Here is a 54817-nt window from a genome sequence, read left to right as displayed (position 1 = left end):
GGATCTGGGCAGCGTAGGCAGTGCCTGCGCCGTGATTGCCTGCAGAAAAGGCCACGACACCCCGTCTTTTTTCCTCGTCTGTCAGGCTCACGATCTTGTTGTACGCGCCGCGGATTTTGAACGCCCCTGTCTTTTGCAGATTCTCGCATTTTACGTAGATGGTATTGCCTGACCATTCGCTGAAAGTGCGCGAATACTGCATAGGTGTCGGCAAGATGACACCCGCGAGATTGGCCCTGGCTTGCCTGATTTGCTCCAATGTAACGAACATGCGTTTATCTCTCCTCTTCCCTGATTTCTACGACCATTTCAATCTCCACAGGCAGATTCATGGGCAGAACGGATGTGCCCAAGGCAGAGCGGGCATGCTTCCCCCTGTCGCCAAAAACGTTCACCAGCAGATCGGAAGCCCCGTTCATAACCTGGGGCTGGTCGTAAAAATCGTCTGCGCTGCTCACCAGTCCGAGTACTTTCACAATCCGCTCAATCTTATCAAGATTGCCAATCTCCGCTTTGATCATGCTGAGCAGGTTGAGGACAGTAATCTGTGCCGCCTCATATCCTTGTTCTACAGTAAGCTCCCTGCCCAGCCTGCCCGTATAGAGCGGTTTCCCATCGACAAAGCAGCCGGCTCCTGAGGTAAAAACCAGGCAGCCCGAACGCACGCAGGATACGTAGGTTGCCAAAGGCGGTTGGTTCGGGGGCAGACTTACCCCCAGCTCTTCAAGTCTCTTTTCCACAAATGACAAAAGTACCACCACGCTTTTCTGAAAATTCTAATCAACACTCGATATTCTCATTCTATCACGATCCCGGAATAAAATGATACAATTTTTTTGATATCGACAAATTTTTTAGAAAAAATCAACAACATGCACCCGTCCGCTGAATCCTCCAGCCGCCTGTCATGGAAATCATGCCACAAATACACGGCGGTATTTCCTTTTCTGAACAAGCGTCAACAAGGTCTGCCATTATTTACAGGTTCCATTCTCTCAAGTCTATTTGTTATCCTAGTTAAGCCAAACAAACAAGCCGAAACTTCCAAAGAAGTGGAAGTGCGGGGGACTTCTTTTTGTAGAGTTAGCCACTCTGCATTGGGGTGAATCACGCTTGTGAAGGGTTGTATCCTCAGCCCGAACCCGACAACTAACCTCGTAGGCGAAGAAAAGGAGACGATGAGAACATGAAACCATTCGGCAAGTCTATCATCGCTATTGCTTTGGGATTGGCTGTTACTTCGATGTCCACTTCAGCATTTGCTGCCACATGCCCGGTAAAAAATGTTGTTAATCAAGGGCAATGGCTCCCATATTTCATGAATTCCCAACCTTCGCAACAATCCCAACCATCGAACCAATGGAACCAATGGAACTGGGCATTTCCATCCAACTCTATGCAATGGGTAGAGCTTCCGATGCAACAGCCGGTACAAAAACCGGTTCAGCAGCCGGTGCAAAAGCCGGTTCAGCAGCCGGTGCAAAAACCGGTTCAGCAGCCGGTGCAAAAGCCGGTACAAAAGCCAGTTCAACAACCGGCTAAAGCTCCGGCAAGCAACACTGTCAACGCTTCCTCCCAGTTTGCTCGCGAAGTGGCAAATCTGGTAAACCAAGAGCGTGCAAAAGCTGGTCTGGCTCCGCTTGCTTACGATGCTGCATTGGAAAAGGTAGCATTGGCAAAAGCGGCTGACATGGATCAAAACAACTACTTTGATCACAACAGCCCTACCTACGGTTCTCCATTTGACATGATGAAGCGCTTTGGCGTATCGTACATGACTGCCGGCGAAAACATCGCCATGGGTCAGCGCAGCGCTGAAGAAGTGATGCAGCAATGGATGAACAGTGACGGTCACCGCAAAAACATCATGAACCCGAATTTCACGAAAATCGGCGTAGGCTACCAAAATGGTTACTGGGTACAAGAATTTACCGGATAACCTTGATGGCTGCAGAGAAGAACCGAGTTGCTCAACAGAGTGACTCGGTTTTTTCGGTTTTTTCCCTGCTTGCAAAAAAAGCCCACCTGAAGCTGGTGGGCATGGTATCGATCTAGGCTTTTGTGATCAAAGGAGAAAATGGCGACACCCGGATCAGAGGCTCATTAACGAGCGCACCAGCCGCCGTCGATGACCATTTCAAGGCCGCTCACAAACGAAGACTCGTCCGAAGCGAGATAAAGTGCACCATAAGCGATATCCTCGGGTTTGCCGAGACGAGGCAGCGGCGTTTGCGCCTGAAAAATGCCCCGAACCTCTGGAGCCGTGATCATTTGCGTCATTGGTGTTTCGATAATGCCCGGGTGAATGGAGTTCACGCGGACGGAATCCTTCGCGCATTCGACAGCTGCTGCTTTCGTAAGAGCTCTCAACGCCCCTTTGGAAGCGGTGTAACCATTCGTAAAGTTCAGAGCAACTAGTCCTGCGATAGACGAAATGTTGATGATGGAACCGCTTCCAGCCTTTTTCATCTCAGGGTAAACCAGCGTCATTCCCAGCACGCAGCCGGTCAGGTTTACATCCATCACCTTGTTCCAGTTTTCCATCGTAAATTGCTCAATCGTAGCATCTGTACTGATACCCGCATTGTTTACCAGGACGTGAATGTTGCCAAATGCCTCCAGACCTTGTGCGATGACGTTTTTCCATTCGTCCTCGGAAACGACGTTGTGTTTGACCCCGATGGCTTCCCCGCCGTCCGCCTTGATTTCATTCACCACTTCTTGCAGCTTGTCTTCGGACATGTCCGTCGCGATTACTTTCGCGCCTTCCTGGGCAAACAGACGAGCTGTTTGTGCCCCCATACCGCTTGCCGCACCTGTAATGATGGCGACTTTTCCTGTTAGACGACCCATAGTCGTATCCTCCCGCTTTTTCATTTCTGAAAAAGAAATTCAAAAAAATTTTAAACAACTAGTTGTTTTATCGACACTGTGTCGTAAATAATTATATCAATGCCCTTCTTATATGGGCAAACAACACAAAACGCCGAAGTGACGATAAATCAACAGAAGATCAACGTTGTGTGGATCACATAGAAAAAGTTCAACAAGGATGGGAAGAATGTCGATGAAACCGAAGAAGATTGATCCGCGGGTCAGGAGGACACGCCAGCTCCTTCAGGACGCGTTTACCTCGCTCATACAGGAAAAAGGGTATGAGGCCATCACCGTACAGGACATTACCGAGCGTGCCACTTTGAATAGGGCCACCTTTTACCTCCACTATCGAGACAAACAGGATTTGATGTGGCAAAGCACAGAAGAAGTCCTCTCGGAGCTGGTGGACAGTCTGCGCGAAACGACCAAACATGCGAAAAAAGCAGACTTGCACGTAGATCAACCGCACCCCGTGTTCGTCTGCCTGTTTGAACAGATTGCACGCCATGCGACCTTTTACAAGGTAATGCTGTCCCATCACCAGGCACCACTCGCTGATCGCCTGATCGAAGTCATCACCGATTACATCTCCCAAGGCCTGGACGAATTCCAGCCCGATGACACCAAGCTCACGGCACAGCGAGAGATTATTGTCCGCTATACCGCCTCTGCCTTTTTAGGAGTCATCATGTGGTGGCTGGAGGGCGGCATGAGCTATTCTCCCCGCTTCATGGCGCTGCAATTGATGAGGCTTGCGATCAAGGGGCCGTATGAGCTGTCTCCGTTTGCGTGAGCCCTTTCGGGGCGGGAAATAGCAAAAAGCCGGAACGGTACCACTCCGGCTTTTCACATTCAAGAGGTTCTCGTCAAAGCGTTCTCTTCGCTTCGACGCTCTTAGCTCTCTGTGGAACAGCAGTCACACTTCTGCTCCTCTAGCAAAGGTACCTCTTTTTCATGCATTGTCTGTTTGGTCGGGTATGCCCCCACCTGCTGCAACTCTACACTGACATCTTTGTCATTGTTTTGTTGTTGGTCCATGGGAAGCCTCCTCACTGAGTGCGACCTGTGCCTAGTATACGCACCCGGGATGTGAAGCTATTCGTTCTTCAGGGATTCGTTCAGCCTTTTGCCCGGTTTGCCTGAAGGATGTGCTCCAGGTCTTTCAGGGCTGCAGCTGCGGCTGCCACCGGGTCGGATTTTCCTCCCACCACCAACAGCTCCCCCATTGTGTCCGTTTCCAGACGAATCGCTTTGGTCGTCCCGCGGACTTGGGCGAACAGGTGAGTCTCGGACAATAGCTGCACGTCCACAGCGGCCTGGAGAGTGTCGTCGACTTTGCGCAGACTGCCTACCAGCTTGGGGACAAGACCGTCTGCTTTCCACTTCTGCACTAGCTCCGGTGTGATGCCTTGGATGCCCTTCCGTGCTACATCCGACAGGCGAATGCCTGCATGAAAAGCTGCATTGGCCATAATTGTCAGCTTGCAGGCCGTGTCCCAGCCTTCGAGATCAAAGCGCGGATCAGGCTCGGCAATCCCCATCTGCTGGGCGCGGATAATCGCCTCCTCCATGGAGATGCCTTCTTCCATCATTGCACTCAGCACAAAATTGGCTGTTCCGGTAAATATTCCTTCGATCAGCGCCACTTCACAACCGGCCAAATTGAACTGGAGCAAATCAACCGTCGGCAAAGCTGCAGCCGTTGCTCCGCTTACTTTGAGCATGGCCCCATGTCGTCTGGCCGCCTCATGGAGCCCCTGGTAATCTGCTATCAGCGCCCCTTTGGAGATCGCGATGACATGCTTGCCGCGGGACAGGGCGGTTCTCATGTAGGAGAGGGCCATGCCGCCAGTGACAATATCAGAAGGACCCGCTTCGATCAGGATGTCAAATGGACATGCTGCCAGGAAGTCGGCTCCCGTTTTCTTTTTATCTCCCATACTTTTCTCTGCGGAAAACGCCTGGACTTGTTCGAGTGCCAGTCCTTCATCCGCGTAGCAGCCAGCGGTCGAACGCATGACGCCGACAAGCCTGACATCGGCATCGTAGACCATCCGGTATCTTTCCTTGCGCTCGTGAAGCAATCTTGCGACTTGTCTGCCTACCGAGCCAAATCCGGAGATGACCACGTCGTATCGTTTCATTGCGAGTTCCTCCTTGCTGTGTACCGTACTAGATTCGCTGTCTGCGGCCGAATCAACGCGGCAAACGACGCCGATGAGCGAGGATGGGATTGGCGTCTGCCGGCTTCAGCTTTTTGCCTTTCCGGTCATCGTACAGCTCATTTACATAGTCGATATAGAGGATGCCATGCAAATGGTCGATTTCATGCTGCACGCACCGGGCCAAAAATCCTTCTGCCTCCAGTACGACCTCTTCTCCCACACGCGTTAGCGTCTTTACTTTTACATATTGGGCCCGCTTGACTATGCCAACGACACCGGGAATGGACAGGCAGGCTTCGGTTCCTTTTTGCTCACCCCGGCTGTCCACGATTACCGGATTGATCAGTTCGATCAGGCCGGTTCCGCAATCCATGACGACCAGCTGCTTGGGTATCCCGATCTGAATCGCAGAAAGACCTGCTCTTCCCTCGGTCGCGTAGATGGTGTCCGCCATGTCATCCAGAATGTTGCACACATTTTGCGTAATCGGGCTCACCGGCCTGGATCGTTCCCTTAGAATCGGATCCCCCAGCTGCACGATCATCCGTTCAGCCATCTCGCTTCTCCTCCCCGACAACGAGTCAATTTGTATCCAACGTAACAAAGCGGTCCCCTTTCGTCAAACGCTTTGCTGAACGCCTGTTTTTTCATCGACAAATACGCTTATATACGCTATCTTAAATGGTAAACATGAAGTTGATGGAAACGAAGAGGGAGGAAACCATGCATCCACTTGCATCTCAGCTCAACGAGACAATTCAACGTGAAAATCCGCACTTTTTCGACATGCTCTCTGAATTGGGCCGACTGATTTACTTCCCGAAGGAAGGCATCCTCAGTCAATCTGCCGAAGCGAAATCAAAGGCCAAAAAGTACAACGCCACGATCGGGATTGCATTGGAAAACGGCCAGCCGATGCATTTGAAATCGATCCAGGACACGTTGTCCGCTTATGCACCAAAAGACCTTTACGAGTACGCTCCCCCTGCCGGCAAGCCGGAGCTGCGCGCCGCCTGGAGGAAAAAAATGCTGGAGGAGCATCCTTCTCTGGAAAATAAAACCTTCAGCAATCCGATCGTGACGAATGCATTGACGCACGGTCTGAGTGTCGTGGCGGACTTGTACGCAGGACCGGGAGACAGCGTCATTATCCCCGACAAAAACTGGGAGAACTACGAATTGACATTCTCCATTCGCCGCGGGGCGGAAATGGTCTATTATCCGCTTTATAACGATGAAATGACTTTCAACGCGGAAGGTCTCAAGGATGCGATCCTGGCACAAAAAGAGAAGGGCAAAGCGATCGTCGTCCTCAACTTCCCGAACAACCCGACCGGATATACGCCTGGGCAAAAGGAAGCCGAAGAAATTCTCAAAGCGCTGAAGGCTGGTGCCGAGGCGGGAATCAACATCGTCGCAGTAACCGATGACGCCTACTTCAGTCTGTTCTTTGAAGATTCCTTGCAGGAGTCTCTGTTCGGCGCGCTCTGCGACCTGCATCCGCGAATTCTGCCGATCAAGGTGGACGGCGCGACCAAGGAAGAATACGTCTGGGGTTTCCGTGTAGGCTTTATCACCTACGGCGGAAAAAGCGATGCCCTGCTGGCTGCCCTGGAGCAGAAAACGCTCGGAATGATCCGCGCGACGATTTCCAGCGGACCGCACCCGTCCCAAACCTTTATCCTGCACGCATTGAATTCACCGACTTTCAACCAAGAAAAGCAAGAAAAGTTCGAGATCATGAAACGTCGCGCCAACCGGGTCAAGCAGTTGCTTGACAGCGGCAAATTTGATGACGTGTGGACGTACTATCCTTTCAACTCGGGATACTTTATGTGTCTCAAGCTCAAGAATGTAGATGCGGAAACATTGCGTACCCATTTGCTTGAGAAATATGGTGTCGGTACGATCGCTTTGGGCAAGACCGACTTGCGCATTGCCTTCTCTTGTATTGAAGAAGAAGACATCGACGAACTGTTCTCCCTGATTTACCAAGGAGTTCTCGATTTGCAAGGGTAATGGAAACAGAAAAAAGCGTTTTGGATGCTCATCCAAGACGCTTTTTTTCGTGTCGCTCCAGATATGCAGGTTCGAACAGAAATCAAGCTCTTCTGCCATCCTCCAACTGCGAAATAAATCGAGAGTTCTTGCCAAATCACGTCGACTCTCCTGTTACGATACTCTTTCAGCCATTTGCGCGGGCTGCTCAAGCTGATCCATGTCGACAGCAGGCAACAGCCTGCGCTCCCAACGTCGGACTTGGACTGTCCAAAAGCGAAGAGATGCCTGCATCACAGGGCCGACCAGAAATACTGACAAGAATGTGCCGAACGATATCGGTCCACCCGCGATCCAGCCCAAAAAGAGCGCCGTCCCTTCCAAGCAGGTACGGACCAGGCGGACAGATCGGCCGGTGATACGGACGAGCGACAGCGTGATTCCATCCCGCGGACCGGCTCCCAAGCGGGACGCGACATACATCCCCGACCCGATACCCATCAGAACAATCCCGACAACCAATTCGACAAACCGCGCCCACTGCGCTGTCACAACCGGAATGATGCTGCTCGCAAGGAAGATGTTGACAAAAAAGCCGATCAACAAAATGTTGGCGACGCTCCCGATCTGCGGCAAACGCCGATCCAGAATACATGCGATTCCGACCATCAGAATACCAACGATCTGTACCCATAAACCGACTGACAAGCCGGTCAAACCCGACAGGCCGATATGCAGGACATCCCAAGAAGATGCGCCTAATGCCGCTTTCATCATACTGACGGCGCCCATCGACAAAACGACCAAACCGAGTAAAAACAGAACCAGCTTGGCCGCAAACAACGGAAGTTTCCCCTTTGCTGTTTTCTCTCTTTTCAACAGTATATGCTCCTCTCCTGTTAGCAAAAATGTTCTCTATTTATAACGTATTTTACAAATTAATTACCTAGATAATTATATTTGTGGAGCCTTATTTTGTCAAGGCCGGTGAAACATCGCCCCCAAAAAAGCCTGCGATGCGAAATCGCAGACTTTCCGTAAAAAATTATTTGCAGTGGGTTCTGGACGAGTTTGTTTGGAATCTTTCGAAAGCTCTGGTGAGCCTGGCTGGTTGCCTTCTCTGCGCCTCGACTCGACCTTCACAACTCCATCTCCAGGCCGCTGGCGCTACCTTTCCACCCTCACTTTCTGATCCTCGACGCTTCTGGTGCCAGCCACAACTGCCCCGAGTACAAACAGCATGCCCATTCCGTGAGCCCACGTGAACTGTTCACCCAAAAAGAGAACGGACACGAGCGCAGCGCTGACCGGCATAAAGCCGGTGAACAAGCCGGCTGTAGAAGCAGCCACCTTCGCTACGCCTCTGTACCAGAGGACGAAAGAAAGGACGCTTGCGGTGACGGCATAGTAGATCATCAGCAGCCAGATCTGGAACGGTACAGCAGTCAAATCCGTCTTGATCAGATCGGGAATCGCAAATGGGAGGAACAAAATCAGACTGATCACATTGATCGCCGCCGTCATCTGAAAGGGGGTCACACTCTCCGACAGCCTTTTGGCAAAGATCGTAAAGAGGGCCTCCGAGATGACGGCCAAAAATACGAGGAGATTTCCAAACATGGCGCCCCAGCCCACGCTTGCCGCTCCGCCCGTAAAGGTAATGAAGCCGATGCCCACAACCGAAAATAAAATGGAGACCAGTTGATGTGAGCGTATTTTTTCCTTGAGGAGCAGAAAAGAAAACAAAGCGATGCAAGCCGGTACGGTGCTCGTAATGATGCCTGCCGAAGTGGCTGTAGTCCACTGCACCCCGTAAAGCATGCAAATGCTAAATAAAAACACCCCAAAGAAAGACTGCCAGAACAGCGTCTTCCCCTCTTCTTTCCGCCACGAGCTTTTCCACTCTCCACGCATGGACAGCAAAGGAAGGAGAATAATCACGGCAAGGATAAAGCGAAATTCCGAAAACAAGAAAACAGGTACGTGCTCGACGATGGCTTTTCCCACCGAAATATTAATGCCGACAAATGCCATCGATAATGCCAACTGCACATAGGAAGCGATCATCCTGTACGCTCCACCCCTTTATCTATATTGACATAACATATACCATTTTTGCCCGTTTAACTCCTGCTTTGATTACGAAAATTCGGAACATTCCTGCACAAAAAAAGCTCCCCTTTGATAATCAAGGGAAGCCGTGTTTGTTGCAATTGAAAGCCTTCATATCGCTTGTTTATACTCCTTCGGTGTCGATGGGGCCGAGCTGTTTTTCTTCTTCTCGGCAGCTCCCACGAGCAAAGCGCCAAAAGGCAATTTAGCCAAGCCGTAAGACAACCCGAAGGAAAACGCAGAACAGAGAACAAACGCGATCAGACTGCCCCCGATCCCGCTTGCCGTCCACTCCCAGTGATTGAGCAATTTCATCACATACGTCAGGACGAGCGCGTGGATGAGATAAGCGCCATATGAATAATGCCCAAGCATCGTCAGCCATTTTTTCCATTGCGAACCCGACTTGCCCACCCACACGGCTACGAGGTAGACGACGAGGAGCTGGGCTACGGTATAGAGAAACATCGAAGGCTTCAGCGAGGTTGCCACATTCAAATCGACAATCGGGCCAGCCGAATGTTTGACCAGCTCATACCCGATGTAGGCGTAGGTGACACCAAAAGCGGCGAACAGCCACAGCCACCTTTTCTGCAAAAAGACGCGAAACTGCGGCAATGCCAGTGCAGCCAGACCGCCCATGAAAAAATAAAAAGAGTAATACAGAAAGTTGCGATCCCGGTATTTGATCAAGTAAGCATCGAGCCAGGCCAGATCAAACCGAAACGAATGAGCCGGGATATAGCGGACGGAGAACCACATCAGAGCGGCGTAGGCAAGAGCAGCAGCTCCAACGGCAAACGTCCTGCCCGCTCTTCCCCGTACAGCATGTCTTGTCCACTTGAACAGCTTTAGCAGGATCGGGTATAAGAGATAAAACTGGAAAATCATCACGACAAACCACAGATGATAGGAAGCGGTTCCTGTCATCCATTTTTTCAGCACCAGCCACAGCGTCTCCGGATTGAATCCAGTCAGGTCGTGATGCATCGCCATATAGACGATCGACCAGACCGCGTAAGGCACCACGATCTCCGTAAACCTCTTTTGGATAAACCGCGGATACTGCAAGCGGTCGTAATAGTTGTAAAACAGCACGAGTCCCGTGACGAATACGAATGCAGGAACCGCAAATTTCAACAGATGAAACAACATCCCAAAAAGAAACGCCGTCTCTTCCCCAACTCCCGGCTTGCGAATGTATACGCCGATGACATGCTGATACACGACAGCCAAAAAAGCAAATGATCGGACATAATCCAATTCGACGATTCGTTCTTTTCGGGCCATTTTTTAAACGTCATACCTTTCCGCCATAGACATGGAAAACAACACTCACCATCTTACCTGTCAGCTTGGCAAGAGGCAATAGGAATGTTTACGCTAGCGCGATTGCAACCATTTGCACAAGGCCCAATAGCCGGTCGTTAGAATGGAGACGGCAATGATCGCCATCAAAGTATCTGGTCTCATACATTTCCTCCAAAGTCCTTGTCTTCTCACTTTTTTAACTGCTGAACAGACCCGTAAGTCAGGCTTCGCCATACCCATTCCAGCGGTCCGTAACGATAACGCGATAGCCACCATTTGCTCCACGCCACCTGAATCGGGAAAATCAGCAGACACAGCATGAAGCCAACCCAGAGCGGGGTTGAACCGTATAAGTGAAAAAGCTTGACGGTACTTATGCAAAGCACAGTTTGGGCGATGTAATTGGTCAGCGCCATTCGCCCCACAGGTGCCAGGAAGGCAAGCCTTTCGCTGCCTTGTTCTTTTCTCATCATCAGCAAAATCGATGTGAGGTAAAAAACGCACAGAGCCAATCCGCTCCACTGAATCAGCACAAGACGAGTCATTTCCAGCGAACCCGGAATCGGGACGATCCCAAAGTGAACCAAGGGAATCAGCACTGCCAGCGGAAATCCGGTCAAAAGCGAAATCACCCAGTATCGTCTGATTGCCGATTCGTATTGGCCGAGCTGGTGAAACACCCCTTTTTTGGCGACATACAGTCCAAATAAAAAGAGCGGCAATACGGTCAGAATCATCAGCCATTCATTTTGAAAGAGCACCGGGAATTCATAGTTCCAGCGAAAGGAGAGCCACTCCCCCAAGCTCCCGTTTTGATAGGCGTCGACCGCTTGTCTGGCCAGATGCTCCTCTTGGGCGCCTGTTGCGTGTCCGTCATCGGGGATGAGCAGCGCCAGTCCCATCGGTATCTGTAAAAGAGCGAGCAACGCGATCGCCCATCTTTTGATGACAACCTCCCGCCTTTTGTAGAACAAATAGAGCAGGATGCCAGCCAACGCATACGTGTGCAAAATATCCCCGAACCAGAACAACAAGTGTACGATGCCAAACAAAAACAACACGGTCAACCGCCTGAAATACTTGCTGCCAACCGGCACCCCTTTTTGCTCCAGGCGGCTCATGAAGAGGTAGAACCCTGCGCCGAACAAAAAAGAGAAGATCGTGTAAAACTTGGTCTGAACAAGCATGTCCAGCATCATCCGCAGCCACAAATCAACGGCGCCTGCGTGTTCGGGAATGCGCTGCATGCTGAGAAAAAGCTCCGGCTGCATGTATCCCGGCATATTCACCAAAAAAATCCCGAAGAGCGCAAATCCCCTGATGACGTCCAGTTCGTTGATTCTCTCGGTCAATGGGGTAGGTGTTGTTTGCATGCATCTCAACCTTTCTCTCGTGCACTTCCATAATCCCCCATTGTTTAATACGACTGATCCAAGTAAAAGTAACGAACTATTTTCTTCCACAATCTCCGCATCTTCTCGTACCGCCTATGCAAGCAAGCAAAAACCCCGCCTCCTCATAAAGGAAACGGGATTATTCAACAAACGGGGCTTATTCAACTAACAATTGCCGATATCTCGGTTCGGTTCCTTGCATCCTCATGTTCCAACCACACCCGTCGTGCCATTATGGCTGTTCATCGATCACTTTCAGATCACAGCATTTTTTGGCATCGTACTTCACTTTGACAAACAGCGTATCCGTATCATTTCCCCGGATAAAGGTCGTTTTCAGCGTCCTTTTCGTATTGCCGCGACTTTCCTCGAAAATATAGGATACAGAGACATCCTTGTACCCCTTTACAGAATAGTATATATACCCTTCCATGTCATACATCTGCACCGCATCGGATGAACGATCCAAACGCTTCAGCCATTCATTTACTTCTATCCGATGCTGCGGCTCAATCGATTCTTGCCCGAACGCTACTGTAAAAGGCGGCTTCTCCTCGCAGCCGGTGAGAAAAAGCAAAAGCGCTGCAGGGAGGATTGCCTTTTTCCTGTACATCCAATCACTTCCAAATTGAGTCAATATTTTCTCCATCTTAACAAGGAAGGATTGGGAGCACAAGTCATTTTCAATAAGCCCGCTTGCGCAGCAGATCTACTCCGAAACCGAGAATGCTGCCGACAACAGCAGGCACCACCCAACCGGCTCCCTCCGAATACAGGGGAAGGCTGGCCAGCAAGAAGTCCATACTGCGCGGCAAAAGCATCGTATTGACCAGATCGAGAAGCCCGTAGACTACAACGAGTCCGACTGCCGTTACATACAGATGAGATCGCGGAGAAAGCAGCGGCTCGGCGAGCGCGAAGAGGATCAACACGATCGCGACCGGATAGATGGCGCCCAGAATCGGCACTGAAATCTTCAGGATCAGCGTCAACCCCATGTTCGCGATCAGCATGCTCACGATACAGAGCAGGCCAACCCACCCGCGATAGGAAATGCGCGGAAACAGCCCGGAAAAGTACTGGCTGCACGAGGTCACGAGTCCAATGGAAACGCAGAGACAAGCGACCGTAAAGATGACCCCAAGCAGGAGAATGCCGGAGGAGCCAAATAAATGCCCCATCACATTGGTCAGAAGCTGTGCGCCGTTCTCTGCCTTGCCCAAAAATGCGTGAGTAGAGCCGATAGCACCCAGCATCAAATAGATGACGGCCAGCAAAATTCCCGCCCCCGTGCCTGCGGCCATCATGTAACCGGACAGTCGGCCAGGCTCTGTGACTCCCTTGGACCGAAGCGTATTGGATACGACAATGCCGAATACAAGCGCCGCCAGTGCGTCCATCGTCAAATATCCGTCGAGAAAGCCTTGCATCACAGGGTGAGCAGCGTACGCCCCTTCCGCTTGCACAAGCCCCCCTTTTGGACCAAAGAGACTTTTTACGAAGATCAACGAGAGCAGAATCAAGAGCGCTGGTGTCATCAGCTTGCCAAACCGGTCAACCAGTTTGGACGGAGACAGACTAAACCAAAAGACCAGCCCGAAAAATACAAGGGTATACAGGGCAAGTCCCACGGGCTGTGTCGCTGCGGTTTGCGGCAAAAAAGGCAGCATGCCCATCTCATAAGCCAGACTTCCCGCCCGCGGAATGGCCAGTCCCGGTCCAATCGAGACGTAAATAAGCAGTGGAAACAAGCTTGCAAAAGCAGGGTGAACCCGTTTGGCCAACTCGTAAAAGCTCCCCGCCTTGGCGATGGCTGCCACGCCCAGAATCGGCAGTCCGACTGCTGACAAAATAAAGCCGGCAAGAGAAAGCCCTACCTGATCACCGGCAGACTGACCCAGAAATGGCGGAAAGATGAGGTTGCCCGCACCAAAAAACATGGAAAACAACATGAGACTTATGAGGACGATTTCTTTTTTGGACAGCGCATTCATCTTTTCGGTTGTTCCCTCCTAGCTGTAATGGAGGGATTGTATCAGCTTTTTCAAAGCGAATCTAGTGACAGGGAGGTATTCGTAATGTTAAATAAAGTATGCTGTTTCACTATATTTTGAACTTTCATAAAGGAAAGGTACCAGGAGCAGATCGCATCTCCTTACTCGTCCCTTCCCGTCCAAAGAGGAATCACCGGCTTCCAATTGTATCCAGCTCTGTTATCCTTATAGAAAGCCTTTCGATTGCAGCCCAACATGACGTATCCGGGGTGATATGCTGGAATGTGGCCTATTATCGGATTTTTCTTGCTTGCATGTATTGCGGTGGTCGTTTACATCGTGGTAGAGAGCAGCATTGAGCGTCATGTTGAAAGCATCCTCACTGCCACAATCCTGAAGCTGCTCGTGCTGTTTCTGATCGGCATGGCTATTTACAAGACATTGCCGAATTTGGGGGACGTGTTCGCTCCTTAGGCTTTACCCAAAAGACAGTCAGCCTGAGGACTTTGCTTTTGGAGATTTTGAAACAGGGTGGATGTATGGGGAATTGGCGGACCTATTCGTTGATGCTTTGCGGTATTGGTGTATCTTATTTGGGCAATTGGATTTATTTGGTTGCCTTGAATATTTTCATCTTGGACATGACGGGTTCAGCTGCAGCGGTAGCAGGTATATATATCGTTGGACCGGTGGCAAGGCTGCTGACTCAATTCTGGGCGGGCTCTCTGATTGATCGGGTCAATAGACGGAAGCTCATGATCTATTCGGATGTGGCTCGGGGCGCTCTCGTTCTTTTGATTCCATTGCTGTCTTCTGTTTGGGTTGTTTACGTCATTCTGTTCATTGCGAATGTGGCGGGCTCCTTCTTTGGCCCAAGCTCGACGTATTACGTGACAAAGCTGGTTACACCCGAAGAGCGCAGGCGTTTTAACTCAATCATGAGCATGCTGAATGCCGGCGCCTTCCTCATCGGGCCCGCCATTGCCGGAGTCCTGATTGCTACCACAGGAACGAGTTTGTGCATTTTCATAAACGGCATTACGTTCTTTTTTTGTGCGGCTTTGATTGCCCTTCTGCCTGATGTTTCCGACGAGGCTTTGCAACGACGCCAGCCTCTTTCATGGAACATGATCGTAAATGACTGGCGTATCGTTCAAGCGTTTGTTTTGCATGATCGTTATTTCTTGCGGATTTATCTGCTTTTCCAGATGGCCATGATGATTGCGTTTGCCCTTGATTCTCAGGAGGTCACCTTTCTGAAGCAGCAATTGTCCTTAACCGACAAGCTGTATGGTGTGATCGTGAGCATCGCTGGCGTTGGTTCGATTGCAGGAGCGATAACAGCCACAGCTACAACGAAAAAATTTTCGCTGCAAGCGTACTTAGCCGTCGGCATGCTGCTCACCACGATCGGCTACACCATGTTTTACGGGTCCTTCAGCTTTTTGACTGCCGCGATCAGCTTTTTGATTTTAGGTTTTTTTATGTCTTTTGCAAATGCAGGCTATCAAACGTTTTACCAAAACAACGTTCCGGCAGACATGATGGGACGATTCGGCAGCTTGGCAGGGATGTTTCAAAGCATTGTCCAGATTGTATGCACATTTCTTTTAGGCATCGCCTCCGAAACGTTCGACCTGCAATCGGTGTCCCTGCTCTTTTCTTTTATATCCGTCGTTCTTTCCGTTGTTTTGCTGCTGAATGTGTTCAAGAAATCCAAACAAGCCTATTACGCGGAAAGCAAAACGGAAGAAAGACATTTGCAGGAAGGCTGCTAAGTCTCGAGGCCCATTGCCATGACCGCGATGCCCGATTCTTCCAGAGTCGCACGGATGCGCTTTGCAAATTCCACGGCATGCTGGCCGTCCCCATGTATACAGACGGTTTCCGCAACGATTTCTTTGTCCACGGCTTGTCTCGTGGCTACCTTCCCTTCTTTGATCATCCGGATCACCTGGGAAACCGCCTTTTCTTCATCTGTGATGAGCGCATCCGGCTGCGACCGGGGAGTGAGGGTTCCATCGTGCTGGTACGTCCGGTCGGCAAACACTTCATTTTTTACGCGCAATCCCGCTTGGAGACCTTTTTCGATGAGATGGCTTCCCGCCAGTCCGACCAAAAACAGCTCGGGATTGACCCGGTAGACTGCTTCCGCGATCGCCTCTGCCAGCTCCGGATCGACGGCAGCCATATTGTACAGTGCGCCGTGCGGCTTTACATGCTGCATGCTACCGCCTTCTGCACGGATAAATGCCTCCAGGGCGCCGACTTGATAGACAACGTACTCATAAGCTTCTGCAGGGGTAATGGACATATTCCTTCTGCCAAAGCCGATCAGATCCGGCAAACCGGGATGGGCCCCTACCGCCACCTTTTTGTCCAGCGCTGCTATCACGGTTTTTCGCATGGTTGCCGGATCGCCGGCATGAAAGCCGCAAGCGATATTGGCCGAAGTGATGTAGGGCAAGATCTGCTCATCGTTCCCGATGCTATACGCGCCGAAGCCCTCTCCCATGTCACAGTTCAAGTCAATGCGAAACGTCATTTTCTCCAGCCTCCTACTCATATTTCAGTTGCATGCCCAGCCGCGCCTGGCGGATTAGCTGTTCCCGCTCAATCAAAAGCCGCTCGGCCTCCTGATGGCCAATCTCCCGGAAACGGATCGCATCCCCGGGCTTTGTTTGAACGATCAACGGCAGATCGACACTGATAATCTGGGCAATCTTGGGGTAGCCCCCGGTCGTTTGCCTGTCTGCCAACAGAACGATCGGATTGCCTTCAGCCGGAACCTGCACAGTACCGAACGTAACTGCTTCGGAAACGAGCTCTCTGCTCTTGTCAATCCGCTCCAGAAGGGGACCATCCAGGCGATAGCCCATGCGATCCGATTGGGGACTTACGCGATAAGCTTGCTGGAAAAACGCTTCCCGGCTCTCCCTGGTAAACCAGTCAAATTGATTCCCTTTCACGACGCGGACGATAGGCTGCTCGTGGTAGCGGGGCATGAGTTCCGAGGCAATCCCCCAATCCGGCGCATAAAAGGAAGCCACCCGGGCTTGTTTTCGCAAAAAATCGTACAGCTTCTTGGCTTGGGGTCCGGGCTTATCTGCTTTCAGTTCGTCTCCCTTTTGCAATGCCCGCCCTTCATAACCGCCTATTCCTGCTCTGACATACGTAGACCGGCTGTTCATTACGAGCGGGATTTGAAAGCCTCCTGCTATCGCTACATATGTTCTGGCCCCGTGCTGGCTGACGCCAAACTGTATGACCGTCCCAGCCTTGACCCATACAGGCTTCCATCGCGGCAGCGGTTGGCCGTCAGCAATCGCTTTCATGTCTGCTCCGCAAATCGCGAGCAGCGTATCTTCTGTCACTTCCCACGTATCGCCCTTCATCGTCATCTCCAAGGTGGCCTCTGACCCTTCATTGCCAACCAGCAAATTTGCCATCCTGTGTGCAAACGTGTCCATTACGCCCCCGACGATCACGCCATGCTTCTGAAAGCCGACTCTCCCTCCATCCTGCACCGTGGTAAGCAGTCCGGGACGAATCACTCTGAGACTCATGCCTCCCCCTCCTTATACGCTTCGTACTCTTCTGCCGTGATCGGAACAAAGCGCACGCGATCTCCTGCCTTCAAATAACTCGGGGGATTGTGCTCCGGACGGAACAAGCTTATCGGTGTCCGCCCGATTATCTGCCAGCCTCCCGGCGTTTCCAGCGAGTAAACTCCCGTTTGTTCGCCTGCGATGCCGACCGAGCCTTTCGGGATTTTTAGCCGCGGGCTCGTCTTGCGCGGGGTAGCGATTTTTTCCGACAACCCGCCGATATAAGGGAAGCCCGGAGCAAACCCGATCATGAATACATGATAGTCTCCCTCCGAATGAATCCGGATCACTTCTTCCTCGCTCATCTGGTGATAAGCGGCTACCTCGGAAAGATCGGGACCCATTTCACCTCCGTAGAGAACAGGTATCTCCACGGTATTTCCGGCGGCAGGCGGCTGATCCGATAATTGCTTCAAGGCGGCTTCGAGGAACAAACGCAGCTTTTCATACGGTGAAATGATCGGTTCGTTCGCGGAGAAATCCGTTTTTCGCTGTTCGTAAAGCGATACCGGATCGTAAAAGATTGTCACGGTCGTAAAAGCAGGGATGTATTCGACCATTCCCGGAACAGGATGCTGGTCCAGCCATGCGGCAAATTGTCTCACCTTTTCGTGAGTTGTCCGGTCAATCACTGTGCCAAAGCGAATGATGAGGGCTTGATCTCCCATCGGTTCCATTTGAATGTCTTTCATTGCATGGCTCCCCTCCCGCACCTTCTGTCATTCCAGCCCAGCTTCCTTGATATGGCTTGTGCGGCTTCGATTACTTTTTGGGCCAACAGCTGTATCTGTCCTTCCTTGTACCGGCTGGTCGGCCCGACAATACTGATCCCTGCGATCACACTGCCGCTATGGTCGTAAATCGGTGCGGCTACCGCTGACGTATCGTTGTACAGTTCGGAGTGGCTGACAGTATAACCGTTTTGCCTTGACTCAGACAGCACACGGCGAAGCACGTCGATGTCGGTAATCGTACAATCCGCGACCGGCTGCAGCTTTACACGCGACAAGTATTTTTCCTGCTCTTCGTCGGGCAAAAAAGCGAGCAGAACTCGGGGACAGGCCCCTGCGTACAGCGGAGCCCGCCGTCCGATCGCTGTGTATACCCGGATCGGCTCTTTGGTGTCTACCTTTTCCACATAAGTTGCTTCTTCGCCGTCCCGGATAATCAGGTTGACGGCTTCGCCAATTTCTTCGTTTAACCGTACCATGACAGGCAGGGCTTCCCGGCGGATATCCATCCGTTCTGAAACAGCTTGTCCGTATTGCAGAAACCCAAGTCCCAATTCATACGCTCCCACATCCGTCCGCTTCAGCAGGCCTCCCTCTTCCAGAGACATCAGCATCCGGTATACAGAGGTTTTGGGCTGTCCGGACAGATGGACTGCCTCCAGCAGCGTCAACTGTGGGTGATCAAGAAACAATTGAAGCAGCTCTAGTGCTTTCAGAACCGTTTTATTGGTTTCGGACAAAGCGATCTCTCCGTTCCGAATATCGGAATTGCATTCCGTTTTTGTATGTACTCCTCATTATAACCAAGACCTCTTTAAAATGACAATCTTGAATGTTCTGTTTATTTCTTAAATAAAGAGGCCGACCACTTGTCCGTGGCAGTGACAAGTGGTCGGCTTCTACCTGCTGAACTTGACGATTCGTCGATAGGCCCGGAGGTCTGGAAGCTTTCGGAACAGCGACAGCGACGGTCGAAAGTTCGCTTCGATGATCCACGGTTTCCCAGTTGTATCAATCCCCAAGTCGAGCCCAACTTTCCTGAGAGTGGGGTATTTTTTTCCCAAGCATTCGCCAGTCATCTGGGCCACGTATTTGATCTCCTCTAACAAATCCGGGGACACATCGACATTTGATTGGGCGAGAGCGACCGTCAGCGGCAAAACTTTGCCTCTGCTTCGGGCGATGTTTGTGACGATAAATCCCGGGCCTGCCAGCTTGGCGAGAAACCCGGTCACGACCCAGGGCCTTCCTTTGGTTCGTTGGATCATCACCCTTATATCAAAGGGACGTCCGTTGATCCTCCCCAGGCGAAGATACGGCTGGATCAAGTATGGCTTCGGCCTGAACAAGGAACGTACATACTTGACCGTTGCCTCCTCCCCTTTGACAACCCTGCGCCCGTTTCCGGCATGAACCTGGTAACGAGAATCGCCCAGAGATGTAACCTTGATTATCCCAGCTCCACCGCCGCCACCTGAAGGCTTTAATATGACAGATCGATATTTTTCCAAATGCCTCCAAAGGGCCTCCGGTTCAAACAGGACCGTATCTGGGAGGAATTCCCACAGACGCTCATCCTGTCTCATCACCAGGTGTTTGCTCCATTTTCCAACATTCGGCGCTTTTATGTGGCATTCTCTCCATTCGTAATAAGATGATGTTCCTCGATCCTGGTAATGCGATTTTCCGAATCGACAAACACGACACGAGGAATTAGCTGGCTGGCTTCTTCTTCCGTATACATGCCCATGCTCAGTATGATGACAATGTCCCCCGGCTGAAATAAATGGGCAGGCGGACCGTTCAGGCATATTTTCCCGGAGCCTTCAGGTGCAGGGAGTGCGTAGGTTTTCCAGCGGGTAGCGTTGCGTAGGCTCGTGATTTGCACGATCTCGTAAGGCAGGATGTTTGCTTCCTTCATGAGCAAGCTGTCAATCGTAATGCTCCCGACATAATCAAGCTCTGCCTGTGTAACGGTTGCCCTATGAATCTTTCCTTTGCACATATGTCTTTGCATCCGGCATCTCCTTTCCAAACACCACTGACACCAGTCTATGAGGGACCTTTTGTCCTTGTTATTGGATGCGTGCGTCTTCCAGCTCGACACCCCATGTACTGCCAAGCGCCGCAAGCTCACAAACGACTGTGTCGGGGAGCGGAACTCCGCTGACCTGCCTTTCTTTTGCCGTTCGCCACTCCCATTCGCCGGGAATCAGAATCTCCTCTCTTCCTTCCGCCTTGGGCTCCGCTTTGATCTGCTGAATATACTGATCCATCCTTTGTTGAAAGAGGGGCAGCGGCATGAAGCTCTCAATTTGAAGGGCCCAAAAAAAATGCCCTACATTTTGCGGATGCTCATCGTTATCGTACAAGCTGTGCACACCCGGACCATATCCCGCCCCCGCCAAAAGGCCGCATAAAATATCAACGAACATGGCGATGCCATAACCCTTGGCGCCACCGATGGGAAGAAGCGCTCCGCGCAAGGCCTCTGCCGGGTCTGTCGTATCCCGTCCACGTTCATCGATCGCCCAGCCCTTGGGAATGGCTTCGCCCTTTTTCCGCGCCAGAGCAATTTTCCCGCGAGCAGCTACCGTTGTCGCCATATCGAGCAGGAATGGAGGGGCTGAACCCGCCGGAATGCCTGCTGCAATCGGATTGGAGCCAAAAAAAGGGCGAATTCCTCCAGTCGGAGCCATCGTCTGTGGAGCGTTGGACATGACGAAGAGAATCATCCCTTTTTGAATCGCTTGTTCAGCATAGTAAGAACAGGCTCCAAAGTGGTTGGAACACCTGACCCCGACGATGGCCGTTCCATTCTTCCCGGCTATTTCGATAGCTGTCTGCAAAGCGGCCTCTCCGACAACCGCTCCCAAATGGTTCATTCCGTCGACGACAGCCGTGGCCCCCGCTTTTCTCAAAATGACGGGAGCCTTGCTGAAATCGATCAATCCGGCTGAAATCCGTTCCACATAAACAGGCATGCGCGCAAGTCCGTGAGAGTGGACACCGCGCAGGTCGGCGTGGACGAGCGAACGGGCGACAGTCTCCGCATCCCGCGTGGAAACTCCCGCCCGAACAAAAATCGCTGTTGCAAACTGCTCTAACCGTTTCCAATCGTATCGATTCGGACACACCACTCCCACGCCCTCTCTTTGCTTCGGTTTCATTCTGGCCCTGCCCAGTCTGAATATAGATATGACAACCGAAAGCAGCCCGGCACGGCATAGGCCTATTTGCGAAACAGCAAAAAACCAGCCCATGAACGGGCTGGTTTGGAGCTTATTTGTCCTCATAGGAGGCAAGTGCTGACACGATCCGATCCTGGATCGCCGTCATATACTCGCTCTTGGGTGCGTATCCGTTTATCACGATGGAGAAGACGAGCTTTTGTCCGTCCTTCGTTTGGACATAGCCGGACAGACTGCTCACTCCAGTCAGTGTTCCCGTTTTTGCACGGGCATTGTTTTCGGCGGCCGTTCCCTTCATGCGATTTTTCAGCGTACCATCTACGCCGGCTATCGGGAGAGAGTCGAGGTATTCCTGATAGGCAGCATGCTTCGTCATCCCCTCCAGAACATCTGCGATATGGCGGGCGGAGATCAGATTGTAGCGTGTCAAACCGGAGCCGTCAACCATGTCAAAGTTCGTTTCAACCCCCAATGTCGAAAGAGTCTCCTGTACGACCTCCACGCCTGCTGACGAGCTTCCTTCCCCCCGTTTCACCGCTCCCAGTGTCTTCAACAGCATTTCCGCATAAAAGTTGTCGCTCTTCTTGTTCAGATAGGAAACGATCTCCGATAACGGCTCGGAAGTGAACTCGGTCCATTTGACTGCCTGTTGGGGCACTGTTCCGACGCTGACCGTGCTGTTCCCCGAGAAGGAGATTCCCGCGTTTTCGAGTGTCTCTCGAAGCACAGTCCCTGCATACAATGCCGGATCTTCAACAGGAACGCGCTCGTAATCGGGAGCCGTCCCCAAAGGAAGATTGCCCGTCACCCGGATCGTGTTGGTCCCGCGGTCCCTTTCGATGGCAAAGGTGTTTTCCTGACCGGAGTTCACCGTTTTTGCCTCGTTTATCACATTTGCATACTTCGTTTTGGGCAGCAGGTTGATCGGTACCGGGTCACCCGCGCGAACGGCTGGCTGGAATTCGATCATGACTGTTCCGCGGTTCAATGCCAACGCACCCAATAGCGGATTGTAGTAGTAGCTTTCATCGTCCCACGACCAGCCAAGGCCAAGCCGCTCTTGATCAAAGTAGCTCTCGTCGAGAATGAGATTGCCGTTGATCCGTTTGATTCCCTGTTCCTTCAGCCAGGCAGCGATTTCCTCCATCGATACGCCCTCTTGCACCTTCAGATTGTCTTCTGTATGAAGAGTCGGATCGCCGTAGCCCTTGAGGTAGAGATCGCCTTGGTACACCCCGTTTTTCGGAAGCGGAGTGGATCCGTACATTTCTGTTTTGAACTGATAGTCTTTGCCAAGCTGTGCCAGTGCTGTCGCTGTCGTCAGCAGCTTGAGATTGGAAGCCGGGGTCAACAGCGTGTCTGCCTCGTGCTCATACCAGATCGCTTCCCCCTGCTCCTGATCCAAAGCCTTGACGACAATCCCTGCAGTAATCCCGGATGCATCCGCTTCCTCGGCGATCGGGTCAAGCAATGCGGAAAGCTTGTAGGCGTCAGGCACTGCCGGTTTGTACCCGTCAGGAGCCTTGATGTCCGGATAGGAGGCCAGCAGTACCGCTACCTTGTCCTGCAAATCCCGCGCATATTTGGATTTGTAAATCCCGTTGATCAAGATGGAGAAAGCGAGCTTGTTTCCATTTTTCGCAGTGGCGTATCCGGACAAGCTGTTTACGCCGCCCATGGAGCCCGTTTTCGCGATGACCATCTTTTCTGCCGGTGTGCCTTTCAAGCGATTTTTCAAGGTTCCGTCGACACCTGCTATTGGCAGTGACTTCTCCAGTGCATCCCTGTATTCCTGATCCTGCACAAACGTAAGCAATTTCACCATTTGATTTGCCGTGATCCAGTTAAAACGGGAAAGTCCGGAGCCGTCCTTTTGCACATACCCGGCCTCGACACCGGCTCGTTTCAATACGTCCGCGACCACCTCGCTTCCCGCTTCCGCCGATCCCTCCCCCTTTTCTGTTGCTCCAAGTGTCTTGAGGAGCATTTCGGCATAAAAATTGTCGCTGTCCTTGTTTAGCTCCACCAAAATCTCGGAGAAAGGCTTGGACAGATGCGTATACAAAGGAGTGCCAGTGGAAAGCGTCGTTTTCTCCACGCTTGCCTGCGGGTGAAGCTTGATGCCGCTCGCGGTCAAACGCTGCTTCCAAATGTCCGCAACGTACAGGGCAGGGTCCTCCATCGTGACATCCTCTTGATAAGGAGCTGCCTCTACACCAATCGTTCCGCTGAAGATGATCGTGTTTTTGCCGCGCGGACGCTGGACGGAAATATCACTGTCCTTGCCGGCAACCGTCTGCAATTGATTTACGACCTGCACATACTCGGTGGCTGGCTCCATGGTGAGGACCGGCGTGTCTCCCGCTTTTTTCCCTGGCTCCACCGTGATCGTCAGCATGTTTTTATGTACTGCCAAGGCGCTTAGCTGGGCGCTGTACCCATACACCTCATCATCCCACATCCAGCCGTAGCCAAGCCGAGTCGGGTCAAAATAGCTTTCATCCACCAGCAATTTTCCGTTTACCTGCTTGATCCCTTTTTCTTTCAGGGCAGCCGCGATGGCTTGCAGATCTGCGACAGTGAGACTGGGATCACCGAAGCCCTTCAGGATCAAATCTCCGTTTAAAACCCCGCCGCCACTTACCTTACCTGTGGCGTACACCTCTGTTTTCCACTGATAATCCGGTCCCAGCTTGTCTAAACCGGCAATAGTGGTAAACAGCTTCATGTTGGAGGCAGGCACATACGTTCTGTCCGCGTTATGCCCGTACAAAACTTTTTCATCTGTCAAATCATATACCGCTATTCCCGCGTGCAAGCCGATGCTGTTGGGGTTTTTGTCCAGCTCGGATATCGCCTGCTCGATATTTGCTGCAAGCGCTTCCGAGGTACCTGTCGTGTCCTGAGCCAGGGCGGGAACCGCTGCCAACTGAAAGACGAGCAGCATGAGCATAATCCAGCAGCCAGTGCGTTTGAGCAGTCGTTTCATAATACCCTCCTTGTCCTATTCTGTTGCCATGGTGCCGATTCTAGAAGCAGTCCCCATTATCTTATCACTTTGCATCCATTTTCGGAATATTACCACAATAATATGTATGAAAGAAGCCCCGTTTTTTCTTTTTCTCCAGAATAAGGGCTGGCTTGTCGATCATACTAAAAAGGATTTTTACATAATTTAGGAGGTTTCTTCTATGTGGAAAAAAGGAACCCTGCTCCTGCTGGTCTTCATCTTCATTGCCATGCCTGTGTCGGCAACCCCGGAAATTGCCGACTTGCAGGTAGATCAAACCCGGATGAAAGACTGGAAGGAATTGATCCTGCACTGTGATCTGATCGTGGTTGGACTGACAGATGCCCGCCACCAAAAGTACCCGACAGCGAAGCGCATTTCCGCTGGTCAATTGGTGAATTATGTGCAAGACGTCCAGATTGAACGCACGCTCCACGGTTCCGCATCTCGTCGGGTGAAGCTCCTCAGTACCGGCGTCGAGCCTCTCCCTGATGCCTCTGATCCCGCAAACCTTCAATACCCTGGTCCGCTTGGAGAGGGACAGTACCTTTTGTTTCTGAAAAAAGTGAACTGGACTGACATGTACAGCATTGTGGGGCTGTGGCAGGGAGTCTATCCGCTTTACGATGGCAAGACCGTCAGTTTGCGCGGGCAAGGGTTTCCGGAACTGAATCAGTTATCGATCCGCGATGTAGCGGATAAAATCAGAAGTGTCCGCAGATCATCCGGCAGATGAATTTCCGCCCATTGTTGCTGTAATTATGGACTTGGGGATAGGACACCACCAGACCTCCTCTTGCCAAATAGGCTGTCTCCCCTTCAAAAACGGGTGATATGTCCGTGAGTTGTTCCGTGTGCTCCGAATAGGATATACGGCTGTTATTGATATATCCGAATCGGGGAGGTATGCAGGGCTTGCGCATATTGGTGATCTTGCCAGAGCAGCTGCCTGTACCGCCAATCAAAGGCGGCTCTGTTGAAACCTGCACGTACAACATTTTCAAGCGGATGGCACGTACCGATCAGGTGGTCATGATCAGCCGTGCCCATCCGAGGCTGCCCTCTGTCAGCCGCTACCAGAACGGTCGGCTTACCATTATTCGCATTCCCCACGGGGACAGGCGGCGCTATATACATTCTGCCTTGAAAAAGGTAGCCGGCCAATCGTTTGACATTATCCAAATCGAAAATCGTCCTCGTTTCGTTTCACATGTCCGCCGCCAGTTTCCACGAACTGCAATCATCCTGTCGCTTCATTCACTCACATTCATGTCCAGCCTCTCCCGCAGCCAAGCGGACCGGATTCTTCGCCAAGTAAACGGTGTGACTTCGGTTGTCTCCTTTGTCACAAGGACCATGCAGCACCGTTATCCTCGCCATGCCCGCAAATTTCGAACAGCCATACTGGGGGTGGACACCTCCAAATTTCGCCCATGGTCGGCCTCTGCCAAAATGGAGCTGCGCAGCCGCTGGGAACTTGCCGATACCTACAACATCCTCTTTGTCGGCCGCATTGTCCGTGGAAAAGGATTGCATACGCTTGTCCGTGCCGTTTCCCTCCTGAAAGAACGGATTCCTCACGCCAAGCTCGTCGCTGTAGGGGCTTCCTGGCCGGGAGTCAGCAGCCAAACGCCCTATATGCGCCAGGTTCGGCAATTGTCAGAGCTCCTTGGGGTTCCGATCCGTTTTACCGGTTACATTCCACCCTCGCGCATCCATGAAATGTTTCAGCTTGGCGATGTTTTTGTCTGCCCTACGCTGTTCCGGGAGGGCTTCGCCACGGTCAACTCGGAAGCGATGGCCTCCGGTATACCCGTAGTAGCGTCCAACCGCGGGGGAATTCGGGAAGTAATCAGGGACGGGCATAGCGGTCTTTTGGTGGATCGCTTCCAAAGTCCCGAGGCATTTGCAACCGCGATTGATCTCCTGTACAGCGACCCGGAATTGCGTAAGCGGATCGTTCTCAACGCGCGACGGAGAGTCTCGACCTCTTTTAGCTGGCACCAAACCGTGCAGAAGCTAAAGAAGCATTACCGTCTCGTCCGCCGGTAGCATAAGAGCGGAAAGCAAAAAGCCACTGCGCATGATGCGTTCAGTGGCTTTATTTTCAACAGCGGGGGAAGGGAGCGATCCGCTATTATTTGGTTACAACCAGATACATATAAATCGCTACCGACAGCGTACAAACGAGAACACTGCCAACAAAGACCCAGATGACCAGCTTATTATTCCGATCTTCACGATTGCTCATAAGTCGTCTCCTTAGCCTGAATTCCCTTTCTATTATAAAACCCCTTGTATAAAAACAAAACTCTCCCGAGGAGAGTTTTGGCATTTGTCATTATTTATTCAGATTGATCATGACTTCTTCCGGTTTGACATCTTTTGTGATCAGTTTTTCCTGTTTCATCCAATCGATCAGTGTCTGCCAGGATTCAGCCGTCTGTGTGCCAAACGGTTCACTGCCTGCATCCATCAAAGGCAGCAGGATGTCCAGACTTTTCGTTTCCACATCCTCCTCCAACGGGAACTCCTGTGCTTGCTTGGCCAACAGAGATTTCAACGCCTTCTCCTTGTTTTCCTTTACGTACGCCTGGCCTTTGGCGGCTGCACGGAGGAATGCCGCCAGCGCATCCTTCTTCTTGGCTGCCGTTTCATCGCTGGCAGCCACGACCAGCTCATAATAATCAGGCACTCCAAAGTCACTCGGCTTGATTACGTTAACGGGAACGCCGTGCTTTTCCAAGAGGACTTGCTCGTGATTGATGTAGCCGCCGACTACAGCATCCACCTTTTTCGCGGTCAATGCGGGTATGATGTCAAATCCGATGTCGGTAAAGGACAGGCCGGAGTCATCTGCCCCCGCTTGCTTCACCACTGTACGGACGATCGACTCGTCCAGCGGAACGGAAGGATAGCCGATATTTTTCCCGACAAGCTTTTCCGGTGAATCCAGACCGCTGTCTTTTCGCGTCATGATCACGTTCAGCGGGTGACGGACCAGCGCAGCAATGGAGACGACCTTTATGTCTTCCGAACGGGCTTGCACAACCTGGGGCTGATAGCTGATTGCCATATCGACCTTCCCGGCAGCAGCCATCCGCAGTGGATCATTGGTATCGGAAGGCATTTGCAGATTGACCTTCAGATTTTCTTCCTTGAAATAGCCTTGTTCTTCTGCAGCGTAGAGAAACGAGTGTACAGCGTTGGGGTACCAGTCGAGCGCAATGGTCAACTCTGTCGGCTCAGTGCCCGCAGCCGATTTAGCAGCATCTGGCTTCTCCTGATTTTCGCTCTGTGCGCCACACGCTGCCAGACTCGCAGCCAGAGAAAGCGTCAAAAGCGTTTTCGTCCATTTGTTCATGATTCTCTCCTACCTATCCTATCGTTTTTTATCTTTTCTGTTTCGCGTCTGAGGGGAAGCCCACAGCTCCAGCCTTCCTGCCAGCCAGAAGAGCAGCATACCAAGTATGGATAACAAAAGAACGGAAGCAAACAAGGCTGGCGCCTGGAAGTTGCCCGATGCCCGCCGGCCGAAATAGCCGAGACCTTCGCTCGCCCCAAGCCATTCACCGATGGTGGCACCCGACACGCTGTAGGTAGCCGCCACCTTTAAGCCGCTAAAGAAATGGGGCAGACTGGCCGGGAGCTGAAGCTTGCTGAACAACTGCCATTTGTTCGCTCCCATCGTACGCAGCAAATTCATCATTTCCCGGTCGCAGGCCTTCAGACCATCGTACGTGCTAACGACGATAGGAAAGAAGGTAAACAGGATCGTCACCGCGATTTTTCCCGTCAAATCATAGCCAAACCACAAAATGAAAACGGGTGACAGCGCGATGATGGGTATCGTTTGCGAAATGACAATGTAGGGATACACCAGACGCTCGACTGTTTTGCTGAGCGTCATGACCAGTGCAAGCGAGACCCCGAACAGGATGGAGATGAAAAGTCCCAGTCCGACTTCCCTGAGCGTCGCCCACAGATGCTGTCCTAGCAGTTGTTCCCGCAAATCCCACAGCGAGAGGAGAACCGTGCTCGGCGGCGGCAAAATGAAGGCTGGAACGGCAAGCAGTCGGCAAGCAGCCTCCCAGGCGATGAGAAGCGAGATGACGGAGACGAAAAACCATAGCCCCTTTTTCAAAGACTCCTTCACGCTTCGCTCACCTCCCCATTCGCGGCACCATGGCCTCGCAGCAGCTCCCAGATTTCTCCCCGCAGAGCGTGAAATTCCGGATCATTGCGACTGGCCAACGTTCGCGGACGGGGAACAGAAACCTGCAGCTCTACCGGCTGCCGGATCGGACTGCCCAGGAGAACGACTACCCGGTCCGCCAGCAAAATCGCCTCATCGATATCATGGGTAATAAGGAGCATCGTGCTCCCGGTCTGCTGCCACATCGAGAGCAGCCATTCCTGCATTTCCATCCGCGTAATCCCATCCAGTGCGCTAAACGGCTCGTCCAGGAGCAGCAGGTCCGCTCCGGTCATCAGGGCTCTCAGGAAAGAAACGCGCTGACGCATCCCGCCAGAGAGCTCATCTGGATAGGCGTCCTTCCATTCGGCCAGGCCAAAGCGGGGAAGCTCTTCCGCAATACGCTCGCGTATTTCACTTTTGGAAAAACCTTGTATTTCGAGCGGCAAACCGGCATTTTCAGCTACAGTCCGCCACGGCATCAGCAAATCTCGCTGCGGCATGTAGCCTACACGCCCGAGACGTTCTGCCGTTGATTTTCCATCCAGACGGATCGTCCCTGTGTCTGGCTGCAGCAGTCCCGCCGCCAATTGAAACAAGGTGCTTTTCCCAATCCCGCTCGGCCCGATCAGACTGACCAGCTCGCCCTTGCTTAGCTGCAGATCGAATCCGTCCAGTATCGGTTTTTCCCCATACGAAAAGCCGACGCCCGAAAAGGCTAGTTTTTCTCGCACGGCCACATTTCCTCCGTGTAAGCCATTTCCCAGAACAAATACTCCATGCGGGACGTGTTCAGGAAATGCTCCTCCAGAATCGCCAGCTCTTTCTCTGATTTTCCTTCAGCGAGCTCATCCATCAGGTCGATCAGCCACTGCGCCAGCTGTCCAAACTCGTCGGAGCTGTACGTACGCACCCACTCCCCGTACCATTCATGCTCAAGCGCTCCCTCTACCTCGGCGAGCCGCTTGCCGATTTCCCAGTAGCTCCAGGCGCACGGCAGTACCGCGCTGACCAGCTCGGCTAGCGAGCCCTGATGAGCTACCTTCAGCATATAGCTCGTGTAGGCAAGCATCACAAACGACGGTTTGGTCTGCTCCAGCTCCTCGCGCGTGATGCCAAAGCGTTCGGCATACTGACGATGCAAGGCCATTTCGAAATTGAGCGTCGCTTCCTGCAGCGAAGCAAACCGCGCGCTCGTCGCCAGATCATGGGCTTTTGTACTGGCGATGGCAAACATTTTGGCGTATTCGATCAAATAGACGTAGTCCTGCTTCATGTAAAAACGGAAGGACTCCACAGGCAGACTTCCATCTCCCAAGCCTGTGACAAACGGGTGACGATGGGTCCGCTCCCAGATCGGAGCAACCTTTTCCCGCAAACGATGCGTAAATGTCGACAAGTCCACTCACTCCCTTTTCGTGTTGCACCAGTCCACGAGGAACCGGGCAACTGTTTGTGCAAAGACAACCAACTGCTTCGGATCAACGGATTCATTCACAGCATGAGCATGACTCAGCTCACCCGGGCCAAAGATGACGGCTGGTATGCCGGCGTGGGCAAACCATCCTGCATCCGTGACCGAAGGAGACATGTTTACCACCGCCGGGCGTCCCGTTTGCTTTTCAAATGCAGCCTGCAGCTTGAGCAGGGCCGGATGCTCCTTGTCCAGCTCCAATGACGGAAAGATCTCTCCCCGCTCCTCGATCATGGAGCGGCCTCCCCAGCGAAAAACGGGCGGATGATCCCGCAGCCACGGATCAGCGGCGGCGGCTCTGCGGACATGGTCCTCTACTTCCCGTATGATATCCTCATGCGTCTCGTCCGGATAAAAGTGAACGGTAATCCAGAGGGCGCAGCGATCCGCGAGAAAAGCCGCATGGCGTCCGCCTTCGATGACCGCAGGATTGATCGTGCTCATCCCTGGCGGAAAACCGGGGTATGATTTCATCACGGCCCAGTGCCGTTCCAAATCCTGCAGCGAGGCAATCACCTTCATCATTTTCTCAATCGCAGATGCCCCGTGGACTTTACCGCCTGCGTGAATGATCCTGCTGCGCATCCCGTCATGGAGCGTAACCGGGCTTTCAATCGTAATCCAGCCAGTGATCACTCCGCCCTGGCCTTGCATCTGCAGATCGCTTGTGTCTACGACAAGCGCATAATCGGCCGAGTAGCCGCGCTCAATCGCAGCAAGCGTGCCGGCTTCCCCAGCTTCTTCACCGATCACGGACTGAAAGGCGAGATCGCCCTTCAGCTCTATGCCGTGCTCATGCAGCATCTGGATCGCAAACAGGCTGGCAGCGAGCGCCCCTTTCATATCGGCGACGCCGCGCCCGTACCATCTGCCGTCCCCGCCTTTGGTCAAGGCAAAAGGCGGATACGTCCAGCCGCTGTCGTCTCCGACCTCAGCTACGTCGATATGGCCGTTGATGATCAAGCTTTTGTAGTTTCTAAAGTCCGTTCCCTTCTTTACCCCCACGACGTTGTCATCGCCTGGAAAAACGGTCCAGCGGTCGACCTCGAAGCCGAGCGCTTGCAGCTTCTCTGCCACCAGCGTCTGCGCCTTGTCGCTGTTTCGGGCGGGAGGGCTTACCGTCGGCTGGGCGATCAGCTCGGAGAGAAGCGAAAACAGCTCCTCTCTACGCTCCTCAATCGCTGCTAGTACGTGCTCCACCTACTCGATCATCCCTTCAGTCGGACTGCTCGCCGATGCATACCGTTTTTTCGCGATCCGTCCGGCAAGGAAGCCTTTCCTTCCCGCTTCCACGCCCAGCTTCATCGCCTCCGCCATCAACACCGGATTGTCCGCCAGCGCGACCGCTGTATTGAGCAGGACACCGTCCGCTCCCAGCTCCATCGCCTTCGCACAGTCAGCGGGAGAACCGATGCCGGCGTCAACAATGACCGGTACTTTGGCGTCTTCGATGATGAACCGCAGATTGTTTTCGTTGATGATGCCCTGGCCTGATCCGATCGGAGAAGCTCCCGGCATGACAGCGTGAACGCCGGCCTCCTGCAGATGTTTGGCCAAAATCGGGTCGTCATTGGTATAAGTAAGCACGATAAAGCCTTCCTCTACCAAAATGCGGGAGGCTTCCAGCGTACCGATCGGATCTGGCAGCAGCGTTTTCGGATCGCCGATGACTTCCACCTTGATCATGTCGCACAAGCCGGATGCTTTCGCCAGGCGGGCAATTCGCACAGCCTCCTCAGCCGTATAGGCACCCGCCGTATTCGGAAGCAGCGTAAACTTTTTCAGATCCAATTTCTCCAGAAAATTCGGTTCATGCGGGTTTTCCAGATTTAGGCGGCGAATGGCAAAAGTCAGAATTTCTGCCTCTGATGCTGCCACCGCTTTGTCTTGTATGTCCAGATCAGGGAATTTTCCCGTCCCCAGAAGCAGCCGCGAACGAAATTCATACGGTCCGATTTTCAAAGTGTCCATCTTATTCATCCTCCACCGACAAAATGTACAATTTCAATCCGGTCCCCATCTGCGACCGGTGTCTCTTCATAACGGGTGCGATCCACAATCTCTCCGTTACGCTCCACGATCACGATCTTCTCCTGCAGCTGGTAGGACTGCAGCAGTTCACGGACAGTCGTGATTTCGGCAGCGAGCTCTACATTCTTGCCATTCAACTGTACCAGCATGTTCCCCCTCCTTCTTCGGCGCAGCATGTTCTGGCCGGTCCCAGAAAAAAAACGGCTTCATTTCGCCTGTGTCATGGAGAGAACAGACGGAAGAAGCCGTTTGAATACGGTGCATCAGGGGCAGACAGTAAAAAAACCATCCGCCTCGGATGGTTGTGGTTGTGCTTATCTGCATATGCCTAAATGTCGTTCCAAACCATTTGGAAACAGCATCGGCGTTCACGCTGATGAGCTGATACCTCTTCCTCCGCTGGCATGACCCAGGTCAGGTTCAACGGTCAGTAACGCATTCGTTACAATCTCAGCCGATTTTGCTCGACCCCCGTTTGGTATTGCGCGTGGTTATTCAATTCGATTATTACAGTATCACTCTATTTCGGGTTTGTAAAGCTTTCCTTGTACAGAATCTCCAGTTCGACCAGGCAGCGCTCCGCCCATTTTGACGTTTTGCGCAGCTTTTCCATTTCCCTCTCCAAAGCGGCTTTGAGCGATTCCTTGTAGTCGGGCAAAGTCCCGTTGAACCGGATCACGCTCGCAGCCGGAACCATGATTTTTTCCAGGTAGGAGAGAGCCGGTCTTTGGTGAAACAAGGGAACGTCCACCTCAAGCGGATTGTGCAAATCGCCCTGCGTCGGGTATTTCGTAACAGCCATAATTTTGACCAGCAATTTATCGCCGTGATTTTCTACAACCTCTGTCAGATATTCTCCCGTCTTGTACCCGACCCGGACCAGATCTCCCGGATTCCATGCATTCATCTGACTCTCCTCCTTCGTTTCCATAAAGGGGGTCGCAGCCTGATTGGACAGACTGACTGCGACTGCCACGGGTCATGTTTTACACCTCAAGCAAACCGCGCGCATGATCCAGCACGGCGTCCGCAGCCACCGTCGGAGCCCCTCCGCCCTGGGCCATCGCCGGGTTGCCGCCGCCCTTTCCATCGATCAACGGCAGCGTCTCCTTCAGCAGCTGGTTCATCGGAGCCGCCACCTGTGCGCCCCGGGCAAAAACGAGCTGCAGCTTGTCCGTTGTTGTCGCCAAAAGCGCGATGACATGCTCATCCTGCGAGGTGAGCGTACGGGCAAGCTGCTGCAATTCCTGCATGCTTCTGCCCGTGAAAGAGGCCTGGACGACACGGGCGTTCCCCAGCTCGGCTGCTTCTTTCAAATACCTGGCTGCTTCATATGTCAATAGCTCTGTTTCTTTTTGCTGAAGCGAATCCTTCAAGGCCTCTTTTTCAGCCAGCAGACGCTGCAGCAGATCGGCGATTTCCGCTTCGCTCGTCGTCATCATCCGGGTGAGGTCCTGCAGCAAGTGCTGCTTGCGCGTGTAGTCCGCGAGTGCCCGCCAGCCGCACAGAAATTGAATGCGTATATTGCCTCTGTGGCGTTCCCAACCGATGATTTTGATCGGACCGACTTCTCCCGTAGTTTTCGGGTGTGTCCCACCGCATGGATTGTAGTCGTAATCCGGGATGATGACGACCCGGATATTCTCGGATACCGTAGGCTGCTTGGTGAGCGGCAGCTGTTCCAGCTCTTCGGCCGTAACAAAACGAGCGTCGATCGGACGATTTTCCAGTACCACCTGGTTTGCCTGACGCTCCGCTTTTTCAATCAGCTCTGGCGTAAGCTCGCTCAGCGCAACATCAATCGTCACGTGATCGCGTCCGAGGTGGAAGGCTACTGTCTGGGCATCTGCGAGTTTGATGAACGTCGCGGACAGGATATGCTGTCCCGTATGCTGCTGCATATGGTCAAAACGCCGATCCCAATCGATCCTGCCCGTTACCCGCTGCGTCTTTTCCGGAAGCGGCGCTTCGAGGCGATGCCTGATCTCCCCGTCGACTTCCTCTACGTCCGTGACGGCAACCCCTTCGATGGTTCCCGTATCACAAGGCTGTCCTCCGCCTGTCGGATAAAACGCCGTCTGGTTCAACACTACGTAAGCTGTTCCGTCCGCTTCCACGCCGCGTTTGATCACATCTGCCTCAAACGTCTGCAAATCAACATCTTGATAGTACAACCTGTCGTTCATAGGTACCCCTTTCCAATCACCTGCAATAAACAGCCGATCCATCCATTTCCTCCCTGACTGGTTCCCTGTATAATGGGTCCTGGAGGTGTTACACTTGGCTAAAAAATTGTTTACGGTCGAACAGGCGAATCAACTGCTGCCATATGTACGCGACGAGCTCTCCTTTTTGCAAGAAACGAAGCGCCTCTTTTATCAAACCTACCAAGAACTGCAGCAGGCCAAAAAGCGGCAGCCTCCCGATGAGCAAGAAGTCTTTACGCTGGAATGCCGCCTGGAGTTTATGGAGCTGGAGGCGCAGATGCATATCAACCAGCTCATGGAGAAAGGCATAGAGGTAAAGGACATCGACATCGGGCTGTTCGATTTCCCCGCTGTCATCGACGGAAAAGAAGTTCTCCTCTGCTGGAAGCAGGGAGAGCCAAGCATTGCGTATTATCACGGCATCACAGAAGGGTTTGCCGGTCGCAAACCAATCGAATAGGCTGCTTGCGATTCCCTTTTTTTGCTATTCCCTTACCAGCTTTGCCATTTTTTCCTCACGTTGAATACGCTCTTCGGGCGTCGCCAAATCGTATTTCTTTAAAAGGTGAAACAGCTCGTTCAAGGTTTCCTGAGAAAGCGTCTCCGTCAAAAGCCCGTTCAGCTGCGCGGCCAGTGCCGGCGGCAAAAAAGGCGTTTGCTCGGCCAGCTTGTTGCGGACGTCTTCTGTACTATGATCCAGTCTGCACTCTCCCATGATCTCCCTCCTCGTTCTTTTTGCTTCATCATACCATGTTTGGCGAGCAGAAAAAAAGCGTACAGGCTTACCGGACTGTACGCTTTCCTATGGTTATCGACGCTTTCTGACGCGGAAGTTCTCCTCGATCAGCAGCCAGTTTTGCGGGAAAGGCAGTCCCAGTCTCCAATAGCTGACGCCTCGCAGACCGAGCTCCTTGACCAGGTTGAACTTGGCCTGAATCGAACGGGCATCTTCAAACCAGACGCGATGACGCCTTCCTTGGTCATCTGTGTACTCAAAAAACGGCGCCTGCGCTCTGCTGTCGTATTGGATCGGCACCTGCTCCCGCTGGGCGAGCGCGACAGCAGCTTGCGGACTCAGGGCACGAGCAGTCGTTCCGGGCTCATAAGGCAATGTCCAGTCGTACCCGTAAAGATTTTGCCCCATCATAATTTTGCTGGCAGGCATCTCTGTGATCGCGTATTCGAGCACTCGCCGGACTGGGCCGATCGGCGATACAGCCATCGGAGGACCGCCGCTGTATCCCCATTCATACGTCATGATCACCACGAAGTCAGCAATTTCCCCGATCGCCCGGTAGTCGTGAGCCGCATACCATTTGCCTTGCTGTTCGGCGCTTGTCTTGGGCGCTACCGCGACTGACATCATCAGGCCGTTTCTTCTTGCCCGCTCACGGGCACGGCGGAGAAAACGCGCATATGCCTCTCTGTCGGTTGCGGGCAACGCCTCCATGTCAAAATGGATATCGCCAAACCCGAGGTCAGTGGCAGTTGTGATAATGTTGTCCAACAGGCGATTTTGGACGTTCATATCGTTTAACACCAGGCTTCCCAGCTCGGAGCTGAACTGACCTCTCTCCAGGTTGGTAATCACCATCATGAGGACGACCTCATTTTCCTGGGCGATCTGACGCAAATCACCCAGAGGGGGCGGTGTCAAAGTGCCGTCCCGATTTATCCTGAAGCTGAAGGGCGCCAGATACGTCAAATGGGGGGCAGCTGTCCGTATATCCGCCTCCAGGGCCGGAGTCACCGTTCTTCTCGGCTCTGCATAGGCGTTAAAATCGGCCGCTCGCCGAGGCCGCGGAGGGATGTACAAGCGGAGCCCCACTTGTATCGGGCGGTACAGGGAAATCCGGTTTATACGCGCCAGTTGGGCTGCACTGATTCCAAAACGCTGCCCGATCGTATACAGTGTATCCCCCGGCCGTACCCAGTAGTAACTGCCCACAATGGGGATGACCAGCGCCTGTCCGACGACCAGCCGATCCGGCTCGGGTATTTGATTGGCACTGGCAATGGCTTGCGCAGTCGAATCATACCTCTCCGCGATCGCATTCAAGGTTTGTCCCCGCTCTACTACATGGATCTGCATGCTTCTCCTCCTTCACGTTTTGTCTCTCTCTTTCATGTATTCAACGTGAAGGAAATAGGTGTATGTCTAGAAGAACCTTTTCAGGGTCCGATATAAAAAATCGACAGATTGAAAGGCGAAATGCTTCTCAACAATACGTCCGTGGCGAAAAATGAGGAGCCCCGGGACACTGGCAATCTCCCACTTTTGCGCAAACTGGGGCCCGGTATTTATGTTAAAGCGATAGATCAGCAATCCGGGAATCGTCTGCCCGACAATTTCAAGCATTTTCTCCCCCAGCTTGCACGTTCCGCAAAAAGGGGTGTAGATGAAAACCACTGCCGGATTGCCCTTGCCGGGGTCTTCCAAATCCGCGATGTCGTTTACTGCCAGCTCTTGCATATGCTCTTCCCCGTTTCTTCTTCATTCGGTGGTAGTACCATCCTAGAATTTGGGCGAGAGCGATGTCAAGTGCGGAGAATGGAATCCAGGGGACCGAACGGCTCAAAACTTCCCTTGAATCCGGAAAATGATTTCGGCAAAAAGCGTGGCGAACAGAAATGTTCCTGTGTACACCACGAGGGAGATGACGACGATTCGCCAGCTCAGCCTCATCTATCCGCCGCTTAGCTTCGGGGAAGCCAAAAAAGCGGTCCGGTATTTGCAGAACCGGAACCGCCATGGAGTCGTTCGCTATGGGGATTTGGGCGTAAACCAGCTGCTGATTCACCAGTCGCCGGAGGACCAGGAAGCTTCTGTCCGCAGTGTCTTTCAACCATTGTGGGAGAAAAAGGAAAAATATAGTGATCTTGAGAAAACCTTGCTCGTCTATGTCCATTGCCATCAGTCCGCCCATCTCACGGCCAAGCAGCTCCATATCCATATCAATACGCTGTATCAGCGGCTGAGAAAAATTGAAGAGCTGCTTGCCATTGATCTCAAGCAGCCCGAAGATAAACTAAAGATTCAGCTTGCCTGTCATCTGCGGTCGGAGTAGAAGCTTCCCACCAGTTAGGACAGCCTCAGCAGCAGCCACTCCAGCAAGATGCGCGAGACTCCTGCCACAAATACGGACTGGCCCATTCCACTGAGTAATCCGGTGACCACTCGCAGAACATTGTTGCTCTCCCGCCACTTCCAATACTGTGTACAGCCGTCGATCAGCATTGGCACCTGCAGCAGGACGCCTGCGAACCAAGGAATTGTCAAAGGAAGGAGCAATAACAGCGGCAATGCTGAATACCCAGTCAATATGGCGCTGCAGCGGGCACATAGCGGAAGCCGCTTCCCTCTGACAACCAGCGACCGGGAAGGCATCCGATGGCATGGAATAAAGGACAGGGATCTGATCCTGGCGAACAACCCTTCCTTCATGGCGTCCCCGCTCCGCAGCCGCAGTCCGGCAAACAGTCACAATCCGGTATGGAGCCCGCCCCGCAGTCGACAAAGCCGCAATCCCAGGACGAACACTTTTTGCGTTTGGCCGGATAGGCCACCAGCAGAAAAACGATCAGTCCAATCCCGGCAACGATGAAAACGACTCCCCACGCGACAACATGATTTACGAGCAGCCCGACACCCGTAATCAGGCAGATTAAGGCGGCCATTATTCCTATAAAAAACAACCCGACCCCTCCTTGCTGCACCCATTTTATCACAAAGGAGGGGAAACCACCCACATCTCCAGACGGTTCTTTTATCGGTCATTGGCGGTCGTTGGCAGTCGTAACTTCCGCGGCGCTATTTTAAGAAAAACAAAGGCCCTGCCATACCACGACAGGGCCAACATTCACTTATTTCAGCGAAAACACTTTTGTGATCTGCGGCAGTGTTTCGATCGCCGCTGCTACTTCCGAGGAGATCTCTTCATCGGTAATGGAAACGAGCAGAGCATTTTTCCCCTTTTGTTCCCGTGAGACGTTCAGCTTCGAGATGTTGATTTGATTATCGGCCAAAATCCGCGAAACGTCGTAGATGACTCCCGGGTAGTCGATATGGTACACCAGCAGGCCGTGGGAGCCGGGAGGTATCCGGCAGGGACAATAATTGATCTCGCTGATGTACACCTCTCGCCAATCTTGGGCAATCGTATACTTATTGGCGCCCATTCGGATAATCGCCAGGTGATTTGCGTATTCCCCAGAGCTTGTCTGGACAGCAGCCGAGCCTCCCAATCCTTCTGTGAGGGCCCCCGCGATCTCGTCCCTGTTTTCGTGGGACAAAATGGAGATAGACGCATTCTCCGTCTCTGCTTCCAGTCTGCGTATCAGGCGGGCTAATTCAAGCAAGTCTTCTCTGTTCGACATGGTCCTTATCACGTCCTACTCTCATCATTACTCAGGAAAAATCCACTCTTCTTTCTCTTTTATTATAGAGGATTGATTGTCGGAGCGGTACCATGCCGTTTGGGTCTTCCCCTCTATTTCAAAATCAATTTTGTAAATGGTATTCCCCTTGCCGCTCTCCGTAAAAGGACTTTCATCCTTGGGAACGACCGTAATGTGCTGCACCTTTCCGCCTTTTGCCTCGATGACATCATTGATGACAGCGACATGCTCCTTGCCCAGGGAGTACATGCCGAAATAGGCGAGCAAGGCCAGCAAAACTGCTCCTCCCAAAAAAATCAAGATCATGACTTTTGATTTCTTTGTCGCTTCCACGTCCGATTCCCCAATCCCTCAATTATTTCCCTGTGTCCAGCGGAGTGACCTTGTCGATTGTCCCTCCACCCAAACATTCTTCTCCGTTGTAAAAGACCACAGCTTGTCCGGGAGTAACCGCTTTTTGCGGCTTGTCAAACACAACTTCTACTGTATGATCATCGCGGATGTGCACCGTAACCTGCTGATCAGGCTGTCTGTAACGGAATTTTGCCGTACAGGTGAATGTCGAGATCGGCTTCCGATCGCTGATCCAGTTCACATCCGTAGAAACAAGACTGGTCGAGAACATTCTCGGATGGTCTGCCCCTTCTGCAACGATCAGCACATTCCGCTCCAAATCTTTATCCACCACAAACCACGGTTCTCCTGTCTTGCCATGGCCGCCGCCAATCCCAAGACCTTGCCGTTGTCCGAGGGTATAGTACATCAACCCGTCATGGCGCCCGACAACATCGCCGTCAACCGATTCGATATTGCCTGGCTTTGCCGGCAGGTAGTTTTGCAGAAATTCCCGGAAGTTGCGCTCGCCGATAAAGCAGATACCGGTGCTGTCTTTTTTCTTTGCTGTCGCAAGGCCAGCCTTCACGGCGATTTCCCGAACCTCGGGCTTGCTCATATGGCCGATCGGAAACATCGTTTTGGAAAGCTGCTTCTGATTGAGCGCATTGAGAAAATACGTCTGATCCTTATTGGTGTCCTTTCCGCGGATCAGCTTGTATTCGCCGTCCTGGAATTTGACCTGGGCGTAATGCCCGGTCGCAATGTAATCTGCCCCCAAGTCCATAACCTTGGTCAACAGCTCGCCGAATTTGATTTCCCTGTTGCACATGACATCCGGATTGGGTGTCCGCCCGCGGCGGTATTCATCGAGAAAATACTGGAAGACTTTTTCCATATACTCTTTTTCGAAATTGACCGTATAGTACGGAATTCCGATCTGGTCGCAAACGCGTCGCACGTCCTGAAAGTCTTCTTCCGCTGTGCAGTGGCCGAATTCATCGGTATCGTCCCAGTTTTTCATGAAGATGCCGATCACATCATACCCCTGTTGCTTTAACAGGTATGCTGTCACGGAAGAATCGACCCCTCCAGACATGCCGACGACGACACGTGTATCTTCTGGTCTTTTCATGGTCGTTCTCCTCACTGTGAATTTGTTCCTCTACAGATTATCATGTTTCACAAAACAATTCATGTATTCTTGCGCGAAAACGCCTGCCGAAGTGTCCGGCAGGCGCAAGTTTTTTATTCCATTTGCGAAGCCTCGTCTTTTATTTCGGAGCGGAAGCCTTCAATGCTCTCTTCCCTGCGTTCGTTTTTTTGCTGCAGGTTCGCTTTTTCCTCCGCGGAAATCTCATCGCCGTGCGCGTTGAGATAATCGCATGTCTCGCGCATGTTCTCCATGCTGTTTTGAATCATTTCTTGCAGCTTTTCAACATTATCCGAGCGGTTGTCTGGTTTGGCCATGCGGCACACTCCTTTGCAGGTATGATTCCATGTCCTTACCATTTTGCGCCCGGACGGGACACTTTATGTACAGATACATGTGTCCCTTTCCATGCAGTCTCCTGACTATTCAGCGGGCCTCGGTCCAGCGTCCATGCCGGATTCCGAAACAGTCATCAACGGCTTCACCGCAGCATCTGCCGAAACACTTATCCAACCACCCCCGCTACTCCCCAGTTCCCGTCTGTCCTTTTCATTTCGCGAATTTCCAGGATCGCGTCCTTGTTCAGAGGGCCGTATATATGCGGATACAACAGACCGTCCTTCGCTTGTTCATACTTGACCGGCGAGGCAATCTTTTGCTCCTGTATGACCAATACGTACAGCTTATCCGTAAAATCCTTGTATACGCGATTGGCGACTTTGCCCAGGAGCTCCTCACTCTTGGTCGCATGGATAAAGCCTTCCTGCTCATAATCACGCGGGAGGTATGTCTCCTTTCCCTCCCATGTTTCCCAATAGGATTTAGGTACCAGACAATAGATGATATCCACTTGCATATTCCCCTTTCTGTTTGCACGATAGGCAGCGTGTCCCGACGATTCTCTATGGGAACCTTCTGCATACGCAAGCGCCAGAAAGCCCCCCGTCGGCCATCAGCCCCGAAGCGCCTTGTCAATGTGACGAATTGCCTTTAGATAGGCCATCTCATCGAGCCTGTTTTGATCATGTCGCCATTGAATATAATTTCGCAATGAATGCAGATCAACCCATGCATCCCTGGCTTGCGGGTTGTTCCCGGGAACTTCTCCCGTTATTTCTCCTTCCCGTACCAGCTTGGCCATCTCGGCCGGATGCATTCCGATTTGATACGCGATATGATACAGAGCGGTTTTCATTGAGCCTCCCGGTGTGTACATGTGGCGTTTCTTTTTTCTCGTATCTATTCTGCCAATCTTTTTTCCGCTTGCCAAGGCAGTGTTTGTTTTACTACTTTTCACACTTCCCATTTGAGCATTTCGTATGATCTACTATTGGAAACAGAGGAAAAACTTTCTATAATACTTCTATTCGCTGATTTGCTCGAAAGCATGCAAGCAGCCTATCTAACAGATTCGCTTGGGGGAAAATCCATCATGTCCGATCTCTTGTCCTATACGATTCAAGGCGAGCCCTTTATGCTGTTTTCGGTCTCCCACCTTGTTGCACTTGCTCTATTCGTGCTTTCCGTACTTGCGCTCTATTTGCTTCGCGATCGATTGCGGACATCTGTTGCAGAGAAACGGGTACGGTATTCTCTGGCAGGACTGCTGCTCTTCACCGAAGCGGCCTTTCAGGTGTGGCACGTCTATACAGGGAGCTGGTCTGCCGCGTATACGCTGCCTTTGCAGCTCTGCAGCATTTCCTTGCTGTTTTCCATCGCGATGCTGATGTTCAAAAGCTACCGAATTTATGAGTTCACCTATTTCCTCGGTCTCGGGGGAGCCCTTCAGGCGATGCTGACGCCCGAGCTGTTCTACCCGTTTCCGCATTTTCGTTTTTTTCACTTTTTTCTGGCTCACGCAGCCATTATTCTCGCTTGCCTGTATATGACATGGGTGGCTGAGTATCGTCCCACCATCCGCTCGTATTGGAAAGCTCTCGGCGTTTTAAATCTGCTTTTGCCCATCGTACTGCTTGCTAACAGCGTGACCGGAGGCAATTACATGTTCGTCTCGCAAAAGCCTGCCAATCCGAGCCTCCTGGATTACCTCGGTCCCTATCCCTGGTATATCCTTTCGCTTGAAGGCGTGGCTGCCTTGCTCTTTTTTCTGCTTTACCTGCCGTTTTATGCTCAGAGCAAAAGGGACCGGAAGCCGTCGCAGCCAGGGGCTTCTGTGTAGTCCCTTTTTTGTGTCATCTGCGTTGTCCCTGCTGTTCTCGGTAAAGCTTCGCCAGACGCTTCGGCGCGGTCCGCAGGTAGCCTTCTTGGATCAAGCCTTCGATTTCCTCCCAGTCTGGAGTGGTAGATCCGCTTACCGATACCCATCCGTGCTGCCCGATATACGGTGTCTTGGTGTAGCCGCCCTTATGCAGCAGCAGCTCCTGTGTATGGGGAGTTGTCTTGAGCGAAAAAGAAGCCTCTAGCCCGCGCTCACCGAGCATGACAAAAGGCTTGTCTCCCACACGGAAGGTTGTATGTCCAAAGAAGTCTACTTTTTCCTGCAACTCGGGAAATTGCGTGCAAATCGTTCGTAGACGCTCCAAAAGCGCAAGTCCCGCTGGCGTTTCCACCTGTTTATGCTTGTCCATGCCATCTTCTTCTCCTTTCACGAGTACGCTTTTTTTGGTTCATTCGACAACCGCCAACGAGGGGCTACCATGTCCGATCCTGTTTTGTGGTAAAATGAACCACAAGGAGGTGTTTTCATTTGAAGAATGAAAAACGACCAGCCGATGATCCTCCTCAACGGGAAAATGAGTCCTTCAACAGCGTTGTCGACCACTACCGAAACATTGTCGGAACACCTTCGAAACCTATCGACATGGAAAGCATGCCGAAGCCGCTTAAATGGTTTGGCTATATTGTCTTTGGCATTCTCTTGACAGGCAGCCTGCTTCTCCTCATCGCCTTTCTGATTACGTGAGACTCCCATGAAAGGAAAACGATCAAAAGCGCTTCGATCATCTTGACTCGCCTCTGCTCCCAGCCTTGACCATTTAACAAGATGAGCTTAGCCTACACGTTTTGGGGAGAATCTTCAATCACCTTTCAATTCCCTTCTTGTGTATGACACTCAGTTTTTCAGGAAGCCTTGATGTACTGCATACAAAACAAGCACTATCCGTCCGACGATTCCACAGATTTCCGAAATAGGCAAACTGCGATTTTGCGAAGTTTGGAGCAGTCTTTTCTATGAATCGTAGAGGTCCAAAAGATTGCTGTCAACGGGCTTTTAGAACGGAGGTATGAGAAGTGATTGGGAAGCTCTTTCTGGGGGCCTTGCTATTGGTTTGGACATTTGCGGAATTTTTCTTTACGCCATGTGCATCGAAGAAAAGAGAACGCTTGTTGTTTTTCCTCGTCCTGTTGGCGATCAGCGGGGGGATATACTTCCTGTTCTTGTAGGTACTCAATTGTTTGAAGAATCGTTCGTCCGCTACCGAAAACGGCGCACGGAAAAACATGATTTCAAATACGAAAACCTGCTTCTTTGAATCGACAGCAGCTATCCAACTCCGCTTTTATACCGGAATCCGGTAATCAAACGAAACATGGGATCAGGTGATGAACTGTGGCCTCCAACTGGAAGGATACCATCTCTTACGCTAGCTACGGGGAAGGAAAACCGCTTGTCGTCTTGCATGCTCTCGGAACAGACCACCGGGCCATGCAGGCATGGATGGAGCCCCTTTTTGCCAATCGGCCAGGCTGGCAGCGCATCTATATCGATCTGCCGGCGCACGGACACAGCCATGTAAAAGAATGGGTAACGACCTCAGAGGATATTCTCCATGTCATTCTGGGCTTTTTGGACGACTTCATACCCGAGAAGCGTTTTACCCTGGCAGGCAAGTCCTACGGCGGTTATATCGCCCAAGGCATTTATGCAAAAAGAAAAGAGCTTCTGGACGGTTTTTTCCTCCTCGCACCCGCTCTTCACTTACAGAAACGCACCCTGCCTGACAAGACAATTCTACGACAAGATGAGGAGATGCTCCATGATCTCCATCCGGATATACGAACAGCATTCGAAACGCTGATGGTTGTCCAAACCAGGGAGAATCTCACTCGATTCCTGGAAGAGGTGCAGCCGGGCCGTCTGCTGGCAGACCGAGACTTTCTCACATCCGAATGGCGTACCAAAGGCTATTTTTTCTCACTTGATCCCATAGACAGCACGAGTCTCTTCACCGCTCCTACCTTGTTTCTTCTCGGACGGCAGGATGCCATTTGCGGCTACAGCGATCATTGGTCAATGCTCGAACATTTTCCGCATGCCACTTTTTCGATTCTTGACAGCGTTGGTCATATGCTGGAGATTGAAAAGCGGCAATTGGTTCAAACGCTTTGCGGCGACTGGCTTGATCGTGTAGAGCATTTCGTTCAAAAAAACTCGCTTGGTTGATTTCTTGTATTTCCCCCATCATTCTGATAATGGAGTGATCGAAGTGAAATACTGCATGCATTGCGAGAAGACTGATGGTAAATCGGGGAGGGGCACGTTCGTGTGCATAGACGCACTTCCCCCTCCCGCCACTTTACTCATCCTCAGATGACTCCACATGCTGCCGGATAAACGCCTCCGCTGATTCATCCAACATGTACTCCCTCTTCGGGTCTTCATTTACATCGGAATCAACTTCCTGCTCGGTAATATATGGAGTATCCATGTTTTGCCTGGTGATCAACAGATTGATTTGCGGCTGTTGGTCATTACGTTCATCCTTCGGCATTCCCATTCTCCTCTTCTATGTAGGTTCCGAAGCGCTGGGCTTCGCCCGATTGCAAACGATCGCACTCTGTTACTATGTGCCGCCTCTGGTCAAAATATCCGGGGTTCTGTTGCCAATGCCGGCATGTTCCAACTATCATGAACAGAGTATCACCTCGTTTACCCATTTTCTCGAAAGCTGAGGGATCCCTATGAATATGCTGGAGCTGAGACAATACTGTCTCGACAAAAAAGGAGCAGCAGAGGATTTTCCGTTTGGTGAGGATATACACGTCATGAAGGTCGGGGGGAAAATGTTTGCCTTGCTTGCAACTGGAGAAAGCGGTCTGCAGATAAGCTTGAAGTGCGAACCGGATCTTGCCGAGACTTTGCGTTTCCAGTATCACGCAATCAAACCGGGATACCATCTCAATAAACGTCACTGGAATACAGTCGAAGTGGATGGCACCGTCCCGGAGCAAGAACTGTTGAGCCAAATTGACCTTTCCTATCATTTGGTTTTCAAAGGTCTTCCGAAAGCGAAGCAGCAGCTGATCCACTCGTAAGAACGGACAAGCATTGCAGTCATGATGTACGGCCTTTTCTTTTCATCATATCTGCTCTGTTACATAAACCAGAAATAACCGCAATGATTCACTTGACAATGAAACATTTCCCTCTCTTTCCCCCGCCCGCAGGCGATAAGCCGATGGATTTCAGCCTGTTTCCCCTGCCTTCAGGTCACCTGTCTATCCACAATTACGTGAACGAGAATATACAGGTATGGTAATCCAAGAAAAAACGGAGAGGATGAAGTTCATGTATTCTTATCCTTGGCGAGGGTCAGGTCAAAGTTCTCAATGGTCACCACAAAGTCCGCAATGGTCCTCACAGAGCCCGTATTGGTCAGCACAAAGTCCACAATGGCCAACTCAACGGGATCAATATCGTCCCCCATCCAGACGCAGATATTGCCCCGATCACTGTCGTTGGTGTCCACCTGAATGCTGCCGCCGTCGTCGAGACAGAGATAGAAGATACTGAGCCTCTTCAACAATCCGGCCAAATAGTCGTGCAAGATCGCTTTCATACTCGTGAATCGTTTTTACGTTAGCTACTACATTTTCATTTGGAGCCACCCAACCGGGATTGGCTCTTTTTTTACGAAAAAAAGAACTTGACCCGTCTATCCTCGGCAAATATTTGAAAGCTTTTCGTCTATACGGGCTGTCTCATCCAGACATAGTATATGTCAGCGCTGCCCACATTGTTTGTAGGGAGGGAAACTAAACAGATTGAGACAAGAACGATCGAAAAAAAATGGCTTCCCAAAAAGAACAGCGACAAAGATCAATTCGCCGCAGAAAGATAAGGGCAGGACATCGCAGAAAAAAGTGGTCAAATCGCTTCGGGTTCGTTCCATCCGGTCTGGAGCTGTCAAAAAGTCGAGCAGAAACGGAAACGTCATCATCGCTGTAACTGGCAAAACGGGTGAAGCGCCCATCAAAGAAATGCCCGCACCCATTCTCAAGAAACGCCGGAGAGTCTATGCATCAGGCAAACACGTGCTGACAAGCAATGCCCGTATCCGTACACGCCAGAAACAGCCGCAATACCGCAGAGCTATTGTTGTTTTGGATAGGTTAGCAAAAAGAGATATTCGTCAAGGGTTCCAAAACATTGTGGACGCGCTCAAGGCGATCGCAGCCAGTCACACATCCGGATATGCTCCACATGAGATCCAGGCCGGTTTGTCCCAGCGGCGGCCGGGAGTATCTCACGGCCAAAACGATATTCGCGTCATAGAGGGTACCTCCATCGCACGCCCTTCGGCTGTAAAAGCCGCTCTCGACATTCTGGTCCAGAATGAAAAAGGAACCAACATCGCGGTATTCGGCACTATGCAGGGAAAATACACACGAAAAGAATATGCACGGATCGGCCGATATGTGGCAATGAAGAAAGTGGATTACCTCTACACGCTCGGTCCGTACGCCAGGTGCATCTCCCGGGCAGCCACTCGCTCCGGTTTTCCCCAAAAACGCGCACGCCACTTTACAAGCAGGATAAAGCTGCACCGCGCTTTAAAAAAGAGGCTCTTGCCCGGCACGACCATTCTCGTAATAGGTTCAAACAAAGCAAAAATAAGCAGGACTTGTGCCTATTTGCGCAGATTGGCCAAAAGCAAAGCAAACGTGTCGGTTGAAGTGCGGCCAAAGAAAAGAAAGATCGCCATGCGAAGCGACAATGATCTTCTAAAGGAAAAAGATCGTGTAAGGGAGGATTCTCTACTGGAAGAAGACTCCGAACAGGAAACAGCAGGATCGGAGGTTGAATCAGCGTTCGAAATGGACTCACAGGTTGAAGAAGGTGACGACCATTCACAATTTGAACCGGATGAGGAGCAGGATACTGAACCTGAAAAGACGGATGAGGTTGAGGATGATGCCGGAGACGGTGACCACGTCGAGGACGATGACAATAACCATTCGATAACCTACGACAGGCGTAAACGAGCGGTCCATAAGAAGAATCAACCGGTTGCAACGAACGACTTGTCAACTGATGGGCTTCTCGTCACAAATGACCTCACGGCGAGCACTGAATCGTATTTTGGCTCTCTTCCGGAAGGATTTGATGCTCGGTCAGAAGATTTTGCTTCTATCCCGGAAGGCATTGATGCTCAGTCGGAAGATTCTCTCGCGGAAGGCGTTGATGCTCAGTCGGAAGATTCTCTCGCGGAAGACATCGATTCTGTCCCGGATGATTTTCCTCTGACGGCCCAATCCGTTGATCCAGATGATGCTTTATAACAGGGGCACGGCCTACTCTCCTGCGGCTAAAATTGCTCTTCTTGGTGCAAGAAGGGCTTTTTGGTTACATAGATGCAAGAAACTGATGTTTTTATCAAAAACGCATCTTTGGTAATATGAAGAAGAGGAGCGTGATAGCTATGGACAAAGCCTTTTATTACACGGTGGATCACAATCAACTGGAAGAATACAAAAAAATTCTCGATCTGATGAAAATCCCGTATTTCGTCGAGGTACCGGTTGCTCTTTTGCGAAATGGTGCAGATCAGTACGCAATCGTTTTTCCCCATATGTCTGGAAGGCTCTATGAGATGGTGCGAAAGCTTTTTCGCGGGGATGGAACGGCTTATCCGCAGTAATCCACCCCCTATTGCGAAACGACAGAAAAGCCCTTCAGCAATTCTTACGCCAAAGGGCACTGGTTTTGACACTACTTGTTGTCAACGTTAATAAAAGGAGTGGCTCCCCCTGTAACATTTGGCAATTTCCCGTCCCAGCGGCGAATCGCTTCCAGTTGGGCTTCGATTTGCCTCAATTGAATCAACTCAGGTGTAACTTCCTGTTTTTGCAGGCGGAGCGCTTCGGCCTGTGCCTGAGCCTTCGTAATTTCCTGCTCCTTCTCGATTTTGATCCGTTCCAAATCAAGCTTTGACTTGAGCGCTTGCTGCTCGGCGACTTGCTTTGCTTCAATCGCACGGTCAAATTCTTCACTGAATTTAAACTCGCGGATGTTGATTTCGTCCAGGACGATGTAATAAGAAGCAAGCTTCTCCTTCAGCACTTCTTTTACTTTTGCACTTACTTCAGAGCGCTTGGAGATCAATTCTTCTGCCGTATATTGTGCTGTTACCGCTTTCAACGCTTCGGCGATTGCAGGATCGACTATCCTGGCAGCGTAATCCATCCCCACCTCCTGATAAAGCCTGTTGACATTATTGCCATCCAGATGATGGTTGACAGCGATGGTTGTTGCCACGGTCTGCAAATCCCGGGAGGCCGAAGTTTGACTGGTCTCTGATTTTTGGACCCGTACCTCCATCGGAATGACCGTTTGAATAAAGGGAATACGGAAATGAAGACCCTCGTCAAAAACTTGCGGTTGAACGGCTCCCAACTGCAATACAACGCCACGATGCCCCGCCTGGATTATCGTTACCGATTGAAAAATGAGGAAACCGATGATGAGAGCGACAATGATGGTCACAATCGTCTTAGGGGCGCCCAATTTGGGATTGAGCTGTGTCACTTTCTGATTTTCCATTCGCATCTCCTTTATGACTGGCTTTATCTATGTAATACGACAACAGATTTCATAAGTTTCAAAAATTTCACCCTACTCACTATTCGTCGAATGTTTGGTTTGCGGCTCTCGATACAATAGCTCGGCGGTTTTCCTGATCACGGGCAAACAAATAGCCGCCAGTTCTCGCTGAGAAACCTGACGGCAAAAGAGAGATAGACGTGAATAAAAGAGGTACCCTTTTTGACAGCCATATGCTTGTCCAAGGTTGCGTTTGCAAAAGAAATCAGGAAGATATAACTACAGTGAAAAAAATTTGCATAGAGCATTTCTTCTATCAAGCGGAACATCATTGTGACTTTCGACTCTGACATGGGTTTTCAAACGAAATCGCCAAGACTGCTTTTTACTTTTTGTACCAAAACACCCTCAAATAAGCTGGAGGAATAAGTAGCGCTTTCACGCAATAACAGCTCTGAGTCCTGTGGTTCGACAATTCGGCTGCCTGATCGCCATGACAGGTACTGTCAGGATCACACGACTTGGTGAATATACCGTGTACCTCGTTGATCATCCTACAGGTATGGAAAAAATAACACCGCTCATCCCCCCGGAAATCAAACAACGAATTGAAGAGGAAATCAACGGTCTCACTTTTACGAAAAACTTTCGCTCTGCAACAGCGGAAGAGTGGTATGTATTTCTGCCTGGCTTTAAAGACCCGTTGACGGAAGGTGCCGCAGGCAAAGTGATCATCCACTACGATCTGTACGGTAACAGGGATGTCTTTATAAACACAACCATCATTTACGATGATCCGTCACTCCATCAGCCGGAGCTCCATCCTCTGGTCTACCAAATATCCGAAGAATTGGTCAATCGTCTGGTTGGCTACGCCGACACATTGCTTTCCGTTCACGCAGGGGCCAATTCCTATCAGGCAGAATATATAGAGCGCACATGAATCATCGCACATTACTCGCCGCCGCCCCCTGCTTTCTCCGTCTGTGTCTAGAGATTCTGCCTTTGAAGCATTGCGTATGAATGGCCGCTCTTTGGCCATATGACGAACTTGCAGTTCAAGACGAGTAGTCCGCTCCGCTTCTTCCTCGCGATGCATCCAATCAACCAGCCGTTTCCCCCATATGATGATAAAAAACACGCAAACGTGGTGAATCCGTATGGGAATGTACAGGGACAGGAAATCAAGAAAGTTTCCTTGTTTTTACGGAAACTGGTGCGGCCCCGGATGCAGTGGCCCTGAACCGCCGATTGATGACGTGGATGCCTATGCCAAAAGCTTGACCGCAGCCCTGCATCTGCCCTCCCCTTTTCGTCCCCTCAAAGCATGGGGGTTTTTCATTGATAATTCTTCCTTGATGGACGAATAACACTGCCGCCAGAAAGAAATAATATTCCCAATGATATTTTGAATGGAGTGGATGGCATTGTATCGCTTTATAGTCAAGCTGGTAATAAATGGTATCATCTTGGTCCCTTTTATTTACTGGTTTACGGAAGCAACCATATGGGCCAGCATTGTCACATCGGTAGGTTTATCGATCATCGCCTACCTGATCGGCGACCAGCTTATCTTGCGCGCTTCGAATAACCTGATCGCAACTGTTTCCGATGCAATCCTGGCAGCTGTCTACTTATGGGCTGTTTCCGCCTTCATGAATTGGAACTTCAGTTTTGGTGAAATGCTTTTTACGGTAGTAGTGCTTGGTGTTGCCGAGTTTTTTTACCACCGCTTTCTGGGAAGAGTCGACGAGCAGGAAAGACAAGGTACGTAAGCTTCGCTTCAGACACAGTATTATTTCGGCAGTGAATCAACAGCCATTTGGCCAAAAGATCCGGGTGAACAAACGAACCCCTGATCTTTTGGCTTTTTTGTTCCCCTCCATAAAGTTCTGTGTATGATGTGCGGCAAATGACTCGCTCTCCCAGCTTCTTCCGGTTACAATGACAACAGGAGGTGTCGTATAGAATGAAACAGACAACGGAGGTAGTAGCGGTCAGCAGCAGCTCCACCCACACGTTTAGCAAGACTAATCAGAACCGGATCCAGCTTCTTGCCGGTCTCGGGGTGGCGGGAGATGCCCATCTGGGAAAGACCGTCAAACATCGGTCTCGAGTCGCACAGGACCCCTCCCAGCCAAATCTGCGCCAGGTTCACTTGATCCACTCCGAGCTTTTTGATGAATTAAAGGGGGCCGGGTTTACTGTCTCTGCCGGGCAGTTGGGAGAGAATATCACAACACGCGGCATTAACCTGCTTGGGCTTCCAGTAGGTACCAGGCTCCGGCTGGGCGAAACGGCGCTTGTAGAGATTACCGGATTACGCAATCCTTGTGCTCAGTTGGACCGCTTCCTGCCAGGTCTGATGGCAGCACTTTTGGATCACGACGAGCATGGCAACCTGATCCGCAAGGCGGGAATCATGGGAATCGTGCTGGCGGACGGAGAAGTTAAGCCTGGCGATCCAATCTGCGTAGAGCTCCCGCCGGAACCGTACCGACCGCTTGATCGCGTCTGAAAAGTCAGGCACCTACACTACAATGAGAAATAGAATGGGAGAGAAATGAAAATGAATCCACTGCTGCTTGATTTCCCGAGTGAATTTTGCACGGATCGGCTGTTAATCCGAATGCCAAAACCAGGAGACGGCAAAGCTGTTTTCCAAGCGATCACCGCTTCTCTCGAAGAGCTAAAGCCTGTGATGCCTTTCGCCCATCATGAACAGACAGAACAGGATGTAGAAATCAGCATCCGTAAATCTCATTTGGATTTTTTGAAACGGGAGGACTTGCGACTTCTGGTATTTCATAAAGAGTCCGGCGATTTTATCGCCTCATCTGGACTCCATCGCATCAATTGGGCCATCCCCAAGTTTGAGATCGGCTACTGGATCGACACCCGCTTTAGCGGAAACGGATACATGACAGAAGCTGTCCAAGGAATTACCGCCTTTGCCTTTGAGGAATTAAAAGCACGGCGTGTGGAAATTCGGTGTGATCCCCAGAACGTGAAAAGTCGTGCCATTCCGGAAAGATTAGGATTTGTACTGGAAGGGATTTTACGCAACGACTTGCTTTCTGTAGACGGAAAGGAATTGAGGGATACCTGTGTGTTTGCCAAAGTAAAATGATGAAAAAGTTCAGTTCCTGGCAGCAGGCTTATGACAGCCTGTTGTTTTTTTGTATATAAAAAGAGCAGTAATGACATCAAGTGGACGTCAAGCAAAGGTACCAAAAAAAGTTGGTACTTTTTTCATTCATGTTCTCTTCGGTTTAATGTTTATAGAAAGCATCCCGAATCGGAGTGAACAGATATGCGTCAATCAAGACTATTCGTTTATTACTATATCGTTCTTTCGGCTGTCTTTTGGTTCGGAAGGTTGTATATCATCGAGGCCTATCATATGAAACAGGGTCCTGTTCCGCAAGAAGCTTTTCACACATTAATCGAATGGGTCAGCCTGTTCGCCTTTTTGTATATCGTCCCGCTGTTGGTAGCTGGATTTGTTGGACTGATCCGCTTTGCGAAAAGTAAAGAGCTTCCCCTGTTTCTCGGCGTACTTCTGAGCCTCTTATATATTCCGCTTGCGATTGGAGCCGGTTTTGTTTTGAATTTCATTTTTATCTTGCTGTTTTATGGATTTGCACCTTGATCGTCGAATTTGATTGGGTAATGACTTATGTGGTAATATTTGCTAAACTAAAAGTAACCTGATTAAGGGGTGATGCCAGTGCTGTATGTTTTCGGCGGATTACTTGTTTTGGTTGGTTTAGCATGGTGTCTAAGCGGATCAATTAGTATGAAAAAGCGGGATGAATACGCTCAAAAGCACTCGATGGACGATTCAATCGCTCACCAGACACTAAGTCAGATGCACAACAATCATCACCATTTCTAATGTCTGCGCGCTCTCTCGGGCGCGTTTTTTGTATGCATCTCTCTGATATGTATGCGGGATAGAAATGGGCCCCCTTTCCATGACACTCAAGTGTCCCTGTATAACGTCCAAACTTCCTGAAGAGACTAGCTTTTTGAGGGGGTGACTTGGATGGCAGACCGCGTTGAAAAAGGCAAACAGGAAGCAAACCAAACTGAAACAAACACCGTAACCTCTACCCTGGATGAAAGTGAAATCGTCAGACGTCATCAATACCAGATGTTCCCGACACCAGACGAAGATGAAGCAACGCCAGCAGCTAGGGGAATAACAAAAGTAGATCTCTAACTCTGCAACATGATTCGCGCCTTCACCTAATGCTGTGAAGGTGTTTTTTATGCCGTTCAAAGCAAAGGACCCTCCTTGGTCACAGCCATAAACTCACCGCCGGAGGGCCTGTTTTTGTTTTTCGCTATTCATGTGTTAACTTAGCAGCACGCTAGGCTAATTCATTTACCTTTTCACCCTGTTTTTCGGGCTCTACAGTTCCTTTGCCTGCGTTTGCAGCCAGACTATGCTCCTTTTTTGTCAGGGAATAGCCATGCATATTGCTACCGTCATGTCCCATCTCCTGCTGCTGACTTTTGTCTTCATTGCCTAGAGACATTTCCTTCACCTCCCCTCGCCTTATTGTCTCCAATTGCAAAAAGCTGACCCCATCTGCATGCCTGTCACTGGTTTATACGCCGTGACGAGTCTGAGCAAGACTTTTGGGAAACAGTAAGAAGACCATAGCTTTCATTTCCAGGCAAATATGTTATGGTAAGAACCAGGAAAGTTGTTCCATATGAAAGAGATGGTTGCCTTCGCTTTCCATTTTTGTTTTTGCATCCACAAGGTATGTACCTTCATCACCATATACGTTATAGGAAGTGGTTCATGATGAAAGCAGTTATCGTCAAAAAGCCAGGCGGTCCCGATCAACTTGAGATTGCCAATTTGCCAATCCCCGAACCAAAGCAAGGAGAATTGCTTGTACGCGTACATGCAGCGGCAGTAAATCGAACCGATATCATTACACGCGAAGGAAAGGCAGGGTATGCCGCAAACCCTGTTTTAGGTGTTGAAATAGCCGGTACAGTTGTAGAAACGAACGGATACAGCTCCCTTTCCGCAGGTGACAGAGTGATGGGATTGGTCAATGGCGGCGGCTATGCCGAGTTTGCCATCATGCCAGCCGATCGGGCAATGAAAATCCCCGAGTCTTTATCGTTTGAAGAAGCGGCATCCATTCCCGAAGTGTTCCTCACTGCCTATCAAACGTTATTTTGGATCGGCAAGCTGCAAAAAAATGAAACCGTCTTAATCCATGCTGGTGCCAGCGGAGTTGGGACAGCCGCCATTCAGTTGGCAAAAAAACTGTGTAACGCAAAAGTAATCGTGACTGCCGGTTCCCAGAGAAAACTGGATTTCTGCCGGGAGTTGGGAGCCGACGTCACGATCAATTACAAAGAGCAGGCATTTGAAGAAGAGGTTCTGAAGTCTACAAACGGGCGCGGTGCCGATTTGATTCTGGACTTTATTGGCGCTGCGTATTGGGAGAAAAACCTGGCGAGTATAAAAAAGGAAGGGCGCTGGGTCCTCATCGGCATTTTAGGCGGAAGTGAAGTGGAAAGCGTACATTTGTTTTCCTTGATGGCGAAATGCGTCCAATTGACAGGGACATTGCTGACGCCAAGAAGCGACGAATACAAAGCTCTTTTAACGAAAGAATTCATGGAAAATGTTGGGGCATATCTGGAAAGAAAAGAAGTACATCCTGTCATCGACACCGTATTTCCGATTGAAATGGTAGATAAAGCTCATGTGTATATGGAAGAGAACCGCAATATCGGGAAGATCATCCTTCAATTCATGGAGTAGTTTTTGAAATGCATAACCGTATTGCAAATGCTGTAGAGTAGAGAACTGAA

The 54817-nt window shown here is 51.2% G+C and carries 68 protein-coding genes and 2 riboswitches (1 of these 70 cut by a window edge); of the genes, 23 read left to right on the top strand and 45 right to left on the bottom strand.

What is annotated here, in order from left to right; translation table 11 throughout:
• Window positions 1–271, bottom strand: partial view of a threonine ammonia-lyase gene (gene ilvA / locus EDM54_RS25240; RefSeq protein ID WP_003390455.1) — the 5' portion only. Its footprint begins 707 nt before the window's first position; the window shows 271 of its 978 coding nt (coding positions 1–271); its start codon is at window positions 269–271; the stop codon falls past the left edge of the window.
• A gap of 4 nt (window positions 272–275) precedes the next feature.
• Window positions 276–749, bottom strand: coding sequence for a RidA family protein (locus tag EDM54_RS25235; protein ID WP_122959046.1), 474 nt, complete (start codon window positions 747–749; stop codon window positions 276–278).
• 274 nt (window positions 750–1023) lie between these two features.
• Window positions 1024–1179, top strand: a riboswitch (cyclic di-AMP (ydaO/yuaA leader).
• 7 nt (window positions 1180–1186) lie between these two features.
• On the opposite strand from EDM54_RS25235, the gene EDM54_RS25230 reads away from it, so the two are divergent.
• Window positions 1187–1939 (top strand): CAP domain-containing protein, encoded by a 753-nt coding sequence (locus EDM54_RS25230; protein WP_122959045.1) that lies wholly within the window; start codon window positions 1187–1189, stop codon window positions 1937–1939.
• A gap of 164 nt (window positions 1940–2103) precedes the next feature.
• On the opposite strand, the gene EDM54_RS25225 is transcribed toward EDM54_RS25230, so the two are convergent.
• Entirely contained in the window at window positions 2104–2853 is a 750-nt protein-coding gene (locus EDM54_RS25225; protein WP_003390460.1) for a glucose 1-dehydrogenase, read from the bottom strand.
• A gap of 214 nt (window positions 2854–3067) precedes the next feature.
• Here EDM54_RS25225 and EDM54_RS25220 point away from each other — a divergent pair, with 214 nt between their 5' ends.
• Entirely contained in the window at window positions 3068–3670 is a 603-nt protein-coding gene (locus EDM54_RS25220) for a TetR/AcrR family transcriptional regulator (RefSeq protein WP_174768860.1), read from the top strand.
• A 101-nt stretch (window positions 3671–3771) separates the two neighbouring features.
• Here the strand turns inward: EDM54_RS25220 and EDM54_RS26710 are convergent, their stop codons facing one another.
• The 3 genes from EDM54_RS26710 to def all read right to left on the bottom strand — a co-directional run bounded on the left by EDM54_RS26710 (window position 3772) and on the right by def (window position 5598).
• Complete coding sequence (locus tag EDM54_RS26710) at window positions 3772–3915, bottom strand: hypothetical protein (protein ID WP_170208386.1); 144 nt, start codon at window positions 3913–3915, stop codon at window positions 3772–3774.
• A gap of 80 nt (window positions 3916–3995) precedes the next feature.
• Window positions 3996–5021: a homoserine dehydrogenase gene (locus EDM54_RS25215; RefSeq protein ID WP_122959043.1), complete on the bottom strand. Its 1026-nt coding sequence runs from the start codon at window positions 5019–5021 to the stop codon at window positions 3996–3998.
• Window positions 5022–5073: 52 nt separating this feature from the next.
• Window positions 5074–5598 (bottom strand): peptide deformylase, encoded by a 525-nt coding sequence (gene def / locus EDM54_RS25210; protein ID WP_122959042.1) that lies wholly within the window; start codon window positions 5596–5598, stop codon window positions 5074–5076.
• Between the two features lie 167 nt (window positions 5599–5765).
• Between def and EDM54_RS25205 the strand changes: the two genes are divergently transcribed.
• Window positions 5766–7061, top strand: a complete 1296-nt coding sequence (locus EDM54_RS25205; protein ID WP_003390464.1) for an aminotransferase class I/II-fold pyridoxal phosphate-dependent enzyme — start codon at window positions 5766–5768, stop codon at window positions 7059–7061.
• Between the two features lie 153 nt (window positions 7062–7214).
• On the opposite strand, the gene EDM54_RS25200 is transcribed toward EDM54_RS25205, so the two are convergent.
• From EDM54_RS25200 to brnQ, 6 genes are all read right to left on the bottom strand, one after another.
• Complete coding sequence (locus tag EDM54_RS25200; RefSeq protein ID WP_003390465.1) at window positions 7215–7919, bottom strand: YczE/YyaS/YitT family protein; 705 nt, start codon at window positions 7917–7919, stop codon at window positions 7215–7217.
• A 288-nt stretch (window positions 7920–8207) separates the two neighbouring features.
• Entirely contained in the window at window positions 8208–9107 is a 900-nt protein-coding gene (locus EDM54_RS25195) for a DMT family transporter (protein WP_024983619.1), read from the bottom strand.
• 156 nt (window positions 9108–9263) lie between these two features.
• Window positions 9264–10442, bottom strand: coding sequence for an acyltransferase (locus EDM54_RS25190; protein WP_122959041.1), 1179 nt, complete (start codon window positions 10440–10442; stop codon window positions 9264–9266).
• Between the two features lie 209 nt (window positions 10443–10651).
• On the bottom strand, window positions 10652–11836 hold the full coding sequence (locus EDM54_RS25185; protein WP_122959040.1) for a DUF418 domain-containing protein: 1185 nt from the start codon (window positions 11834–11836) through the stop codon (window positions 10652–10654).
• A 253-nt stretch (window positions 11837–12089) separates the two neighbouring features.
• Window positions 12090–12470 (bottom strand): hypothetical protein, encoded by a 381-nt coding sequence (locus EDM54_RS25180; RefSeq protein WP_122959039.1) that lies wholly within the window; start codon window positions 12468–12470, stop codon window positions 12090–12092.
• 70 nt (window positions 12471–12540) lie between these two features.
• Window positions 12541–13851, bottom strand: a complete 1311-nt coding sequence (gene brnQ, locus EDM54_RS25175; protein ID WP_031933068.1) for a branched-chain amino acid transport system II carrier protein — start codon at window positions 13849–13851, stop codon at window positions 12541–12543.
• Window positions 13852–14133: 282 nt separating this feature from the next.
• Between brnQ and EDM54_RS25170 the strand changes: the two genes are divergently transcribed.
• Complete coding sequence (locus tag EDM54_RS25170; protein ID WP_024983622.1) at window positions 14134–14325, top strand: hypothetical protein; 192 nt, start codon at window positions 14134–14136, stop codon at window positions 14323–14325.
• A gap of 65 nt (window positions 14326–14390) precedes the next feature.
• Window positions 14391–15629: an MFS transporter gene (locus EDM54_RS25165; RefSeq protein ID WP_122959038.1), complete on the top strand. Its 1239-nt coding sequence runs from the start codon at window positions 14391–14393 to the stop codon at window positions 15627–15629.
• Here EDM54_RS25165 and EDM54_RS25160 read toward each other — a convergent pair.
• The 8 genes from EDM54_RS25160 to dacB form a co-directional block, all read right to left on the bottom strand.
• Window positions 15626–16396 (bottom strand): LamB/YcsF family protein, encoded by a 771-nt coding sequence (locus EDM54_RS25160; RefSeq protein WP_003390477.1) that lies wholly within the window; start codon window positions 16394–16396, stop codon window positions 15626–15628. The two genes, EDM54_RS25165 and EDM54_RS25160, sit on opposite strands and share 4 nt — an antisense overlap.
• 13 nt (window positions 16397–16409) lie before the next feature.
• Entirely contained in the window at window positions 16410–17417 is a 1008-nt protein-coding gene (locus tag EDM54_RS25155; protein WP_122959037.1) for a 5-oxoprolinase subunit C family protein, read from the bottom strand.
• Window positions 17414–18151, bottom strand: coding sequence for a 5-oxoprolinase subunit PxpB (gene pxpB / locus EDM54_RS25150; protein ID WP_003390479.1), 738 nt, complete (start codon window positions 18149–18151; stop codon window positions 17414–17416). Before pxpB ends, EDM54_RS25155 begins: the two co-directional genes overlap by 4 nt.
• Window positions 18148–18930 carry an IclR family transcriptional regulator gene (locus tag EDM54_RS25145; RefSeq protein WP_122959036.1) on the bottom strand — a complete coding sequence of 261 codons (783 nt, stop codon included), beginning with the start codon at window positions 18928–18930 and terminating at the stop codon, window positions 18148–18150. Before EDM54_RS25145 ends, pxpB begins: the two co-directional genes overlap by 4 nt.
• A gap of 159 nt (window positions 18931–19089) precedes the next feature.
• The gene (locus tag EDM54_RS25140; RefSeq protein ID WP_227277719.1) at window positions 19090–19818 is read right to left on the bottom strand and encodes a YheC/YheD family protein; all 729 of its coding nucleotides are present in this window, start codon (window positions 19816–19818) and stop codon (window positions 19090–19092) included.
• A complete protein-coding gene (panD, locus tag EDM54_RS25135; protein ID WP_003390483.1) occupies window positions 19815–20207 on the bottom strand; it encodes an aspartate 1-decarboxylase in 393 nt (130 codons plus the stop codon). Before panD ends, EDM54_RS25140 begins: the two co-directional genes overlap by 4 nt.
• 58 nt (window positions 20208–20265) lie before the next feature.
• Window positions 20266–21360: an Ldh family oxidoreductase gene (locus EDM54_RS25130; RefSeq protein ID WP_255320344.1), complete on the bottom strand. Its 1095-nt coding sequence runs from the start codon at window positions 21358–21360 to the stop codon at window positions 20266–20268.
• Window positions 21361–21472: 112 nt separating this feature from the next.
• Complete coding sequence (dacB, locus tag EDM54_RS25125; protein WP_122959035.1) at window positions 21473–24370, bottom strand: D-alanyl-D-alanine carboxypeptidase/D-alanyl-D-alanine endopeptidase; 2898 nt, start codon at window positions 24368–24370, stop codon at window positions 21473–21475.
• 202 nt (window positions 24371–24572) lie between these two features.
• Between dacB and EDM54_RS25120 the strand changes: the two genes are divergently transcribed.
• Window positions 24573–25127, top strand: coding sequence for a hypothetical protein (locus EDM54_RS25120; protein WP_024983627.1), 555 nt, complete (start codon window positions 24573–24575; stop codon window positions 25125–25127).
• Between the two features lie 170 nt (window positions 25128–25297).
• Window positions 25298–26443, top strand: coding sequence for a glycosyltransferase family 4 protein (locus EDM54_RS25115; protein WP_024983628.1), 1146 nt, complete (start codon window positions 25298–25300; stop codon window positions 26441–26443).
• 289 nt (window positions 26444–26732) lie between these two features.
• Here the strand turns inward: EDM54_RS25115 and EDM54_RS25110 are convergent, their stop codons facing one another.
• The 9 genes from EDM54_RS25110 to EDM54_RS25070 all read right to left on the bottom strand — a co-directional run bounded on the left by EDM54_RS25110 (window position 26733) and on the right by EDM54_RS25070 (window position 34319).
• Window positions 26733–27755, bottom strand: coding sequence for an ABC transporter substrate-binding protein (locus tag EDM54_RS25110; protein ID WP_122959034.1), 1023 nt, complete (start codon window positions 27753–27755; stop codon window positions 26733–26735).
• 18 nt (window positions 27756–27773) lie between these two features.
• Complete coding sequence (locus tag EDM54_RS25105; protein ID WP_024983630.1) at window positions 27774–28535, bottom strand: ABC transporter permease; 762 nt, start codon at window positions 28533–28535, stop codon at window positions 27774–27776.
• 8 nt (window positions 28536–28543) lie between these two features.
• Entirely contained in the window at window positions 28544–29320 is a 777-nt protein-coding gene (locus EDM54_RS25100; protein WP_003390491.1) for an ABC transporter ATP-binding protein, read from the bottom strand.
• Window positions 29305–29985: a thiaminase II gene (gene tenA / locus EDM54_RS25095; protein ID WP_003390492.1), complete on the bottom strand. Its 681-nt coding sequence runs from the start codon at window positions 29983–29985 to the stop codon at window positions 29305–29307. The genes EDM54_RS25100 and tenA overlap by 16 nt, the downstream gene beginning before the upstream one ends.
• A 6-nt stretch (window positions 29986–29991) precedes the next feature.
• On the bottom strand, window positions 29992–31260 hold the full coding sequence (locus EDM54_RS25090; RefSeq protein ID WP_003390493.1) for an acetylornithine deacetylase: 1269 nt from the start codon (window positions 31258–31260) through the stop codon (window positions 29992–29994).
• Complete coding sequence (locus EDM54_RS25085; RefSeq protein ID WP_024983633.1) at window positions 31261–32031, bottom strand: thiazole synthase; 771 nt, start codon at window positions 32029–32031, stop codon at window positions 31261–31263.
• A gap of 5 nt (window positions 32032–32036) precedes the next feature.
• A complete protein-coding gene (gene thiS, locus EDM54_RS25080; RefSeq protein ID WP_003390495.1) occupies window positions 32037–32240 on the bottom strand; it encodes a sulfur carrier protein ThiS in 204 nt (67 codons plus the stop codon).
• 225 nt (window positions 32241–32465) lie between these two features.
• Window positions 32466–32576: riboswitch (TPP riboswitch) on the bottom strand.
• A 35-nt stretch (window positions 32577–32611) separates the two neighbouring features.
• Window positions 32612–32998, bottom strand: a complete 387-nt coding sequence (gene kapB / locus EDM54_RS25075; RefSeq protein WP_003390497.1) for a kinase-associated lipoprotein KapB — start codon at window positions 32996–32998, stop codon at window positions 32612–32614.
• Window positions 32999–33077: 79 nt separating this feature from the next.
• A complete protein-coding gene (locus tag EDM54_RS25070) occupies window positions 33078–34319 on the bottom strand; it encodes an alanyl-tRNA editing protein (RefSeq protein WP_307723561.1) in 1242 nt (413 codons plus the stop codon).
• A 52-nt stretch (window positions 34320–34371) separates the two neighbouring features.
• Between EDM54_RS25070 and EDM54_RS25065 the strand changes: the two genes are divergently transcribed.
• On the top strand, window positions 34372–34758 hold the full coding sequence (locus EDM54_RS25065; protein ID WP_122959033.1) for a DUF2203 domain-containing protein: 387 nt from the start codon (window positions 34372–34374) through the stop codon (window positions 34756–34758).
• Window positions 34759–34782: 24 nt separating this feature from the next.
• On the opposite strand, the gene EDM54_RS25060 is transcribed toward EDM54_RS25065, so the two are convergent.
• The 3 genes from EDM54_RS25060 to EDM54_RS25050 all read right to left on the bottom strand — a co-directional run bounded on the left by EDM54_RS25060 (window position 34783) and on the right by EDM54_RS25050 (window position 36771).
• A complete protein-coding gene (locus EDM54_RS25060) occupies window positions 34783–35013 on the bottom strand; it encodes a hypothetical protein (RefSeq protein WP_003390501.1) in 231 nt (76 codons plus the stop codon).
• A 93-nt stretch (window positions 35014–35106) separates the two neighbouring features.
• Entirely contained in the window at window positions 35107–36390 is a 1284-nt protein-coding gene (locus EDM54_RS25055; RefSeq protein ID WP_031933061.1) for a glycoside hydrolase family 18 protein, read from the bottom strand.
• Window positions 36391–36456: 66 nt separating this feature from the next.
• Window positions 36457–36771 (bottom strand): thioredoxin family protein, encoded by a 315-nt coding sequence (locus EDM54_RS25050; protein ID WP_122959032.1) that lies wholly within the window; start codon window positions 36769–36771, stop codon window positions 36457–36459.
• Window positions 36772–36916: 145 nt separating this feature from the next.
• On the opposite strand from EDM54_RS25050, the gene EDM54_RS25045 reads away from it, so the two are divergent.
• The gene (locus EDM54_RS25045; RefSeq protein WP_255320346.1) at window positions 36917–37366 is read left to right on the top strand and encodes a PucR family transcriptional regulator; all 450 of its coding nucleotides are present in this window, start codon (window positions 36917–36919) and stop codon (window positions 37364–37366) included.
• Window positions 37367–37380: 14 nt separating this feature from the next.
• Here the strand turns inward: EDM54_RS25045 and EDM54_RS25040 are convergent, their stop codons facing one another.
• The 8 genes from EDM54_RS25040 to EDM54_RS25005 all read right to left on the bottom strand — a co-directional run bounded on the left by EDM54_RS25040 (window position 37381) and on the right by EDM54_RS25005 (window position 41377).
• The gene (locus tag EDM54_RS25040; RefSeq protein ID WP_003390505.1) at window positions 37381–37743 is read right to left on the bottom strand and encodes a DUF2085 domain-containing protein; all 363 of its coding nucleotides are present in this window, start codon (window positions 37741–37743) and stop codon (window positions 37381–37383) included.
• The gene (locus EDM54_RS25035; RefSeq protein ID WP_122959030.1) at window positions 37740–37994 is read right to left on the bottom strand and encodes a hypothetical protein; all 255 of its coding nucleotides are present in this window, start codon (window positions 37992–37994) and stop codon (window positions 37740–37742) included. Before EDM54_RS25035 ends, EDM54_RS25040 begins: the two co-directional genes overlap by 4 nt.
• 168 nt (window positions 37995–38162) lie before the next feature.
• Window positions 38163–38675: an ACT domain-containing protein gene (locus tag EDM54_RS25030; RefSeq protein WP_003390508.1), complete on the bottom strand. Its 513-nt coding sequence runs from the start codon at window positions 38673–38675 to the stop codon at window positions 38163–38165.
• A 27-nt stretch (window positions 38676–38702) separates the two neighbouring features.
• Window positions 38703–39029 carry a hypothetical protein gene (locus EDM54_RS25025; protein ID WP_003390509.1) on the bottom strand — a complete coding sequence of 109 codons (327 nt, stop codon included), beginning with the start codon at window positions 39027–39029 and terminating at the stop codon, window positions 38703–38705.
• Window positions 39030–39051: 22 nt separating this feature from the next.
• Window positions 39052–40164: a tRNA 2-thiouridine(34) synthase MnmA gene (mnmA, locus tag EDM54_RS25020; RefSeq protein WP_003390510.1), complete on the bottom strand. Its 1113-nt coding sequence runs from the start codon at window positions 40162–40164 to the stop codon at window positions 39052–39054.
• Window positions 40165–40277: 113 nt separating this feature from the next.
• Window positions 40278–40499 (bottom strand): small acid-soluble spore protein Tlp, encoded by a 222-nt coding sequence (tlp, locus tag EDM54_RS25015; RefSeq protein WP_122959029.1) that lies wholly within the window; start codon window positions 40497–40499, stop codon window positions 40278–40280.
• Window positions 40500–40687: 188 nt separating this feature from the next.
• Entirely contained in the window at window positions 40688–41038 is a 351-nt protein-coding gene (locus tag EDM54_RS25010) for a DUF952 domain-containing protein (protein ID WP_039070319.1), read from the bottom strand.
• A 96-nt stretch (window positions 41039–41134) separates the two neighbouring features.
• Window positions 41135–41377: a hypothetical protein gene (locus EDM54_RS25005; protein ID WP_003390513.1), complete on the bottom strand. Its 243-nt coding sequence runs from the start codon at window positions 41375–41377 to the stop codon at window positions 41135–41137.
• A gap of 234 nt (window positions 41378–41611) precedes the next feature.
• Between EDM54_RS25005 and EDM54_RS25000 the strand changes: the two genes are divergently transcribed.
• The gene (locus tag EDM54_RS25000) at window positions 41612–42361 is read left to right on the top strand and encodes a YwaF family protein (RefSeq protein WP_371862614.1); all 750 of its coding nucleotides are present in this window, start codon (window positions 41612–41614) and stop codon (window positions 42359–42361) included.
• A gap of 13 nt (window positions 42362–42374) precedes the next feature.
• On the opposite strand, the gene EDM54_RS24995 is transcribed toward EDM54_RS25000, so the two are convergent.
• Window positions 42375–42770: an MmcQ/YjbR family DNA-binding protein gene (locus EDM54_RS24995; protein WP_122959028.1), complete on the bottom strand. Its 396-nt coding sequence runs from the start codon at window positions 42768–42770 to the stop codon at window positions 42375–42377.
• A 119-nt stretch (window positions 42771–42889) separates the two neighbouring features.
• Here EDM54_RS24995 and EDM54_RS24990 point away from each other — a divergent pair, with 119 nt between their 5' ends.
• The 3 genes from EDM54_RS24990 (at window position 42890) to EDM54_RS24980 (ending at window position 44587) form a co-directional block, all read left to right on the top strand.
• Window positions 42890–43105, top strand: a complete 216-nt coding sequence (locus EDM54_RS24990; RefSeq protein ID WP_122959027.1) for a hypothetical protein — start codon at window positions 42890–42892, stop codon at window positions 43103–43105.
• Between the two features lie 322 nt (window positions 43106–43427).
• The gene (locus EDM54_RS24985; RefSeq protein ID WP_035979385.1) at window positions 43428–43676 is read left to right on the top strand and encodes a hypothetical protein; all 249 of its coding nucleotides are present in this window, start codon (window positions 43428–43430) and stop codon (window positions 43674–43676) included.
• 77 nt (window positions 43677–43753) lie between these two features.
• The gene (locus tag EDM54_RS24980) at window positions 43754–44587 is read left to right on the top strand and encodes an alpha/beta fold hydrolase (protein ID WP_003390519.1); all 834 of its coding nucleotides are present in this window, start codon (window positions 43754–43756) and stop codon (window positions 44585–44587) included.
• A 133-nt stretch (window positions 44588–44720) separates the two neighbouring features.
• Here the strand turns inward: EDM54_RS24980 and EDM54_RS24975 are convergent, their stop codons facing one another.
• Window positions 44721–44915: a hypothetical protein gene (locus EDM54_RS24975; protein WP_122959026.1), complete on the bottom strand. Its 195-nt coding sequence runs from the start codon at window positions 44913–44915 to the stop codon at window positions 44721–44723.
• Between the two features lie 196 nt (window positions 44916–45111).
• Here EDM54_RS24975 and EDM54_RS24970 point away from each other — a divergent pair, with 196 nt between their 5' ends.
• Window positions 45112–45459 carry an MmcQ/YjbR family DNA-binding protein gene (locus tag EDM54_RS24970; protein WP_031933053.1) on the top strand — a complete coding sequence of 116 codons (348 nt, stop codon included), beginning with the start codon at window positions 45112–45114 and terminating at the stop codon, window positions 45457–45459.
• A gap of 251 nt (window positions 45460–45710) precedes the next feature.
• Here the strand turns inward: EDM54_RS24970 and EDM54_RS24965 are convergent, their stop codons facing one another.
• Window positions 45711–45983, bottom strand: a complete 273-nt coding sequence (locus EDM54_RS24965) for a hypothetical protein (RefSeq protein WP_003390522.1) — start codon at window positions 45981–45983, stop codon at window positions 45711–45713.
• Window positions 45984–46188: 205 nt separating this feature from the next.
• Here EDM54_RS24965 and EDM54_RS24960 point away from each other — a divergent pair, with 205 nt between their 5' ends.
• Together EDM54_RS24960 and EDM54_RS24955 are read left to right on the top strand one after the other, a co-directional pair.
• Window positions 46189–47706 carry a glutamate ligase domain-containing protein gene (locus EDM54_RS24960; protein ID WP_122959025.1) on the top strand — a complete coding sequence of 506 codons (1518 nt, stop codon included), beginning with the start codon at window positions 46189–46191 and terminating at the stop codon, window positions 47704–47706.
• Between the two features lie 140 nt (window positions 47707–47846).
• Window positions 47847–48065 (top strand): hypothetical protein, encoded by a 219-nt coding sequence (locus EDM54_RS24955; RefSeq protein ID WP_003390524.1) that lies wholly within the window; start codon window positions 47847–47849, stop codon window positions 48063–48065.
• A 71-nt stretch (window positions 48066–48136) separates the two neighbouring features.
• On the opposite strand, the gene EDM54_RS24950 is transcribed toward EDM54_RS24955, so the two are convergent.
• Window positions 48137–48967 (bottom strand): prohibitin family protein, encoded by an 831-nt coding sequence (locus EDM54_RS24950; protein WP_024983643.1) that lies wholly within the window; start codon window positions 48965–48967, stop codon window positions 48137–48139.
• Between the two features lie 562 nt (window positions 48968–49529).
• Between EDM54_RS24950 and EDM54_RS24940 the strand changes: the two genes are divergently transcribed.
• From EDM54_RS24940 to EDM54_RS26705, 6 genes are all read left to right on the top strand, one after another.
• Complete coding sequence (locus EDM54_RS24940) at window positions 49530–49910, top strand: hypothetical protein (RefSeq protein ID WP_024983645.1); 381 nt, start codon at window positions 49530–49532, stop codon at window positions 49908–49910.
• A 478-nt stretch (window positions 49911–50388) separates the two neighbouring features.
• The gene (locus tag EDM54_RS24930; RefSeq protein WP_003390530.1) at window positions 50389–50742 is read left to right on the top strand and encodes a DUF2512 family protein; all 354 of its coding nucleotides are present in this window, start codon (window positions 50389–50391) and stop codon (window positions 50740–50742) included.
• A gap of 194 nt (window positions 50743–50936) precedes the next feature.
• Entirely contained in the window at window positions 50937–51485 is a 549-nt protein-coding gene (locus tag EDM54_RS24925) for an MOSC domain-containing protein (protein ID WP_122959023.1), read from the top strand.
• Window positions 51486–51536: 51 nt separating this feature from the next.
• On the top strand, window positions 51537–52097 hold the full coding sequence (locus tag EDM54_RS24920) for a GNAT family N-acetyltransferase (protein ID WP_003390532.1): 561 nt from the start codon (window positions 51537–51539) through the stop codon (window positions 52095–52097).
• Between the two features lie 183 nt (window positions 52098–52280).
• Window positions 52281–52619 carry a hypothetical protein gene (locus EDM54_RS24915; protein WP_003390533.1) on the top strand — a complete coding sequence of 113 codons (339 nt, stop codon included), beginning with the start codon at window positions 52281–52283 and terminating at the stop codon, window positions 52617–52619.
• Window positions 52620–53015: 396 nt separating this feature from the next.
• Complete coding sequence (locus EDM54_RS26705) at window positions 53016–53192, top strand: hypothetical protein (protein ID WP_170208387.1); 177 nt, start codon at window positions 53016–53018, stop codon at window positions 53190–53192.
• Window positions 53193–53343: 151 nt separating this feature from the next.
• Here EDM54_RS26705 and EDM54_RS26700 read toward each other — a convergent pair whose 3' ends face one another.
• A complete protein-coding gene (locus tag EDM54_RS26700; protein ID WP_170208388.1) occupies window positions 53344–53511 on the bottom strand; it encodes a hypothetical protein in 168 nt (55 codons plus the stop codon).
• A gap of 275 nt (window positions 53512–53786) precedes the next feature.
• On the opposite strand from EDM54_RS26700, the gene EDM54_RS24910 reads away from it, so the two are divergent.
• Entirely contained in the window at window positions 53787–54767 is a 981-nt protein-coding gene (locus EDM54_RS24910) for an NAD(P)H-quinone oxidoreductase (protein WP_003390534.1), read from the top strand.
• Window positions 54768–54817: the final 50 nt, after the last annotated feature.

Origin of the sequence: Brevibacillus borstelensis (assembly GCF_003710865.1) — a bacterium.
GTDB classification, from domain to species: Bacteria; Bacillota; Bacilli; order Brevibacillales; family Brevibacillaceae; genus Brevibacillus; species Brevibacillus borstelensis.
The sequence above is the reverse complement of the archived record's forward strand: the minus strand, read 5'-3'. Positions and strand labels throughout refer to the sequence as shown.

Excerpts from the sequence above, each read along its gene's own strand:
- EDM54_RS25230 (WP_122959045.1), top strand. The coding sequence starts at position 1,187 with ATGAAACCATTCGGCAAGTCTATCATCGCTATTGCTTTGGGATTGGCT.
- EDM54_RS25225 (WP_003390460.1), bottom strand. The coding sequence starts at position 2,853 with ATGGGTCGTCTAACAGGAAAAGTCGCCATCATTACAGGTGCGGCAAGC.
- EDM54_RS25220 (WP_174768860.1), top strand. The coding sequence starts at position 3,068 with ATGAAACCGAAGAAGATTGATCCGCGGGTCAGGAGGACACGCCAGCTC.
- EDM54_RS26710 (WP_170208386.1), bottom strand. The coding sequence starts at position 3,915 with ATGGACCAACAACAAAACAATGACAAAGATGTCAGTGTAGAGTTGCAG.
- EDM54_RS25215 (WP_122959043.1), bottom strand. The coding sequence starts at position 5,021 with ATGAAACGATACGACGTGGTCATCTCCGGATTTGGCTCGGTAGGCAGA.
- def (WP_122959042.1), bottom strand. The coding sequence starts at position 5,598 with ATGGCTGAACGGATGATCGTGCAGCTGGGGGATCCGATTCTAAGGGAA.
- EDM54_RS25205 (WP_003390464.1), top strand. The coding sequence starts at position 5,766 with ATGCATCCACTTGCATCTCAGCTCAACGAGACAATTCAACGTGAAAAT.
- EDM54_RS25195 (WP_024983619.1), bottom strand. The coding sequence starts at position 9,107 with ATGATCGCTTCCTATGTGCAGTTGGCATTATCGATGGCATTTGTCGGC.
- EDM54_RS25190 (WP_122959041.1), bottom strand. The coding sequence starts at position 10,442 with ATGGCCCGAAAAGAACGAATCGTCGAATTGGATTATGTCCGATCATTT.
- EDM54_RS25185 (WP_122959040.1), bottom strand. The coding sequence starts at position 11,836 with ATGCAAACAACACCTACCCCATTGACCGAGAGAATCAACGAACTGGAC.
- EDM54_RS25180 (WP_122959039.1), bottom strand. The coding sequence starts at position 12,470 with ATGTACAGGAAAAAGGCAATCCTCCCTGCAGCGCTTTTGCTTTTTCTC.
- brnQ (WP_031933068.1), bottom strand. The coding sequence starts at position 13,851 with ATGAATGCGCTGTCCAAAAAAGAAATCGTCCTCATAAGTCTCATGTTG.
- EDM54_RS25170 (WP_024983622.1), top strand. The coding sequence starts at position 14,134 with ATGTGGCCTATTATCGGATTTTTCTTGCTTGCATGTATTGCGGTGGTC.
- EDM54_RS25165 (WP_122959038.1), top strand. The coding sequence starts at position 14,391 with ATGGGGAATTGGCGGACCTATTCGTTGATGCTTTGCGGTATTGGTGTA.
- EDM54_RS25160 (WP_003390477.1), bottom strand. The coding sequence starts at position 16,396 with ATGACGTTTCGCATTGACTTGAACTGTGACATGGGAGAGGGCTTCGGC.
- EDM54_RS25155 (WP_122959037.1), bottom strand. The coding sequence starts at position 17,417 with ATGAGTCTCAGAGTGATTCGTCCCGGACTGCTTACCACGGTGCAGGAT.
- pxpB (WP_003390479.1), bottom strand. The coding sequence starts at position 18,151 with ATGAAAGACATTCAAATGGAACCGATGGGAGATCAAGCCCTCATCATT.
- panD (WP_003390483.1), bottom strand. The coding sequence starts at position 20,207 with ATGCAAAGACATATGTGCAAAGGAAAGATTCATAGGGCAACCGTTACA.
- EDM54_RS25130 (WP_255320344.1), bottom strand. The coding sequence starts at position 21,360 with ATGAAACCGAAGCAAAGAGAGGGCGTGGGAGTGGTGTGTCCGAATCGA.
- dacB (WP_122959035.1), bottom strand. The coding sequence starts at position 24,370 with ATGAAACGACTGCTCAAACGCACTGGCTGCTGGATTATGCTCATGCTG.
- EDM54_RS25120 (WP_024983627.1), top strand. The coding sequence starts at position 24,573 with ATGTGGAAAAAAGGAACCCTGCTCCTGCTGGTCTTCATCTTCATTGCC.
- EDM54_RS25115 (WP_024983628.1), top strand. The coding sequence starts at position 25,298 with ATGCAGGGCTTGCGCATATTGGTGATCTTGCCAGAGCAGCTGCCTGTA.
- EDM54_RS25110 (WP_122959034.1), bottom strand. The coding sequence starts at position 27,755 with ATGAACAAATGGACGAAAACGCTTTTGACGCTTTCTCTGGCTGCGAGT.
- EDM54_RS25085 (WP_024983633.1), bottom strand. The coding sequence starts at position 32,031 with ATGGACACTTTGAAAATCGGACCGTATGAATTTCGTTCGCGGCTGCTT.
- thiS (WP_003390495.1), bottom strand. The coding sequence starts at position 32,240 with ATGCTGGTACAGTTGAATGGCAAGAATGTAGAGCTCGCTGCCGAAATC.
- kapB (WP_003390497.1), bottom strand. The coding sequence starts at position 32,998 with ATGAATGCATGGAATCCGGGAGATCTGGTCCGGGTCGGGTACAAGACG.
- EDM54_RS25070 (WP_307723561.1), bottom strand. The coding sequence starts at position 34,319 with ATGGATCGGCTGTTTATTGCAGGTGATTGGAAAGGGGTACCTATGAAC.
- EDM54_RS25060 (WP_003390501.1), bottom strand. The coding sequence starts at position 35,013 with ATGGGAGAGTGCAGACTGGATCATAGTACAGAAGACGTCCGCAACAAG.
- EDM54_RS25055 (WP_031933061.1), bottom strand. The coding sequence starts at position 36,390 with ATGCAGATCCATGTAGTAGAGCGGGGACAAACCTTGAATGCGATCGCG.
- EDM54_RS25050 (WP_122959032.1), bottom strand. The coding sequence starts at position 36,771 with ATGCAAGAGCTGGCAGTAAACGACATCGCGGATTTGGAAGACCCCGGC.
- EDM54_RS25040 (WP_003390505.1), bottom strand. The coding sequence starts at position 37,743 with ATGAAGGAAGGGTTGTTCGCCAGGATCAGATCCCTGTCCTTTATTCCA.
- EDM54_RS25030 (WP_003390508.1), bottom strand. The coding sequence starts at position 38,675 with ATGTCGAACAGAGAAGACTTGCTTGAATTAGCCCGCCTGATACGCAGA.
- mnmA (WP_003390510.1), bottom strand. The coding sequence starts at position 40,164 with ATGAAAAGACCAGAAGATACACGTGTCGTCGTCGGCATGTCTGGAGGG.
- tlp (WP_122959029.1), bottom strand. The coding sequence starts at position 40,499 with ATGGCCAAACCAGACAACCGCTCGGATAATGTTGAAAAGCTGCAAGAA.
- EDM54_RS25010 (WP_039070319.1), bottom strand. The coding sequence starts at position 41,038 with ATGCAAGTGGATATCATCTATTGTCTGGTACCTAAATCCTATTGGGAA.
- EDM54_RS25005 (WP_003390513.1), bottom strand. The coding sequence starts at position 41,377 with ATGAAAACCGCTCTGTATCATATCGCGTATCAAATCGGAATGCATCCG.
- EDM54_RS24995 (WP_122959028.1), bottom strand. The coding sequence starts at position 42,770 with ATGGACAAGCATAAACAGGTGGAAACGCCAGCGGGACTTGCGCTTTTG.
- EDM54_RS24985 (WP_035979385.1), top strand. The coding sequence starts at position 43,428 with ATGAGAAGTGATTGGGAAGCTCTTTCTGGGGGCCTTGCTATTGGTTTG.
- EDM54_RS24975 (WP_122959026.1), bottom strand. The coding sequence starts at position 44,915 with ATGCCGAAGGATGAACGTAATGACCAACAGCCGCAAATCAATCTGTTG.
- EDM54_RS24970 (WP_031933053.1), top strand. The coding sequence starts at position 45,112 with ATGCTGGAGCTGAGACAATACTGTCTCGACAAAAAAGGAGCAGCAGAG.
- EDM54_RS24965 (WP_003390522.1), bottom strand. The coding sequence starts at position 45,983 with ATGAAAGCGATCTTGCACGACTATTTGGCCGGATTGTTGAAGAGGCTC.
- EDM54_RS24955 (WP_003390524.1), top strand. The coding sequence starts at position 47,847 with ATGGACAAAGCCTTTTATTACACGGTGGATCACAATCAACTGGAAGAA.
- EDM54_RS24950 (WP_024983643.1), bottom strand. The coding sequence starts at position 48,967 with ATGGAAAATCAGAAAGTGACACAGCTCAATCCCAAATTGGGCGCCCCT.
- EDM54_RS24940 (WP_024983645.1), top strand. The coding sequence starts at position 49,530 with ATGGAAAAAATAACACCGCTCATCCCCCCGGAAATCAAACAACGAATT.
- EDM54_RS24930 (WP_003390530.1), top strand. The coding sequence starts at position 50,389 with ATGGCATTGTATCGCTTTATAGTCAAGCTGGTAATAAATGGTATCATC.
- EDM54_RS24925 (WP_122959023.1), top strand. The coding sequence starts at position 50,937 with ATGAAACAGACAACGGAGGTAGTAGCGGTCAGCAGCAGCTCCACCCAC.
- EDM54_RS24920 (WP_003390532.1), top strand. The coding sequence starts at position 51,537 with ATGAATCCACTGCTGCTTGATTTCCCGAGTGAATTTTGCACGGATCGG.
- EDM54_RS24915 (WP_003390533.1), top strand. The coding sequence starts at position 52,281 with ATGCGTCAATCAAGACTATTCGTTTATTACTATATCGTTCTTTCGGCT.
- EDM54_RS26705 (WP_170208387.1), top strand. The coding sequence starts at position 53,016 with ATGGCAGACCGCGTTGAAAAAGGCAAACAGGAAGCAAACCAAACTGAA.
- EDM54_RS26700 (WP_170208388.1), bottom strand. The coding sequence starts at position 53,511 with ATGTCTCTAGGCAATGAAGACAAAAGTCAGCAGCAGGAGATGGGACAT.
- EDM54_RS24910 (WP_003390534.1), top strand. The coding sequence starts at position 53,787 with ATGAAAGCAGTTATCGTCAAAAAGCCAGGCGGTCCCGATCAACTTGAG.